Source organism: Acrocarpospora macrocephala (assembly GCF_009687865.1).
GTDB classification, from domain to species: domain Bacteria; phylum Actinomycetota; class Actinomycetes; order Streptosporangiales; family Streptosporangiaceae; genus Acrocarpospora; species Acrocarpospora macrocephala.
In genome coordinates this window covers 56,424-113,309 of record NZ_BLAE01000030.1, presented here as the reverse complement: position 1 = coordinate 113,309, position 56,886 = coordinate 56,424, and the positions used below count along the sequence as shown (strand labels likewise).

Sequence of the window (56,886 nt, the reverse complement as noted above, 5' to 3'; positions counted from 1 at the left end):
GTCACCGACGACGGCCCAGGGGTGCCGGAGGCCGAACGCGACCATATCTTCGAGCGCTTCGCCCGCCTGGACACGGCCCGCAGCCGCAACCAAGGCGGTTCCGGCCTCGGCCTGGCCATCTCCCGGGACATCGCCCACGCCCACCACGGCACCCTCCACGTCGAAGCGGCGCCCGCACACGGCGCCCGCTTCGTGCTCCGCCTCCCGCTGTCCTAGTCAGGATCGGTCGAGCAGCCGGGCGGGCTCCCGTACCGTCATGGCGGCGATCGTCTCCGCCGGGACGCCGCGGCGGGCGAGTTCGGGCACCATCCGGCCGAGCGGATGGGCCAGCCCGCCGCCGCCGTAGCGGGTGAGCTGGATCTTGGTCCAGGTGGATCCGCCGATCACCCACCGGGACGCCGGGTACGCGTCGAGGAAGCGCACGAGGAAGTCCAGCCGTTCCCGGTCCGATGGATTCTCCAGCCGGCCGAGGTGCTGGAATTCGGTGCCGAAGCACATTTCGAGTGTCGCTCCGGCGGCGGACAGCTCGGCGAGGTACGGCGCGTCCAGGAACTCGTCGCAGTTGGTGAAGAGCACCTTGTCCGCCGCCGTCCCCTGCCCGGTGAGGAGTTCGACGACGTCGACTCCGGATCGGCTGACCGGGTCGAGCCGGACGGTGACGGCGGCGCCGGTCCTGGCCGCCGCCCGGGCCGCGGCGCGGAGCCGGGCGCGTTCGACGCCGGTGACGGTGCCGGTGGTGCCCATGATGCCGAGGAGGCCCGCGCGGTAGCCGGTGCCCGGGACGTGGTCCTCCAGGGCGCCGGTCAGGTGTTCCTCGAGCGCGGTCTCGTCGAGCGCCGCGGCCCATCCGGGCAGCACCGAGGACAGGTAGATCCCGTACGCGGCCACGACGTGGACCCCCGAGCGGCGGGCGAGCTCCGGCAGGCGGTCGTGCCCGGGTCCCAGGCCGACGCTGGTGGCCTCGACGACGGTGCCGACACCGGCGGCGCGGGCCAGGACGAGCTCCTCGACCGCGGTGTCCGCGCAGTCCAGCCGCAGGTTGTCGGCCAGGGCGAGCGCGTTCCAGCGCAGGTAGCCGAGCACCTCCGGGCGTACGTCCGCGTGCACCGGCGCCGGCTCGGCCACCCCGTCCCGGCGCAGGCCGCTCGCGTCCAGGAGCAGATGCTCGTGCATGTCGACCGGGCCGAGCGCTTCGGCGGGAACGGGCCCGAGCACTGTCTCGATCACGCGACGACCAGTTCCTGCGCGTCGTCCGCCGTCGCGGCGATGACGTGCACCCGGTCGGGGTGGGCGCAGCCGAGCCGGACCCGGGTGCCGTCCAGGAGGGTGGCGGCGTCCGTCTGCGGGGGCAGCGAGCACACGACGCGCCGGCCGGTGTCGCTTTCGACCTCGAGCCGGAACCGCGAGCCCTGGAAGCTGAGCAGCCGTACCACCCCGGAGACCGACCACGCGCCGGCCGGTTCCGTGCCGGTCAGGACCCGCAGGTCTTCGGGGCGGATGACGGCGGTGCCGGTGCGGCCGTCGGTGACGCCGTCCGGGAGTAGCTCGCCGCCGCGCGCGGGGAACAGGTTGGCCTCGCCGACGAAGCGGGCGACGTACTCGGTGGCCGGTTTGCGGTAGATGTTCTCCGGCGTGTCGATCTGGACGAAACGGCCGTCCCGCATCACGGCCACCCGGTCCGACATGGTCATCGCCTCGGCCTGGTCGTGGGTGACCGAGACCGTGGTGATGCCCACCTGCCGCTGGATGCGGGTCACCTCCACCTGCATCTGCTCGCGGAGCTGCTTGTCGAGCGCGGCCATCGGCTCGTCGAGCAGGAGGATGCCGGGGCTGGCGGCGAGGGCGCGGGCCAGCGCGACGCGCTGCCGCTGGCCGCCCGAGAGCTGGGCGGGCCGCCGGTCGATCAGCTCGCCGAGCTGGACCAGTTCGAGCATCTCGCGGGCGACCCTGGCCCGTTCCGCGGCGGGGCGGCGGGCGGCGCGCAGCGGGAAGGCGACGTTCTCGCCGACCGTCATGTGCGGGAAGAGCGCGTAGGACTGGAAGACGACTCCGACGCCGCGTTTGCGCGGCGGGCGTTTCTCCACGTTGGTCCCGTCGAACGCGACGTGGCCCCGGTCGATGCCCTGCAGGCCGGCGATGACGTTGAGCAGCGTCGACTTGCCGCTGCCGCTCGCGCCGAGCAGGGTGACGAACTCGCCGGGCCGGGCGTCGAGGCTGACGCCTTTGAGCACGTGGTTCTGGCCGAGGGTGACGTGAACGTCCTGGACGGAGAGCGCGACGGTCATGCCGATGCCTTTCGCCGGAGCCGTGCGGCTCGGTTGCGCCGGTTGGAGACGAGCTGGGCGCCGCCGAGGACGACGATGGCCAGCAGCGAGACCATCGTCGAGGCCGCGGTGAGCTCGGGGGAGAACGCCTCCTGGGAGGCCGTGAACATCTTCAGGGGCAGGGTCTGGGTGCCCGGGGGCAGGAGCAGCACGGAGAGGACGACCTCGTCGAACACGACGGTGAAGGCGAACAGGGTGCCGCCGAGGATGCTGGGCAGCAGCGGCGGCAGCTCGATCCGCCAGAGGATCATGGGCCAGGACGCGCCGAGGGTGCTCGCCGCCGGCCGCAGCGACGGATCGCCGCCCGCGAGCGCGCTCGACACCAGCGCGAACACGTACGGCACCGCGAGCAGGGTCTCCCCGAGCACCAGGCTGACCAGGGTGTCGTCGAGGAACGGCAGCTGCCGGTCGACCGACCAGAGCCCGACCGCGTACGCGATGGGGGGCAGCGCGATCGGCGCGATGAACAGGGTGCGCACCCACCGCTGGAGCGCGCGGGAGCGGACCCGGGTGAGGCCGAGCGCGCCGAGGGTGCCGAGCACCACGGCGGCCGCCGTGGCGATCACCGCCACCACGATCGACAGCCAGAACGAGTTCAGCCACTGGCGGTCGGTGAGCACCGTCTCGTACCACTGGAGGGAGAACCCGGTCGGCGGGAAGAGGATGAACGAGCCGGACGTCCACGAGGTGGCGACGACCACCAGGAACGGGACGAAGAACAGCAGGCTCGCCAGCAGCCCGACGGCGATGACAGGCGCCCGGTACCAGCCGATGGCGCGGAGCAGCGAACGGTCGGTCATCGGGTCAGCCCCACTTCTCGCTGACCTTGAACAGGCGGTCGGCGACCAGGTAGATCGCGATGGTGCCGCCGACCAGCAGGATGCTCATCGCGGCGCCGAGGTCGGGGCGGCCGGCGGTGCGCAGCTGGCCGGAGATGATGCCCGAGACGGTCATGTTGGTAGGGCCGCCGAGCAGCAGCGGGGTGACGTAGAAGCCGAGCGCCATGACGAAGACGAGGACGCCGCCGCTGATCATCGCGGGGGTGATGGCGGGGCGGATCACGGCGCGGAAGGTGAGCAGCGGTCCTGAGCCGAAGACCGCGGCGGCGTTGAGCTGCTCGCGGTCGATGGCGGCGAGGGCGGAGGCGATGGGGAGCACGGCGAACGGCAGCATCACCGCGACCATCGCGGGATACATGGCGAGGGCCGTCTGGTAGACCCCGAGCGGCTCGTCCATCAGCCCGAGCAGGTCGCCGAGCCAGAAGATCGCGCCGCGCGGCAGTTCGAGCAGCATCCAGCCGAAGGTCCTGACCATGATCGAGGTCCACAGCGAGAGCAGCAGCGCCGCGACGAGCAGAAACTTCAGCCAGCCCGGTGAGACGGCGACGGCGGTCGCGTAGACGGTGCCGAGCAGGACGGTCAGCGCGGTGACGACGAGCGCCATCACCACGGTCCGGGCCAGCGAGTCCAGGAAGACGGGCATCGTCAGGGCGGCGGCGAAGCTGTTGTCCCCGGTCTCGTTGTCGAGGGCCCGGATGACCAGGGCGGCCAGCGGCACCCCGAGGGCGACCACGAAGAAGGCCAGCGGCGGCCAGAGCAGCCAGCGGGCCTCCGCGCGGTTACGCCCCGGTTCGTGCCGGTCTGCCGGGGCGGCACGCTCCGGGGGAGCGAGTTCGCCGGTCGTGGTGCTCACCGCGACCCGCCGGGCGTCGCGTGTGATCGCTTGCGGGGTGGGGTCACTACGCGTTCTCCTTCGCGAGTCACGATGATTGGGGATCCAAAAACATGGATGTCGGATCCGAAGCTACTGGGCGTGCGTATCGGCCGTGTTACAGCTCGGCCTCGTCACACCGCGTCCCGGCTCTCGAAGGTCGGCCACAGTTCGACGGAGTTGCGCCGGGAGAGGCCGGTCACGCCCATGGTGGCACGGGCGGTCGTGCCGATCTCGGGGCCGAACACCTCCAGGAACAGATCGGACATGCCGGCCGCGACCAGGTGGTGCTCCTCGAACTCCGGCACGGCGGCGACGAACACCTGGACCCGGGGGATGGCGGTCACCTCGTCCAGGGAGCCGATGGCGTACCTGACCATGCCGAGGCAGTTGACGGCCGCCTGCCGGGCGGCGGCGTAGCCCTGCTCGACGGTCAGGTCGGCGCCGAGCACGCCCGGATGGAGGCGTTCGCCGTCCCGTGACTCCGCGGTGATCCCGCCGAGCAGGACCAGGCGCCCGGACCGGTGGAACGCCTTCACGTTGCCGTAGCGCCGGCCGTACGGCGGGTCGGCGTAGTCGGGGATGGCGAGCCCGAGCTCGGCCGCCCGCTGCTCTGGGGTCGAATCGGTCACAGCACTCCTCCGAAAGTGGACGGAACCTCTATTATTGGATCCCAAGTTGGCGATTGGGAATCCATAATTCGGACTCTTTGGCAGCCAAGCCCCCGCGCCACCCCATTCTCAGCCCGACCGGAGGTATCGCATGGCTGCGCTCACCAGCGTCAACAGCGTGACGGGGCCGATCGCCCCCGCCGAACTCGGCGTGACCCTGCCGCACGAGCACGTCTTCATCAACATGCTGCGGACCGCCCCCAGGGACGGCCTGCTCAACGTCTGGGAGGAGCAGGAAGCCGAACTGCGCCGATACGCCGACGCCGGCGGGACCACCATCCTCGACGTCACCAACGGCGAGCTGAGCGAACTCGCCGCGCCGCTCTTCTGGGGCGAGGAGGACGGCCCGGCGATCAGCCCGCACCAGGACCCGGTCACCGGCTCGCGGTCGCCCGCCAACGTGCTGGCCACCAAGGCGATGGCCGAGACCGTCGGGCTCACCGTGGTGCTCGGCACCGGCCACTACCACGACAGCTACCTGCACAGACAGTGGTTCGAGAGCACCCCGACCAACCGGCTCGCGGACTTCCTGATCCGCGACCTCGTCGACGAGATCCCGGGCACCGGGGTGCGCGCGGGCTTCCTGGGCGAGATCGCCGCCGACCACGCCTACGTCACCACGGCCGAGGAGCGCTCCTTCCGCGCCGCGGGCCGGGCCGCGCGGGAGACCGGCGTCATGATCAGCACGCACGCGCCGACCCACCCCGTCGGCCTGGCCCAGCTCGACATCCTGACCGAGGAGGGCGTGCCGCCGGAGCGGATCGTCATCGGGCACGCCGACACGGTCAAGCACATCCGCTATTCGCTCGAACTCGCCCGCCGGGGCGTCTTCGTCCAGTACGACTGCCTGATGACCTGCCGGATCGGCGGGCACCTGGTCATGCCGGAGCTGGAGCGGCGCATCTCCTACCTGCTCCAGCTGGTCGACGCCGGACACGAGGACCGGATCCTCCTCTCCCAGGACGTCTGCGCCCGCTCGCACCTGCACATCAAGGGCGGCCCCGGCTACGCCTTCCTGTTCACCGACTTCTTCCCGCTGGCCGTGGCACGCGGCCTCGACCCCGGCCTGATCCGCAAGTTCACCGTGGACAATCCCCGGCGGGCGCTGTTCGGCGGCTGACTTCGCGGGTTCAGCCGGGAATAGCGGCCGGCGCCCTGCCGACGAGGCCGAGCGCCGTCTCGATAGCCGCGCCCATCGCCAGGAGCCGGGCGTCGCCGCGCGACGGGCCGACCACCTGGAGGCCCACGGGCAGCCCTCCCTCGGTGAAGCCGCCCGGGGTGACGAGGGCGGGATGGCCGGTCGCCGTGATCCGGTTCGCGACCAGCTGCCAGCGGAAGTAGCGGTCGAAGCGCACCCCGTCGATCTCGGGCACCCACTCCAGCTCCGCGGGGGGAGGGGGCACCGGGGTCGCGGGCAGCACCAGCGCGTCCACGTCCGCCAGCAGGCGGGCGGTGTCCCGGAACAGGTCGGTACGGCGGGCGAACGCCTCGGCGAGAGCGCGCGCGCTGGTCGCGCGGCCCTGCTCCACGTTGCGCAGGAAGTCCTCGCGGTAGTTCCCGGCCTCGGACAGCGCGTCGACCCGCTCGTGGCCGTAGGAGAAGAACTCGAACATCTCGATCGTCTCCCAGGCCCGGTCGGCGTGGGAGAAGTCCGGTTCGCGGTCCACGACGGCCGCGCCGGCGGACTCGAGGGCGGCTCGGGCCCGCGCGTGCGCGGCGCGGATCTCCGGGTCGATCGGCAGACCGCCGACGTCGGCGCTCCAGGCCAGCCGGAGCCCGCGCAGGTCGAGCTCGTCCAGCCGGGCCAGGCCGTACGGATCCTGGATCCACGACAGCGGCCACCGGGGGTCGTGCCCCGCGATCCCGCTCAGCAGCAGGGCCGCGTCGGCCGAGTCGCGGGCCATCGGGCCGAGCACCCCGTGCGGGCTCCAGGCGTTGCCGGGACGGCCGCTCGGCACCGCCCCCGGGGTCGGGCGCAGGCCGACCACGTTGCAGAACGCCGCCGGGTAGCGGATGCTGCCGCCGCTGTCGGAGCCGTCCGCGATCGGCAGCATCCCGCTGGCCACGGCCGCCGCGGCCCCGCCGCTGCTGCCCCCGGCGTGCCGGGTGAGGTCCCACGGGTTGCGGGTGATGCCGAACACCGGGTTGAAGGTCAGGGTGCCGAGGCCCATCTCAGGGGTGTTGGTCTTGCCGATGATGAGCGCCCCGGCGCCGCGGAGGCGTTCGGCGAGGACGCTGTCGTGTTCCGCGGGCGGGGCGTCCGCGTGGACGGCGGAGCCATGGACGGTCGGCAGGCCGGCCACGTCGACGAGGTCCTTCACCGCGGTGGGCAGCCCGTGCAGCGGGCCCAGCTCGTCCCCACGGGCGACCGCGCGGTCCGCCTCTTCGGCCATCGCCAGCGCCGTCCCCCGTGGCAGCGGCGAGACGATCGCGTTGAGTGAATCGTTGAGCTGGTCGATGCGGTCGAGGTGGGCGCGCATCACCTCCACGGCGGAGACGCGCCGCTCCCTGATGGCCGCCGCGAGGGCGCGGGCCGGCCAGCGGTGGAGCGCGTCGGAGGAAGTGGTCATGTCATGACTCCCGGTAGACGGTCCAGCCGCCGACGTAGGTGCGGAGCACGCGTACCGAACGCAACTCGTCGGCGGGGAGGGTGGTGGGGCCGCGGCCGACGGCGATCCAGCAGGCCCGCACGCAGGACGCCGCGGGGGACAGGGGATCCGTCGTGACTAGGTGCCCGGCCACGATCACCGGCGGCTGGGCCGTCATCGGCGGTCCTCCCCGAGCAGCTCGCCCGCGCCGTCGGCACGGGGGCCGCTCGCGGCGTCGAGCCGGGTCGTCCCGTCGGGCGCCACCAGGCGGCGGGTGAGCTGGACGTGCCCGGTGATCGCCACGGCCATGGCCTGCGCGACCGGCCGGGCGGGATCCGTCGTGACTAGGTGCCCGGCCACGATCACCGGCGGCTGGGCCGTCATCGGCGGTCCTCCCCGAGCAGCTCGCCCGCGCCGTCGGCACGGGGGTCGCTCGCGGCGTCGAGCCGGGTCGTGCCGTCGGGCGCCACCCGGCGGCGGGTGAGCTGGACGTGCCCGGCGATGTCTTCCGGGCCGGCGCGTTCGTCGACCGGCAGGTCCCTGGATCGCGCCGCGGCGAGTACGGCGGCGAGGCCGGGTTCGGCGACCAGGGTGGTGCGGTCGTGCCCGAGGTCGACGTCGCCGACGACCCAGCGCGGCCGGGCGAGCACATCGGCGGGATCCTGTTCCGGGTCGGCGAGCAGGACGGGGGCGATCTGGGCCAGGATCCACGGCTGGGCGCGCCCGCCCTGGCAGCCGATCGCGAGCACCCCGGCAGGGGAGTCGACGATCAGCGGGCAGAGCGTGTGCGGCGGCCGGGAGCCGGGGGTCAGCCGGGCCGGGCTGGCCGGGTCGAGGCTGAAGGCCGCGCCGCGGTTGTGCAGGACGATGCCGGTCCCGGGTTCGAGCAGGCCCGCGCCGAAGGTCTGGAAGACGCTCTGGATCAGCACCACCGAGAGCCCCGAGTCGTCGCTCGCGGAAACCGCCACGGTGTCCCCTCGGGCGGGTGGCTCGGACCAGGGGGCCGCCGGGCCGGGAGCGTCCGGGGACTGACCGTTCGGGGACTGGAGGTCGAGGGCCAGGATCGCCGGGATGTCCACCGGTGCCGTGCGCGGGTCGCCGAGGTGGCGGACGCGTACCTGGACGGCCCGCAGGCAGGCGTCGAGCAGGGCGGCGTCGGACAGGGCGGCGTCGGACAGGGCGGCGTCGGGTCGGGCGGCGTCGGGTCGGGCGGCGTCGGGTCGGGCGGCGTCGCCGGAGGCCGCGGCCGCCACGCCGAGCAGGAGGGGGCCCGCAGTCGGGGGCGGGGCGGCCCACCAGGTGTCCTGGCCGAGCCGGGTGGCGAGTGCGGGGACGACCTCCGCGTGGTGGGCGGCGAAGTCGGCCGCGGTGTGCAGGCCGCCGGCGGCGCGGAGCCCGGCGACCAGGCGTTCGGCGATCTCGCCGTGGTAGAAGCTCGCCGGGTCGTCGGCGAGGTGCGCGAGCGTGCGGGCGAGGGCGGGCTGGGTGAACCGTGTGCCGGTTGCCGGCAGGTCGCCGTCCGGGGCGAAGAGGGCGCGCAGGCCGGGATCGGCGAGCACGGCCTCGGCCCGGCTGCCGAGCGCGCGCCGCAGCCCGGCCGTGACGGTGGATCCCCGCTCGGCCAGCCCTTGGGCGTACCGGAGCGGATGGCTCAGGGGGAGCCGGGCGCCGAGGCCCGCCAGCGCCTGCCAGCCGGCGACGACACCGGGGACGGTGACGGTGTGCGGGCCCTGGCGCGGCATGGCGGGGCCGGGGAGGACGGCCGGGGTGAGGGCGGCGGGCGCGGCTCCGGCCGACACGACGGCCGAGACGATGGCCGACCCGGGGCCCGAGCCGGCGGCCGACCCGGCCGCCGTCCCCGGGCCGTCCGGTCCTGGCCGGCGGACCAGCGCCACCAGGTCGCCACCGAGCGCGCACTGGTGCGGGTAGACGACGGTCAGGGCGGTGGCGGCGGCGAGGGCGGCGTCGAGCGCGTTGCCGCCTGCGGCCACCGCGTGCCGCCCGGCGGCGACGGCCGCGCGATGTGGGGCTGCGAGGGCGACTTTGGATCCGATCGTCGTACTCATGGATTCAGTATGCGGAGAATCACGCCAGAATTGGATGAACATCTCAAAAATGTGTTGATAATCGACACATGGATACAATCGTCGCGCTTCGCGGCTCCGAGAACGCGTACGAGCCCGATCGGGTCCCGGACCGCCGCGGATGAGGCGGGGTGGCGCACCGCGCTTCGCCACGCCCGCGTTCTGGCTGATCTTCGTTTCGTCCGCGCTCAGCAACGTCGCGTACAGCACCACGGCGCCCGTGCTGCCACGCTACGTGGTGGAGGTGCTCGGCGGCGGACCCGCCCTGGTCGGATCGCTGGTGGGGCTCTCCCCGATCGCGTCGCTCGTGGTCCAGCCGTTCGCCGGCGTGCTGGCCGACCGGTACGGCTACCGCGTGGTCTCGGTGGCCAGCGGCCTGCTCGGCTCCGCCGGCGTGCTGTTCCTGCTCGTGTCGGCCACCGTCCCCGGCGTGGCCGCGGGCCGGGTGCTCTTCGGCGCCGGCGGTTCGGTGATCGCGACGGCGCTGATGGCCTGGGTGCTCGCGATCGTCGCCCCCGAGCGGCGCGGGCAGGCGCTGGGGGTGTTCGGCCTCGGCGTGTGGATCGGGCTCGCCCTCGGCCCCGTGGTCGGCGAGAACACCTTCCATCTCGCCGGGTTCGGCGCGGTGTGGCTGGTCTGCGGGGCGCTGCAGCTGGGTTCCGTGGCCGCCGCCCTGGTCGTCCGCCACCGGGCGGACGGGTTCCCGCCGGAGGAGACCGCGGTGGTGACGGGGGAGAACCTGGCCGGTGGCGCGGCGGGTCCCACCGACGGCGTACCGGGCGCGCCCGGCTGGCGGGTCGCGGTGCGGTCGGTGACGCGGGCCGGGGTGGTCGCGGGCCTGGTCTGGGCGACCGAGGGCGTGCTGCTCACCTACCTGGTGCTGCACCTGGAGTCCCGGGGGATCCGGCCGGACGGCGTGTTCGGCGGGGCGAGCGTGTTCACCGTCTTCGCGGCCTCGGTGGTGCTGGCCCGGCTGGCGGTCGGCGGGCTGCCGGACCGGATCGGCGCCCGGCGGTCGGCGGCGCTGGCGCTGAGCTGCGTGGCCGCGGGTCTGCTGGTGGTCGCGGCGGCGGGGTCGTTCGCGATGGCGGCCGTGGGTGCGGTGGTGCTCGGCGCCGGGTTCGCCCCGCTGTTCCCGTCCCTCACCATGATCGCCACAGAGCGGCTGCCGTCGAGCCTGCGTGCCACCGGGCTCGGCTTCTTCAACGCGTACATCGCCGTCGGCCTGGCCGGGGGATCGTTCCTCGGGGGCGTGCTGTCCGGCTGGTGGGGGGAGTGGTCGGCGTTCGTGGCCGCCGCCGCCCTGGCGGTGGCCGGGCTGGGCGTGCTGGCGGCCGAGCCGGGGCACGGCCTGCGTGCCCGGCCTCCTGCCCCTTAGAGTTCCGCAACCGGTTCACGGGCGTCGAGCCACGCCGTCACCTCCTCGCTGGTCACCAGCGCGTCGCGCTGGAGGTACCGGACGGCCTCCAGGGCGGCGTCGTGGGCGCGCTGCGAGGAGCCGCCCACGCAGTCGGTCAGCACCTTGACGTGGTAGTCGTGCTGGTGCGCGTCCACCGCCGTGTAGTGGATGCAGACGTCGGTCAACCCGCCGATCAGCAGCACGGTCTGGGCGCGGTACGCTTTGAGCACGATCTCCAGCTCGGTGCCGAAGAACGCCGAGTAGCGGCGCTTGCGGATCAGGAACTCCTCGGGCCGCGGCCGGATGTGCGGCGCCAGCTCGGTCTCCGGCCAGCCCTCGACGCAGTGTGGCCCCTCCACGCCGTCCAGCTCGCGCCCGATGTCGACCAGTGACGGCTTGTGGACCTCCTGGATGAAGACGACGGGGACACCCTTGGCGCGGCAGTCGCCGATCAGGTTCTCGACCCGCGCGACACGTTCGGACCGGCCGCCCATGTGCGGGATCTCGGTGCGGGACTCCGCCTCGGGCACCCCGCCGCCCTGGATGTCGACCACGATGAGGACGGCGTTTCCGATGATCTCCATGCTCCGGCTCCTTGGGGGTCAGACGTCAGATCTGGATCCTAAATCATCTTGCTAGGATCCAGAATGTTCATTTCTTGAGGGGAGCCGGCATGGGCCTGAGCATCCAGGACGAGTTCATCCGCGGCAACCGGATCCGCGCCCTCGTCACCCCCGCGCTGCTGGCCGAGGCACGCGCCCATCCACCGCGCGGCGGGCAGTCCGCCGCGCTGGTCGAGGTGCTGGACTTCCTGCGCCGCAACCCCGACCCCGAGCTGCCGCGGTACGCGGTGCTGCGCACGCCGGACGGCTTCGCGGTCGTCCGCCGCGCCACGGTCCGCGGCGCGCCCCCGGCCCCGGACGGCGCGGACCGGCACGCCACCCGCCGGGAGGCCGAGCACGCGGTGCTGCTGCGCAGGCTGCGGGACTACGGGCTGCTGCCGTGAGCGGGCGTCCCGGGGTGATGGGGTACACCGACCGGATCTCCTACCGGCCGGGCGACGACGTGACCTGCTACGTGAGCACGCCCGCGGCCGAGTGGAGCGCCCGGCTGGTCCGCCTGCTCGCGCTGTCGATCCCGAGCGCGGGAGTGCGCCGCCGGGTCGCTCCGGTGCCCGGGGTCGCTCCGATCACCCGTCCGGGGGTCGTCCAGGAGACGATCGCAGGCTCGTCCGTACGGGTCGACGGGTTCCCCTCGGCCGGGCCCGACGGGCTGACCGTGGCCGTCGCGGTGATGCCGACCCGGCCGGGCGCGGACGCCCAGGCGGTGCTCGCGCATTGGGACGGCACGGCGGGGTGGACGCTCGGCCTGGCCGCCGACGGGCGGGCCCGGCTCGTGGTGGGCACGGCGGCGGGCGTGGCCGAGCTGGTCGCCGGGGCGCCGCTGGTGTCCGGGTGCTGGTACGAGCTGCGCGCCTCGATCGGCGGCGCCGCGGGAGCGGCCGTCGAGCTGGAGGTCGCCGCGTGCGGCACGTTCGAGGCCGACCGGGTGGTGCTGCCCCGCAGCGCTCCGGCCCGGGCGGAGACCCGGCTGCCCGGGGATCCGCTTCCCCCGCGGGGCGTCCCGCTGCGCTGGGGGCGGCGGGCGGAGAGCGGCGAGGGGGACGAGCGTTACGACGGGCGGGTCGAGAACCCGGTGGTCGTCGGGCGGGCGGGAGCGCGCGGTGACCGTGCCACGCTCGCCGGGCATCCGGACGTCGTCGCCGCCTGGGATCTGGCGGCGGGCATCGGGCCCGGGGGCGTCAGCCGTACCGGTCAGGTCGTGGACGCCGGGCCGTACGGGCGGCACGGGACGGCCGTGCACCACCCGCAGCGCGCGGTGACCGCGTCCGGGTGGACGGGAGACGTCACCGACTTCCGGTTCGCTCCCGCACAGTACGCCGCGATCCACTTCCACCGGGACGACATGACCGACTGCGGCTGGCGGGATCCGGCCGTGCTCCGCCTGCCGTCCGGCCTGCCCAGCGGCGTGTACGCGCTGGAGCTGACCGACACCGACGGCGCCGCCGACACGGTGCCGGTGTTCGTCCGCCCGGCCGGGGACGCGCGGCCGGCCCGGGTGCTGCTCGTCCTGCCCACCAACAGCTACCTCGCCTACGGCAACGACCACGTCGGGGTGGACAGCCCGCGCACCCAGGTGTGGACCCAGCAGGTCCCGGCCCTCGACGACTTCGAGCTCTTCCGGGACGCCCACCGCGAGCTCGGCTACTCCCTGTACGAGGCGCACGCCGACGGCACCGGCGTCTGCTACTCCAGCTGGCGGCGCCCGCTGCTCACGCTGCGCGAACGCGCCTACGACCACAACGCGCCGGTCTGGCAGTTCACCGGGGACATGCAGCTGGTCGACTGGCTCGACCGCTCGGGCATCCCGTTCGACGTCGCCACCGACCGGGACCTGCACCGCGAGGGCGCCGGCCTGCTCGCCGGGTACCCGGTCGTCCTCACCGGGACGCATCCGGAATACCCGACCCTGGAGATGCTGGCCGCCTACGAGGAGTACGCCGCCACCGGCGGGCGGCTCTGCTACCTCGGCGGCAACGGCATGTACTGGGTGACCGGGGTCGATCCGCAGGACGAGCAGGTGATCGAGGTCCGGCGGTGGGGCGGCACCCAGGCCTGGCTGGCCGAGCCCGGCGAGTACCACCTGGGGTTCACCGGCCAGCAGGGCGGCATCTGGCGGTTCCGCGGCCGGGCGCCGCAGAAGACCTTCGGGGTCGGGTTCGTCGCGGCGGGCAATCCGGGCTCGGGGGCGCCGTACCGCCGGGTCGCCCACGACCCCGCCACCGACTGGGTGTTCGACGGCGTCCGCGCCCGGGATTTCGGCGCCGACGGCGTGTCGGGCGGCGCGGCCGGGCTGGAGATCGACTCGGCCGCCCCGCCGCTGGGCACCGCGGCCGAGGCGATCGTGCTCGCGACCTCGGTCGGGCACGACGACGACATGCTGGAGGCCAGGGAGAACTTCAACATGACCAGCCGGGTGCTGGGCGGTGGACGGAATCCGCGGGTCCACGCGGACCTGGTGCTCGTTCCCCGGGCCGGTGGGGGAGCGGTCTTCTCGGCCGGGTCCATCGCGTTCGCGGGGGCGCTCCGCGAGCTCGACGGCGATGTCAGCCGGCTGCTCGGCAACGTCGTCCGCAGGTTCGCCTCGGGGGCCCCGGTACTCGACGAGCCCGGGTGACCGAAATCCGATACCTGTCCTTAACCTACGGATGCATCCTAGGCACTTACATTGGATCCAAGACACCTCAAAGTGAATCCACGATCCTCGAGGTATCTGCGACACCGCAGCGTCCCGACTTGGAGGCTCGAAGCCTATGTCCGCTCCAGCGCCGCTCCGTCCCCTTCCCCCGCGTCCCCTTCCCTCACGGTCCACCCGCCGCCTGTTCTCCGCGGTGGCGCTGTCCCTCACCGCCGCGCTCGCGCTGAGCGCCTGCGGTGGCGGCACCGAGTCCACCACGAGCGCCCCGTCCGGCACGGCCGCCCCGTCCGGCGGACAGAAGCTGTCCGGCAGGATCGTCTGGGCCGACTTCGGCGGCCCCACCAACAAGGCCCGCCAGACGACCTACTTCGACGGGTTCACCGGCGACACCGGGGTGGAGGTGGTCTCCACCGTCGAGGAGGACGCGCTCGCCGACACCATGCTCAACGGCGGCGCGGGCGACTACGACGCCATGCACGTCGGCCTCGACTACGCCTACCGGTACAAGGACAACATCCTCTCCCGGCCCGCCGGCGCCACCCTGGACCAGCAGCTGCCGGAGGACATCAGGGACAAGGCGTGGGGCACCTTCCTGGTCGGCCACGCTCAGGGCTACCTGACCAGCACCTTCCCCAACGGCGGCCCGCAGACCTGGGCCGACTTCTGGGACGTCAAAAAGTTCCCCGGCAAGCGGGCCTGGCCCGGCACCCCCGGCAGCTACGACAGCACCTGCGAGGTCGCGCTGCTCGCCGACGGCGTCGCCGCCGACCAGCTCTACCCGCTCGACCTCGACCGGTGCACCAAGAAGCTGAACGAGCTGCGCCCGAACATGGTCTTCTACAACGCCTACCCGGAGATCCAGCAGCTGATCGCCTCCGGGACCGCCGCGGTCGCCCTCGGCCCGAGCGGCCAGTACGCCGCGCTCCGCAACGGCGGCCAGGACGTCACCGTCTCCTGGAACCAGGCGGTCGTCGCGCCGAACGTGATGGTCACCCCCGCCAAGGCGCCGAACCCGGACAACATCTTCGCGCTCGCGGAGTGGATGAGCGACCCGAAGCGGCAGGCCGAGTTCGCGAAGCTGACCGGCTACGGCCCCGGCAACCCCGACGCGTTCCAGCACATGACCGAGGAGACCCTTGCCAACATCGTCAGCTCCCCCTCCCACGACAAGATCGTCTGGCAGAACTCCCGGGCGCGGGCGGAGCAGCGTGACGCACTCCTCGCCTGGTACACGGGCTGGCTTGCCCAGTAGCCCGGATCCGGCCGGCCCGGCGACCGTGGTCGCCGGGCGCATCCGGACCATGGATCCCGCGCGGCCGCTGGCCGAGGCCATGCTCGTGGTCGGCGACCGGATCGCCGCCACGGGCGACCTGGCCGACGTGCGCGCCCTGGCGGGCGCGCACGTCCCCGTCCACCGGGCGGCCGGGCCCGTGCTCCCCGGCTTCATCGACTCCCACGTCCATGTGCTCACCGCCGGACTCGAACGCCGGCGGCTGACCATCTCGGAGGCGGGGTCGGTGGCCGAGGTGGTCGACCGGATCCGGGACTGGCTCGCGGCCAACCCCGGCCACGACTGGGTCGTGGTGGGGGCCCACTTCCACGAGGAGGATCTCGCCGAGGGCCGGCTGCCCACCGCGGCCGACCTGGACCCGGTCTCCCCGGGGGTCGCCCTCTACCTGGACCGGCGCACCCACGACGCGATCGTGAACAGCGAGGCGATGCGCCGCGCCGGGATCGGCCGCGCCACCCCCGATCCGCCCGGCGGGCGGATCGAGCGGACGCCGGACGGCGAGCCGACCGGCGTCCTGGTCGAGCGCCCGGCCGCGGACCTGGTCTTCTCGCTGATCCCGCCGCCCTCGGCGGCGGAACTGGCGGCCGCCCTGGACGAGGCGCAGCGGCACCTGCACTCGCTGGGCGTCACCGGGGCGAGCGAGCCCGGCCTGTTCCCCCACGAGATGGCCGTCTACCAGGACGCCTGGCGGACCGGACGGCTCACCCTGCGGACCATGGGCATGCCGCTGGCCGACACCGACGTGCCGCCCGGGCGGTTCCTGCGCGGGCTCGGCGGGCTCGGGGTGCGGACGGGGTTCGGCGACGAGCTGTTCAAGCTGGGGCCGCTCAAGGTCTACCTGGACGGCACCGGCGGCTTCGGCACGGCGCTGCTCTCCCGGCCCTGGCCGGGCACCGACGGATACCACGGCAACCAGACCTGCGGGTCGGAGACCTTCGAGGAACTCGTCCGGTTCTGCGCCCGAGAGGGGTGGTCGATGGCGGTGCACGCCGTCGGGGACGAGGCGGTCCGGGTCGCCCTGGCGGCGTTCGAGCGGGCGGACGCGGAGTGGCCCATCCGCGACCTGCGGTTCTCGATCATGCACTGCTACCTCTGGCCGTCGGCGGAGAGCATGGCGCTGGCCGGGCGGCTCGGCGTGCTGCTCTCCACCCAGCCGTCCATGCAGTGGCGGGTGGCGTCCGGGATCGCCGCCCGGTTCGGGGAACCGGCCGCCGGCACGGCGCCGCTGCGGGACTGGCTCGACGCCGGGGTGACGGTGGCGGGCGGCTCCGACGGCCCGGACTTCCCGATGTCGCCGCTGTTCGGCATGTGGCAGGCCAGGACCAGGCGGGTCCGCGGCCTCGACGCCCCGCTCGGGCCCGAGCAGGCGATCACCGCCGAGGAGGCGCTCCGCATGTACACCGTGGACGCCGCCAGGTACTGCTTCGCCGACGGGGAACGCGGGTGGCTCGCGCCGGGCGCGCTCGCCGACTGGGTGGAGCTCGACGCCGATCCGGTGGAGACCGAGGACGAGCGGGCCGGCGACATCCAGGTGCTCAGGACCGTTGTCGGCGGCCAGACCGTATACGCCGGATGACGGGAGAGACATGCCCATTCACACCGTTCTCGGGCCGATCGAGCCCGCCGAGCTCGGGCCGACCTCGATGCACGAGCACCTGCTCAGCGACCTGCGGGTGTGGAGCAGGCCGAGCGCCGAGGAACCCCCGCCCGGGGTGCCGATCGGCCCGGAACTCCTCGGCTACCTGCGGTGGAACGCCTTGTCCATCCCGGAGAACCTGGTGCTGCACGATCCGGACGTGGCGGTGCGGGAGCTGGCGGACGCGCGGGCGGCGGGCGCGAGCGCCGTCGTCGAGCTGACTTTGGAGGGCATGGGGCGGCGGCTCGCCGAACTGCCGGACATCTCCCGCCGCAGCGGCGTGCACGTCTGCGTGGGCGGCGGGTTCTACGTGGAGCAGACCCACCCCGCCCGGGTGCGCGCCGCCGGTGTGGACGGCGTCACCGAGATGCTCCTGGACGAGCTGCGGCACGGCATCGGCGGCACCGGCATCCGCCCGGCGCTGCTCGGTGAGATCGGCACGAGCTGGCCGGTGACCGACGGCGAGTGGAAGGTGCTCCGCGCGGCCGGCCGGGCCGGCGCGGAGACCGGCGCCGCCGTCTACGTCCACCTCTCGTTCCGCGGCAGACCCGCCATCCCGGTGCTGGAGGCGCTGGTCGAGGAGGGGATGGACCCGTCGCGGGTGGTCATCGGCCACCTCGACGAGTACTTCGACCCCGGCTACCACCGGGAGGTCGCGCAGGCCGGGGCGACGCTCGCCTACGACACCTTCGGCTCGGACTTCCTGTACGGCGACCCCGCCCAGCGCAACCCCACCGACGCGGAACGGTTCGAGATGGTGGCCTGGCTGCTCTCCGAGGGTTTCGCGGACCGGCTGGTCATCGGGGCCGACGTGTGGGCGCAGGCCAACCTCAAGCACAACGGCGGGTTCGGCTACGACCACCTGTTCCGGCGGATCGGCCCGGGGATCACCCGGCTGGCGGGCGGGGACCCGAAGGTCGTCGAACGCATCCTCATCGAGAACCCGCGCCGCCTGTTGAACCGGCCGTAACCGTGGTGGGTCATCAAAGGACCCCCTTGGCACAAAAACACGATCAAATCGTATTATTGGATCCAAGCGATGAAAACTAGGATCCCTTTCGGCATTGGGGGCACGACGTACATGAGCACGACCGCAGCCGACGGCAGGTTGGTCCCGCTCCGCGACGAGGAGCCGTTCCTCGTCGGCGGGGTGTGGATTCCCCCGGGCGACCGGGACCGGATCGACGTCGTCGATCCCGCGTCCGGCGCCCTGCTCAGCCGGGTCGCCCAGGCGACCGCCGCCGACGTCGACGCGGCGGTCGCCGCGGCGGCCCAGGCGCACGCCGACGCGCGCTGGCGCGGTCTGCCGCCGCTGGAGCGCACCCGCGTGCTGCACCGGGTGGCCGAGCTGATCGAGGCCGCCGCCGAGGAACTCGCGGTGCTGGAGACCCGGGACAACGGCAAGCCGATCGAGCGGTCCCGGGCCGACGTCGCGGCGGGCGCGCGGACCTTCCGGCACTTCGCGGGCGCCCCCGGGCGGCTGACCGGGGCGGTGATCCCGATCGACGGCAACGGCGCCCCGCACCACGCGTACACGGTGCTGGAACCGGTCGGGGTGGCCGCGCTGATCCTGCCGTGGAACTTCCCGATCATGACCGCCTGCTTCAAGCTGGCCCCGGCCCTGGCCGCGGGCTGCCCGGTCGTGGTGAAGCCCGCCGAGCAGACGCCGCTCACCATGCTCAGGCTCGCCGCTGTCTGCGCCGAGGCGGGGCTGCCCGACGGGGTGCTCAACGTGCTCACCGGCGACGGCGAGGCGGGTGCCGCGCTCGCCGCCCACCCCGGCGTGGCCAAGGTGTCCTTCACCGGGTCGACCGAGGTCGGGCGGCTGGTGATGGCCGCGGCGGCGCCGTCCATCACCCGGCTGACCCTGGAACTCGGCGGCAAGAGCCCGAACATCGTGTTCGCCGACGCCGACCTGGACGCGGCGGTGGTCACCGCGATGCGGGCGTCCTTCGGGCACTCGGGGCAGATGTGCACGGCCGGGAGCCGGTTGCTGGTGCAGGAGTCGATCCTCGGCGAGATGCACGAGCGGCTGGCCGCCGCCGTCGCCAAGGTGCCGGTGGGCGACGGGCTGGCCGGCGGGATCACGGTCGGCCCGCTGGTGTCGGAGGAGCAGCGCGGCCGGGTGCTGTCCTACATCGAGGCGGGGGTGGCTGAGGGCGCCACTCTGGCCTACGGGGGCGGCGTGCCCGACCGGCCCGGATTCTTCGTGGAACCCACCCTCTTCACCGGGGTGCGCAACGACATGCGGATCGCCCGGGAGGAGATCTTCGGCCCGGTGGTCGGGGTCATCCCGTTCGCCGACGAGGCCGACGCGGTCGCCATCGCCAACGACTCCGACTACGGCCTCGCCGCCGGGGTCTGGACCCGCGACGTCGCGCGGGCGCACCGGATGGCCAGGGAACTGCACGTCGGGACGGTGTGGATCAACACCTACAACATCTTCGACCCCGCCCTGCCGTTCGGCGGGGTGCGGGACTCCGGGCTCGGCCGGGACCTGGGCGACGAGGCGCTGCACGGCTTCTGCGAGCGCAAGAGCGTCGTGGTGGCGCTGTGACGACGCAACTCGACGGGGCGGCTCCGGTCGCGGCGGCCACCGGCTCGCTGGTCGCCGCCGCCCGGGCCGCGACCCCCGGGACCGGGCACGCCCGCCATCTCAACGCCGCCGGGGCGGCGCTGCCCAGCGCGGCCGTCCTGGAGACCGTCGTCGACCATCTCCGGCTGGAGGCGCGGATCGGCGGCTACGAGGCCGCCGAGGCGGTCCGCCCGCGGGCCGAGCAGGCGTACGGGCTGGCCGCGCGGCTCATCGGCGGCCGCGCCGAGGACGTGGCCTTCACCGAGAGCGCCACGGTGGCCTGGCACCGCGCCGTCGACGGGCTGCGCCTCGGTCCTGGCGACCGCGTGGTGGCGACCTCGTCGACCTACGTCAGCTCGGCCCTGCACCTGTTCGAGCTGCGCCGCAGGTACGGGGTCGTGGTCGAGGTGATCGGCGCCGACGAGACCGGCGCGGTGGATCTCGGCGCGCTGCGGGCCGCCCTGCGCACGCCCGCCGCCCTGGTCACCGCCGCCCACGTGCCGACGTCGTCCGGGCTGATCGAGCCCGCGGCGGCGATCGGCGAGCTCGCCCGCGCCGCCGGCGTGCCCTACCTGCTCGACGCCACCCAGTCGCTCGGCCAGCTTCCGGTGGACGTCACCGAGATCGGGTGCGCGCTGCTCGTCGGCACCGGCCGCAAGTTCCTCCGCGGGCCGCGCGGCACCGGGCTGCTCTGGCTCGACCCGGTGCTCGGCGCGGAGCTCCGGCCGCCCGCGCCCGACGTGCGGGGCGCCAGCTGGACGGCCGACGACGAGTACGGGCTGGTCCCCGGCGCGCGCCGGTTCGAGACCTGGGAGTACTCGCACGCCCTCCGCCTCGGCCTCACGGCGGCGCTCGAAGAACTCCACGCGACCGGGGCCGACGCGACCCACCGGCACATCGCCGCCCTCGGCGCGGAGCTGCGCGCCGCGCTCGCCGCCGTCCCCGGCGTCCGGGTCGTCGACCCGCCCGCGGCCGGCGGCGGCATCGTGACCTTCGTACGCGACGGCGAGACGCCGGCCAGGACGGCCCGCGCGCTCCGCGTCGCCGGGCTGCACGTGGTCTCGGTCCCGGCCGCGCACGGCCAGTGGGACCTGGGCCGCCGTGGCCTGCCGGGGGTGGTCCGGGCGTCGGTGCACGTCTACAACGACTCCGACGACATCGCCGCCCTGGTCGACGCGCTGTCTCCCCGGGTGTCCCCCAGGAGAGCCGGAGCGCCGCTGCCGGGTGAGCGGCCGGTATCCGCGCCCGCCCTGCTGTCCGAGCACGTGGACACGATCGTGATCGGCGCGGGGGTGCACGGTTCGTCCGCCGCCTGGCAGCTCGCGGCGCGCGGCGATCGTGTCCTCCACCTGGAGCAGTTCGCGGCCGGGCACGGGCGCGGCTCCTCACACGGGCCGACCAGGATGATCCGCCGGGCCTACCCGTCGCCGGTCTGGGACGACCTGGTCGACCGGGCCTACCTGGGCTGGGCGGCGCTGGAGGCGGAGGCCGGGCGCGCCCTGGTCACGCGTACCGGCGGGCTCTACGCCCGGCCGGCGGGCGGGGGAGCGGGCGGGCTGCGCGGGCCGGGCTGCACCCTGGTCGACGGCGCGCGAGCGGCCGAGATCTTCCCCGGTCTCGCGCTGGGGGAGGAGTACGTCGCGGTGCACGACCCCGACGCGGGGGTGATCGACGCCTCGGGCGCGCTGGCGGCCCTGGCCGAACTCGGCCGCGGGCACGGCGTGCGGCGGCACGACGGGACCCCCGTGCTGGACTGGGCCCCGGACGGCGACGGCGTGGTGGTGCGCACCCCGCACGGCCCCGTGCGGGCCGCCCGCCTGGTGGTCTGCGCCGGACCGTGGACCGGGTCGCTGATCCCGGCGTTCGCGGACGTGCTGCGCGTGATCCGGATCGTCAACATCCACGTGGGGTCGTCGGTCACCTCCACGCTCGCGCCGCCCGCCCTGGGCAGCTTCTCCGTGGACGTCCCGGACGTCGGCCTGCTGTACGGCATCCCGGCCATCGGCGGCCGCGCGGTCAAGATCGGCCTGGACCTGGGCCCCGACGACGACCCGGCTACCGTTCCCGGCCCGGTGACCGAGACGGAGCGGGCCACGCTGCGGGCGCTGGCCGCCCGTTTCCTGCCCACCGCCGACGGCGCCGTCGAGGCGGACCTGGCCTGCCGGTACACGATGGCGCCGGGCAACCGGTTCGCGGTCGGCCCGCTGCCGGAGACCCCGCAGGTGCTGGTCGCGGCGGCCTGCTCCGGGCACGGGTTCAAGTTCGGCCCGGCCATCGGGGCGGCGCTGGCCGACCTCGCGTACCGGGTGCCCCGGCCTGACCTGGACTTCCTCGATCCCGCGCGGATGCTGCGCCGGGAGCGGTGACCGATGCCGGTGCGCCGCGGCCGCACGGCCTGGTCAGCCGCGGAACACCGTCGCCGTCCTGCGCTCGTACCAGCGGGCGAGCTGCTCCCCGGCGGCCAGCACGTGGTCGCGCATCTCGCGGCGGGCCAGCTTGGCGTCCTCGGCTTCGAGCGCGGCGACGATCCGCTCGTGTTCGGCCAGGTTGTCCGCCCGGTGGCGCGGGTCGTCCTGGAGCACGAGGGCCGAGACGTTCCGCGGGAAGGCTTCGTTGATGTCCCGGATGGTCCTGGCCAGCCGCTCGTTCCCGGCCATCTCGTGGATCAGGGTGTGGAAGCGGTCGTTGGCGATCGTGGTGGGCGACACCGGCGCCCCCGGCCCGGGCGGGGCCGGCGGGCGCTCGTTGGCGCGGAGCACGTCGTTGGTCCCGCGGAGCTCGGCGAGCAGCGTCCTGGTCACCCGGCGGACCGCCCGCTCGCAGGCCAGGCCCTCCAGCTCCGCGCGCACCTCGTACGCCTCCCGCACCTCCCAGGGGGAGGGCACGCGGACCACGGCCCCCCGGCGGGGCAGCACCTCGATGAGCCCGCCGGCCTGGAGCTGGCGGAGCGCCTCCCGGATCGGGGTGCGGCTGATGCCCAGCTGCGCGGCCAGCTCCGCCTGCCTGAGCTGGGCGCCGATCGGGATCTCTCCCGACATGATGCGGGCCCGGATCGCGCTGGCCGTCTCGTCGACCAGGGCGCTTCGGTCCAGGGAAGTCGCGTCGGAGTCCACGGAAGGAGACCTTTCACCTGCGGGTGGGACGGGGCACGACAGCGATCGATTCGCGTCCCAACGATGGATCCAATTTCGCGAGGTTGGGTCGACGCTGGCAAGCGAATCATTCCGCGATCGCGAACGCGGTGGCAACTTGAGCGACCTTGTTCGGTCCCACGATGACTATCTGGATCCATAATAAGGGCGATAGGATCCCAACATGACTGAAATGCTGCATTTGTCCGTTGCTGAGCCGTCGCACGGCGAGCGGCACCCCTTCGACCCGCTCACCCCAGCGGAGATCGAGCGGGCGGTGGCGCTGATCCGGGCGGACGGCCGGCTCGGCGCGCGGGCCGGATTCTGGGGCGCCTACCTGGACGAGGCCGCGGCCCGCGCCGCCGTGGCCGGTGCGGTGCCCGCGACCGTGCGGCGGCTGACCGTCGTCGTCATCGATCACGACGCCCCCGCCGCCTGGGAGGTCGACGTCGTCCTGGACGACGCCCCCCGGTGCGCCGAGTGGCGCCCGGTCGACCACCGCCGCCCCGGCATCACCTCCGACGAGGCCCGCTCGGCCGCGCGGGCCTGCCGGGAGAGCCCGCTGTTCCAGGCGGCGCTGGCCAGGCGCGGCATCCACGACGTGTCCCTCGTCATGATCGACGCCGAGTCGATGGGCGGCTTCGAGCCCGAGCGGTACGCCGGCCGCCGGCTGACCTGGGGCACCGTCTGGCACCGCGTCGACGAGGGCGACAACGGCTACGTCCGCCCGGTCCAGGGCGTGGTGCCGATCATCGACATGCACACCATGGAGGTCATCGAGGTCGAGGACCACGGGGTCGTCCCGATGTCCCCCGAGGCGGGCCCGCTGGAGCCCGGCGGTTTCGGGCCGGACCGCCCCGGCCTGCGCCCCCTCGACGTGGTCCAGCCGGAGGGGCCCAGCTTCACCGTCACCGGCCACCTCGTCGAGTGGCAGGGCTGGCGGTTCCGGATCGGCTTCACCCACCGCGAGGGCCTGGTCCTGCACGACCTGGAGTTCCTCGGCCGCTCGGTGCTCCGCCGGGCCTCCTGCAACGAGATGTACGTGCCGTACCTCGACCCCAACTCCACCCAGTACCGGAAGAACTTCTTCGACTGGGGCGAGTACGGCGCCGGGCCGCTCACCAACTCGCTCGAACTCGGCTGCGACTGCCTCGGCCTGATCCGCTACTTCGACGCGGCCTACCTGGGCGGCGCCGGCGAGGCGGTGACGATCCGCAACGCCATCTGCATGCACGAGGAGGACGACAGCATCCTCTGGAAGCACAACGACCTGCGGCGCGGGGTGGGCCAGGTCCGCCGCAGCCGCCGGCTGATCGTGTCCAACTTCCAGACGGTCGCCAACTACGACTACGGCTTCTACTGGTCGCTCTACCAGGACGGCAGGATCGAGCTGGAGGTCAAGCTGACCGGCATGCTGTCCGCCTCAGGCGTCGAGGCCGACGAGGAGGTCAGGTACGGCAGGCGCGTCGCCGACCACGTCCAGGTGCCCACCCACCAGCACTACTTCGGCCTCCGCCTGGACACCGCGATCGACGGCCCGCTCAACCGCCTGGTGGAGGCGCACGCGGAGGGCGAGCCCGACCCCGCGCTGGACCCGTACGGCAACGCCGTCCGCCACGTCCGGACCCCCATCCGCCGCGAGTCCGAGGCGGCCCGCAGCACCGACCCGGCCACCGCCCGGCACTGGCGCGTCGAGAGCGCCACCGCCACCAACCGGTACGGCGAGCCGACCGCCTACCGGCTGACCCTGCAGGGCACGGCCCGCCCGTTCGGCCGCCCGGACTCGGTGATGGCCCGCCGGGCCCCGTTCGTGCACCGGCACCTGTGGGCGACGCCGTACGACCCGGCGGAGCGTTTCGTCGGCGGCCAGTACCCGAACCACGCCGAGCCAGGCGAGGACGGCGTGCACGTGTGGCAGCGGCAGGACCGCTCGCTGGACGGGGTCGAGCTGGTGCTCTGGCCGGTCCTCGGCAGCCACCACTACCCCCGCCCCGAGCAGTGGCCGGTCATGCCGGTCGACACGCTGCGGATGATCCTGGAGCCCGACGGGTTCTTCGACCGCAACCCGGCGATGGACATCCCGGCCCCGGCCAGGAAGACCGGCCACGCGACGCCGGGCGACCAGGCCCCGAGCTGCTGCTCCCCGAGCTGAAAGGATCGGCCGTGCTGAAGCGCGAGGACAACGAGAAGCTCACCCGCACCGGGCCGGGCACGCCGCTGGGACAGCTGATGCGCTCCTACTGGCAACCCGCCGCGCTCGTGTCGGAACTGACGGCGGAGCGGCCGGTCAAGGCCGTCAAGCTGATGGGGGAGGACCTCGTCCTCTTCCGCCGCGACGACCACGGCTGGGCCCTGGTCAGCAGATACTGCGCGCACCGCGGCGTGGACCTGTCGTACGGGCGGCTGGAGAACGGCGGCCTGCGCTGCCTCTACCACGGCTGGCTCTACGGCCCCGACGGCCGCTGCCTGGAACAGCCCGCCGAGCCGCCGCACAGCACGTTCGCCGACAAGATCCGGATCCGGAGCTACCCGTGCGAGGAGCGGAACGGCATCGTCTTCGCCTACCTCGGCGCCGGCGACCCGCCCCCGTTGCCCGCCTACGACTGCTTCACCGCGCCGGAGGAGTACACCTTCGCGTTCAAGGGCCTCTGGGAGTGCAACTGGCTGCAGGGCGTCGAAGGCGGCATCGACCCGAGCCACGTCTCGTTCCTGCACCGCTTCGTGGGGGAGGACCCCCGCGACGTGTACGGGCAGCAGTTCAGCGAGGTGGTGGCCGGCACCGGGCAGAAGCTCTCCAAGCTGGTCGGCGACCACTACCGGCCCGACATCGAGGTCGAGCAGGCGGAACACGGGCTGCGGGTCTTCGCCCTCCGGCAGCTCACCGAGGAGATCAAGCACGTCCGGATCACCAACCTGCTCTTCCCGAACGCCTTCGTGGTCCCGTTCGGCAACAGCAAGGTCTTCACCCAGTGGCACGTCCCGATCGACGACGAGAACCACTACTGGTACATGATCTTCTACGACTTCGCCGAGCGGACCGACAAGGAGACCCTGCTCGCCCAGCGGCTCGCCGAGGTCACCCTGCCCGACTACCGGCCGATCAGGAACCGCGCCAACGACTGGGGCTTCGACCCCGCCGAGCAGCGCGACCTCACCTACACCGGGATGGGCCTGGACATCAACGTGCACGACCAGTGGGCGGTGGAGAGCATGGGCCGCATCCAGGACCGCACGGTGGAGCGGCTCGGCGTGTCGGACCGCGCGGTGACCGCCAACCGCCGCCTGCTGCTCCGGGCGCTGGAGGCGTTCGAGGCGGGGAACCCGCTCCCCGCCCAGCCGCTCGACGCGCCGAGCGCCCGGCGGCTGACCGGACCGATCGCGGTGGACATGATCAGCCCCACCGGCGGCTGGGCGGAACGCTGGCCGGAGCACGACGCCAAGCGGCGCGCGGCCTCCCCGTGGGCGCACGAGGGCGTGGCCGATGCGTAACGCCGACGAGCGGCCGGTCGCCGAAGGCGGCGGCGGGTACGGCGCCCGGCCCATGCCGGCCGCAGAACGGGGCGGTTTCGTGGAACGGCACGGGCTGTGGACGGAGGAGCAGTACGCGAGCGCCGCCCAGCTGCGCCGGGTCGTCGACGAGCTCGGGATCGAACTCGTCCGGGTCTGCTTCGTGGACCAGCACGGCGTGCTCCGCGGCAAGTCGATCACCAGGGCGGCGCTGCCCGGCGTGCTCGGATCCGGGCTGACCGTGCCCTCCTCGCTGCTGCTGAAGGACACCTCGGGCAAGTCCTCGTACGCCGTCTTCGACGCACTCAGCCTCGGCGGGTACCGGGGGTTCTCGGGGGCCGGGGACGTCGTCTTGGTGCCCGACCCGACCACCTTCCGGGTGCTCCCGTGGTCGGCGCGGAGCGGGATGATCCTGGCCGACCTGCGGTTTCCGGACGGCGGAGCCGTACCGTACTGCACTCGCGGCCTGCTCCGGCGGCAGCTGGCCGGGCTGGCCGAGCGGGGCTTGTCGATGACCGTCGGACCCGAGCTGGAGTTCCACGTGTTCGCCCGGGTCGACGACGCGATGCACCCGGCCCGGGTCGGCCGTCCCGGCAGTCCGGGGGCCGCGCCCGCCGTCCGGCCGATCACCCCCGGTTCCCAGCTGCTCCGCGTCGACACCCTGGACGAGGCCGACGACCTGGTCGCCGAGATCCACCGCGGGCTCACCCGGCTGGACCTGCCGCTCCGGTCGATCGAGCTGGAATTCGGCCCCAGCCAGTTCGAGGTGACCCTGGACGCCGGGGACGCGTCCGCCGTCGCCGACCAGGTGATCCTCTGCCGGATGGCGCTCAAGCAGATCTGCCACCGCCTCGGCCTGCACGCGACCTTCATGTCCCGCCCGCGCGGCGCCGACACCGCCTCCACCGGCTGGCACCTGCACCAGTCCCTCCGCGACGCCGTCACCGGCGCGCCCCTGTTCGCGTCCGCCGATCCCGGCAGCGTGCTCTCTCCCCAGGGTCTCTCCTATCTGGGCGGGCTCCTCGCCCACGCCGAGGCCGCCGCCGCGTTCACGACACCGACTGTGAACGGCTACAAGCGGTACCAGCCGTACTCGCTGGCCCCCGACCGCGTGCTGTGGGGCCTGGACAACAAAGGCGCCATGGTCAGAGCCGTCGGCGCACCCGGCGACCCGAACGCGCACCTGGAGAACCGCTCCGGCGAACCCGGCGCGAACCCGTACTTGTACATCCTGTCCCAGCTCATCACCGGCCTGGACGGGATGGACCACGGCCTGTCTCCCGGCGCCCCCACCGAGTCCCCGTACCGCGACGATGCCACCAGGCTCCCCCGCACCCTCGGTGACGCGCTCCACGCTCTGGACACCAGCCCGCTCTTCCGCCGCGTTCTCGGCGACGAAGTCGTCGACTGGTACGTGCACTTAAAACGCGCTGAATACAATCGCTACCTTGATGAGGTCTCGGATTGGGAGCAACGCGAATATTTTGACCTCCTCTAACTCCTTTGCATGACCCTTAAAAAGGATTCAAGGCGATAAATGTGATAAATTCATAAAAAGGATATCTTTCTACCGCTTGGCGTGCCGGGGCGTTGCGCTTCTTGCCGTGCCCGACGGCACCAAAGGGGTGATGATGATGCGTATCGTGACCATCAGGGACGTTGTCGCGATTGGCGCTGCGGTGCTGGGTCCCCTTACCGTGGCGGCGGTGATAATTCCGTCGCGGGCAACGGTCTCGACCGCGAATGTAGCCCTCCTCCTGGTCGTGGTCGTGGTCGCCGTCGCCGCCCTGGGGAACCGTTTCGCCGGAGCGATCGCGGCGCTCTCATCCGCTGTCTGGTTCGCGTTTCTCTTCACTCAGCCGTACGAGCAGTTCGCCATTCTCCGATCAGTCGACCTGCAGACCGCCGCCCTGCTGGTCATCGTCGGGCTGATGACCTCCCAGCTGGCGGTCAAAGCCCGCCGCGTCAAGGTGCTCGCCATCACCGACGCCGACTACCTCGCCCGCGTCCACGAGGTCGCCATGCTGGCCCAGACCGCCGCCGCGCCGAGCGAGGTGATCGACCGGGTCGCGCGTCATCTCACGCAGATCCTGTATCTCCGCCGCTGCCACTTCGAGTACGGGCCCCCGCAGGGGGGCCTCCCGCGCATGGAAGAGGACGGCACCATCGTGCTGGGTCACCGGCGCCTGGACGTGGAGCGGCACGGCCTGCCCGACCGCGAGATCGAACTGCCCGTCGTCGGCGACGACTACTGCTACGGCCGTTACCTGCTCCGTCCCGCCCCCGGCACCAGGCCGTCCCGCCAGGCCCGCCTCGCCGCGGTGAGCCTGGCCGACCAGGTCGGCAATGTCCTCGCCGCCGCGACCTCCCACCACGCCAGTTGATCAGCGCGCCGTCATGGAGTCCTTGATCCGTGCGAGCCCGGCGAGGAAGGCGGGGCGCCCGGTCGACCACTCCTGATGCCCGGCCTCCAGCTCCAGCGCCTCCGCGTGGCCGGTGATCCCCGGGGCCGTCCGGAGCGTTTCGATGAGCCGGCGGACGTACTCCGGCTCAAGCCCCTTCAGCGTGTCACCCATCGCGACGGCCGCGCCGACGACCTCCCCGTCGGGGAGGACATCGGTGACCAGCCCGATGCGGTGGGCTCCGGCCCCGTCCCAGGTCTCGCCGAAAAGGAGGGATTTGACCGCGTGCTGGTGGCCGATGGCCCGGGTCAGCAGCCAGGTGTGGCCGCCGCCGGGGAAGATGCCGAGCTCGGCGAAACGGCAGACGAACCGCGCAGAGTGGGCGGCCAGGCGGATGTCGCAGGCGAGCGCGAGATTGAAGCCCGCGCCGACGGCGGGTCCGTTCACGGCCGCGATGGTCGGCAGCGGCGAGTGCAGGACACGCAGGAATCCGCCGTAGACCTCGCGGATGAGACCGAAGTCGCCCTCGGCCGCGCGTTCGAGCGTCGCCAGCTCCGCACCGGCGCAGAACGCGGGGCCCGCCCCGGTGACGACCAGGGCGCGCACGGCCGGGTCGGCCTCGATCTCGTCCAGCGCCTCGCCCAGCTCGCGCACCATCGCCGAGGAGAGGATGTTGCGGCGGCCCGGGTCGTTGAGGGTCAGGACCGCGACGGGGTGATGGCGGTCGATTGTCACAAAATCCCACATGGGTGCATCCTTGTTCATCCGGTCAGCCAGGCCCACAGGTCCGGGCCGGCGCTCGCTGCCAGCCTGCCTCCCCAGAATCGTTCGTTGCCGAACTCCTCGCGCCAGGTCAGCAGGGCCAGCGTGTGCCGGTGCAGCTCGTGTTCCCGGGCGATGCCGATGGCTCCGTGCAACTGGTGGGCCAGGCGGGCCGCCTCGGTGGCCGCCGCCGAGGTGCGGATCTTCGCGGTGGACAGGCGTGGATCGCCGACCAGCTCCCTGATGTCGCGGACGTCCCCCAGCGCCTGCGCGACCGCCGCCTCGGCGGCGGCGACCTCCCCGATCAGGGCGGCCAGATGCTGCTGCACGGCCTGGAAGGCGGCGAGCGGGCGGCCGAACTGCACGCGCGTCCGCACGTGCTCCACCGACAGGGCGCGCACGCGCTCCAGCGCCGCCAGCGACTGCGCGCTGCGCGCGAGGGCCCCCGCGGTGGTGACGAACTCGGCCAGGTCGTCGGTGGCGGTCCCGAGGTATTCGGCGGCGGCGTTCTCGAGCCGGACGTGCGCCCACGGCGAGCCGTGGAGGGTATGCCCGGGCCGGAGTTCCGCCTGTCCGGGGTCGACGGCGACCAATGTCGGGCGGCCTCTGGGATCCTGCGCGACCACCAGGAGCTGGTCGGCCCACGGCGCCCAGGCGACGTGCTCGGCCGCCGCCGTCACGCGGCCTGTCCCGTCGAGCCTGCCGGGACCCGGTACGACTATCGGGCACCGATGCGAGCGCGGGACGCCCACGGCCGCGAGCGCGCTGTTGGTGATCAGGAGCAGGTCCGGGACCGGCGACGGCCAGCCGTGGGCCGTGACGGCGGCGGCCACCGCGACCGCGTCGGCCAGATCGCCCAGGTCCGGGAGGCTCACGTCCAGCCAGTCGCCGTCCCGGAGCGCGTCGGTGGCGGCCCGCCCGAGCGTCTCGTCCCAGGATCCGTCCGCGCTCCCCTGCGGGAAATTCCGCAGGATCGCCGCGATGGCGTCCGCGATCTCGCCGCTCACGCGCCCGCCGCCGTCCTGGCCACGATCCCGCGCAGGATCTCGTTCGTGCCGCCGCGGAGGGTACGGTCAGGGGAGTGCACGACGGCCTCGGCGAGCAGCCGGGCGTACTCGTCGCCGGAGGCCAGGTCCGGCACGACCGGCAGCAGGTCACGCGCCAGCTCCACCACCTTGCCCTCGAACCGGGTGCCGAGGTCCTTGACCACGGCCGCCGCGACCGTGGGCGTCTCCCCGCGGCCGAGCGCTTCGGCGACGCTCTGGGACATCGCGCGGATGCTGCGCAGTTCGGCCAGCAGCACGCCGAGCTCCTTCGGTCTCGCCTCGGTCCGGCGCAGCAGGCAGCGCAGGAGCGGCATGGTGGACAGGAACCGTTCCGGCCCGCTTCGCTCAAGGGCGAGTTCCGCCATGACCTGGCTCCAGCCCTGGCCGCGCGTGCCGAGCAGGCAGCCGTCGTCGAGCCGGACGCCGTCGAAGACGACCTCGTTGAAGTGGCGCCGCCCGTCCTGCGTGGTGATCGGCCGGATCTGGACGCCGTCCAGCCGCAGGTCGACCAGGAACTGGGACAGGCCCGCGCGCCGGTCCTCGGCGGGGTCGGTACGCGCGAGCACGAGCATGTGGTGCGCCAGGTGGGCGTGGCTGCTCCAGGTCTTGGCGCCCTCGAGCCGCCAGCCCCCGCCGTCCCGGCGCGCCCGGGTCCGTACGGCGGCCAGGTCAGAGCCGCTGTCCGGCTCCGACATGCCGATGGCGAAGTAACACTCCCCGCGCGCGATGCCGGGCAGGTAGCGCCGCCGTTGCGCGGGCGATCCGTGCCGGAGCAGCGCGGGCCCGACCTGCCGGTCGGCGAACCAGTGCAGGGCGACCGGCGCTCCCGCCGCGAGCAACTCCTCGATCACGACATACCGCTCCATGCTGGTACGGCCCGGGCCGCCGTACTCGGCGGGGATGGTCATGCCGGCCCAGCCGCGCGCTCCCAGCGCCCGGCTGAACTCGGCCGAGTACGAGGTCATCCACGCGTCACAGTGCGCGTCCGCACCCGAGCTCGCCATCTCCCGCTCGGCGAACGCCCGGACCCGGGCGCGCAGCTCCTCGGCCGCCGCGCGGCGCACGGCGGTCCTGACGTCGATCATCGTGATCTCTCCTTGCGTGGCTTTCTCATAGGACGGCGACCGGGCTCACCGGGCTGCCGACCGCGCCCACCAGCGGCAGCGGCGCGAGGACGAACAGGAAGGTGGGCCGCCGGGCGGCGCAGAGCTCGTCCAGCGCCATCAGCTCGCTGAAGTAGATCCCGTGGTCACGCAGGAGCTGGACGTGCAGCGGCACCTGGCAGGCCGGGTCGGGGGAGGGGAACGCCTCGACTCCCGGATTGTCGGCGCCGATCAGCGTGATTCCGGCGCCGGCCAGCAGGTCGCCGCAGTCGGGGTGCAGGCCGGGCCAGCGGGTGCCGTCGGCGTCGCCGCGCAGGGCGGCGGCGAGCCAGCCGGTCCGGACGAGCAGGGCGTCGCCCGGTCGCAGCCGCACGTCCTGGGCGTGGAGGAGCTGCTGGAGTCGCTCGGCGCGCACGGGTTCGCGGTGCGCGCTCGCGTCGACGACGACGCCGCGCGTCACGAGCGGGGGCATCTTGTCGATGCCCAGGCGGCGCGCGCCGCGGCCGGTGACCTCGCGTGCGGAGAAGCCGTTGTACATCGTGTGGTCCCGCCACACGTGGGCGAGCGCGTCGACATGGGTGGCGCCCTGGGTGGGCATGGCGATGACGTCGTCGGCGTAGCCGAACCCCGCCCGCTCGGGCAGCCCGGCGGCGTAGTCGGCGCCGCTGCGCACCATGTAGTGGGCGGCGGGCCGGCGCCCGACGAGCCCGAAGCCCTGGTTGTTCCTGATCGGCGTGGCCAAGGAGACGACCCGGCCGGTCACCGCCTCGGCCAGGCCGGCCAGCACCTGCTCGGCCGCCACCTGGTTCATGGCGCCCAGCTCGTCGTCGGCGCCCCACCGGCCCCAGGACGTCACGGGCTCACGAGTACTCACGAGCCCATAGAACCGGGTTGCCACGGCTTTCGTCAACATTGTCGTTGACACGATAAGACAGTGGTCTAGGGTGTCGTAAACATGAGTGTTGACGATGCGGGCGAGGTCGAGTTGAATGGCGCCCTGACCTGCTGGATGCGAGAAGGGGCCTGTAGATGAGCCGGACCGAGGGTGCCGAGGACGTCGAAGGGATCTTCCTGGCCTGGTTGGCGCGGTTCGGTGACGCACTTGAGTGCCACGCGGTAAACGAGGTCGTTGACCTCTTTGACGCCGAGGGGTACTGGAAGGACATCCTCGCCTTCACCTGGAGCTACCGGACATTCGGCGGCAAGGAGGCCATCGCGGAGGCGGTCAAGGCCACCGTCGCGGAGGCCAGGCCGAGCCGGGTGCGGGCCGCCGAAGGCCGTACGCCGCCGCGGCTGGTACGGCGTTCCACCAGGTCGGTCATCGAGGCGTACTTCGACTTCGACACGGCGATCGGCGGCGGCACCGGCTTCGTCCGGCTGCTGTACGACCCGGGCGACCCCCGCGAGCCGCGCGCCTGGATCCTGCTGACCACGCTCCAGGAGCTGACCGGCTTCGAGGAGCGGATCGGCGCACGGCGGCCCACGGGCCTGCGGTACTCGCGCAACTTCTCCGGCGAGAACTGGCTCGACGAACGCCGCAAGTCGCGGGAGCTGGCAGACGGGTCGGCGGACGTGCTCGTGGTCGGTGCCGGTCAGGCCGGGCTGACCCTGGGCGCGCGCCTGGTCCAGCTGGGCGTGCGCACCCTGCTCGTGGAGAAGAACGAGCGGGTCGGGGACAACTGGCGCAACCGGTATCACTCGCTCACGCTGCACAACGAGGTGTGGGCCAACAGCCTGCCGTACCTGCCGTTTCCCGAGACCTGGCCGGCTTTCGTGCCCAAGGACAAGCTGGCCGGCTGGCTGGAGGGCTACGCCGAGTTCATGGAGCTGGACGTCTGGACCTCCACCGAGTTCCTGGACGCTCGCTACGATCCGGCCGCCCGCACCTGGACGGCCCGGCTCAGGCGCGGGGACGGCGCCGTCCGCGAGGTGCGCGCCATCCACCTGGTGCTCGCCACCGGCGGGACCAGCAGCGTGCCGAGGCGGCCCGCGCTGCCGGGCCTGGCGGACTTCGCCGGGACGGTGCTGCACTCCAGCGAGTTCCGCAGCGGCGTCGCGTACGCGGGCCGGAAGGCGCTGGTGATCGGGACCGGCAACAGCGGCCACGACGTGGCCCAGGACCTGCACGCCAACGGCGCCCAAGTGACGATCATGCAGCGCAGCCCCACCTGCGTGGTGAGCCTGGTGCCGAGCGGGACCCTGGTCTACGCGGTCTACTCCGAGGGCCCGCCCGCCGACGACGTCGACCTGGTGACCGCGGCGATCCCCTTCCCGGTGCTGCGGAACACCTACCAGTGGCTGACCAAGAAGACCTGCGAGCTGGACCGGGAGCTGCTCGACGGCCTGCGCCGGGTCGGCTTCCGGCTCGACTTCGGGCCCGACGACACCGGCTTCCACATGCTCTTCCTGCGCCGGGGCGGCGGCTACTACATCAACGTGGGCTGCTCGGAGCTGATCGCCGCCGGCGAGATCGGGTTCGTGCACGCCGACGACTACGACCGGTTCGCGGAGTCCGGGCTGCTCATGAAGGACGGCGAGCCGCGCCCCTTCGACCTGGTCGTCCTGGCGACGGGCTACGAGAACCAGCAGGACGGCATCCGCCGCATGCTGGGCGACGAGGTCGCGGACAAGGTGGGACCCGTCTGGGGGTTCGACCAGAACTACATCATGCGCAACATGTGGCAGCGCACCGCGCAGGAGAACTTTTGGATCACGGGAGGTTCGCTGCTCGACTGCCGGATGTACTCGCGGTTCCTGGCCTTGCAGATCAAGGCGGATCTGGCGGGCATCTCCCGCGCCGAGGCCGATCTGCCGTCGACCTCCTACGACGCCGGCGGGGTTCGGTCGTGACCCGGGCCGGTGTCGGGGAGTGGACCCGGGAGGGCGCGTACGAGATAGCCCCGGGCATCCACCGGCTGCCGTTGCCGATGCCCGGCGACAGCCTGCGCGCGGTGAACGTCTACGCCATCCAGGACGGCGCCGGGGTCGCGCTGGTGGACGGCGGATGGGCCATCCCGGAAGCCCATCAGGTGCTGGAGAAGTCGCTGAACTCCATCGGCCACACCTGCGCGGACGTCACCCGGGTGATCGTCACCCACGCGCACATCGACCACTACACGCTGGCGGTCTGGCTGCGCGCCGAGCACGGCACACCCGTGCTGGTGGGGCGCGGCGAGCGGGACTCCCTGGAGTGGCTGGCCGGCGCGGGTCCCCGGCATCGCCACCAGTGCGAGCTGCTGCGCCGCGCGGGGGCCCCGCACCTGGCCGCGTACATGGCCAGGGGAGACGCGGACGTGGATCCGGTCGCGGAGGGCTGGGAGGCGCCCGACGAATGGCTCGCCGAGGGCGGCATCGAGATCGGCGGGCGGGAGTTCCGCGTGCTGGAGACCCCCGGGCACACCGAGGGGCACATCATGGTGCTGTCGGAGAGCGACGGGCTGCTGTTCAGCGGGGACCAGATACTTCCGCACATCACCCCCTCGATCGGGTTCGAGGCGGTGCCCCGGCCGCAGCCGCTGGTGGCGTTCCTGCGCTCCCTCGCCCGGCTCAGGAAACTGCCCGACCTGCGCCTGCTGCCCGCGCACGGGCCCGCCGGCATGGGCGCGCACGCCCGCATCGACGAGCTGGCCGAGCACCACCGGCGGCGGCTCGAGCAGAGCGCGGACGCCGTGGCGCGGCTGGGCGCGGCGACGGTCGCGGAGGTGGCGGCCGAGCTGCCCTGGACCCGGCACCGGCGCGAGTTCGCCGAACTCGACGACTTCAATTCGACGCTCGCCGTGTTCGAGACCAGCGCCCATCTGGCCTACCTCGTGGCCGAGGGAACGTTGCTCGCCGACGAGGAACAAGTCCCGAAATATCGGCTGGGTTGAGAATCAACTATGGTGTTGAAACAGTGGGTGAGCGTCGACGGAGTGGCTGCCCGCATGACCCGCTCCGACGCGCGGCTGTCCCTGCCGGAGGTCATCTTCGCGGTGGTGTCGGAGGCGCTGGCGGACGCCCGATGCACGATGGACGACATCGACGGGATCGTGATCGCCGCGCACGACCTGATCGATGGGCGCTCGCTGTCGAGCATGATCACCGGGCCGGCGGCCGGGGCGTACCTGCGGGACGAGATCCGCGTGTCCGAGGACGGCCTGGTGGCGATCTCGCTGGCGGCGGCGCGGATCCAGGCGGGAGAGGCCGCCAGGGTCGTGGTCGCCGCGTGGGGCCGGCCCGGGGAAGGCGACGTCGAGCGGTCGTCCCGGGCCGCCTTCGACCCCTTCACCGAACAGCCGCTGGCGCTCTCGGAAACGGTGGTCTCGGCCCTTCGCGCCGCCGCCTACCTGCGCGAACACTCCGCCCGCGGCCGGGAGGCCGCGGCCGCGGCGCGCCAGGAGCGGGCCGCCGCGAACCCGCGCCGGGCTCCGGCGGCCGGAGCCCGGCCGCCCGTCTACCCGCTCCGGCCCGAGGAGATGGGCGTGCCGGCCGACGTGGCCGCCGCCGTCGTGCTCGGCACCGGCGCGGGCCCGCGCATCACCGGTGTCGGGCACGGCACCGAACCCGCGCGGCTGGGGGAGCGCACGCTGGCGGCCCTGCCGGGGGCGCGGGCCGCCGTCGCCGCCGCGCTCGCCCGGTCGGGACTGCGCGCGCACCAGCTGGACCTCGTCGAACTCGGCGGGCCCACCCTCTTCGACGAGGTGCTGCAACTGGAGGCGGCCGGGCTCGCCGAGCCGGGCACCGGCCTGGCCGGGTACGCCGCCGGGACCTGGGTGAACCCCTCCGGCGGCGCGGCGGCGGGCGACTGCCATCCGTGCGGCGGCCTCCTGCGGTTCGTCGAGGCGGTCCGGCGGCGGCCAGGGAAAGCCCTGGTCGTGGCGGGCTCGGCCGTCGCGTCGCAGACCACCACGGCAGTGATCATCGAGGAGCCATGAGCGATCCGCTGGGCATCATCGGCGTCGGCCAGACGCCGTACCGGAAACGAAATCCCGGGCTGTCGGCCGGGGAGCTGGTCAGGATCGCGGTCACCGAGGCGCTGGCGGACGCCGGCGTCGGGCCGGACGCGATCGACTGCGTGATCGGCGGGGTCGCCCCCGACGCGCTGAGCGGGATCGCCGACATCGACAAGGCGGCCATCGCTTTGCCGGGGAAACCGTACTTCCGGATCAACACGGGTGGCGCCACGGGCTCTTCGGCGCTGCTGGCGGCCAAGACGTGGATCGAGGCCGGGCGCGGTGACGTGGTCCTGGTGGTGGCGCTGGAGCGGATGGGACAGGCCACCACCGCGCAGAGCATCTTCAACACCATCTTCGACCCCGTCTACGAGAAGGACTTCGTGCTCACCACCATCACCATGGCGGCCCTGCGCGCCACCATGCTGATGCGGCGGGACGGCTTCGCCGGGGAGCACTGGGCGGGTATCGCCGCGCGGAACTTCACCCAGGCCACGCTGAACCCGCTGGTGGTCGGCGCGAAGGCGCGCAGCGTCCAGGACGTGCTGGACTCGCCGGTGCTGGCCTGGCCGATCCGCCGCTACGAGGCGTGCCCGATCTCGGAAGGCGCGTGCGCCGTGATCGTGGCGCGCGGCGAGCTGGCGCGCTCGCGGTCGACGGCGTGGATCAGGGGGACCGGCGCGTACAGCGACACCTACGCGATGGGGGACCGCATGCGGCGGCCGGAGGGCAGCCTCATCGAGATGGTGCCGTTGCGCCGCGCCGCCGATCGCGCCTACCGGGAGGCCGGGATCACCGATCCGCTCGCCCAGGTCGACGTGCTCGAACTCCAGGCGCCTTTCGCGATCATCGAGGCCATGGCCTATCCCGCCCTCGGCCTGAGCGACATCGACGGTAACCGCCGGTTCGTCGAGGACGTCATCGCCGGGCGCGTGCCCATCGCCATCAATCCCTCCGGCGGCGCCCAGGCCGCCAACCCCGTCTCGGCCACCGCCCTGATCCGCGTCGCCGAGGCGGCGCTGCAGGTCCGGGGGCGGGCGGGCGCGCGCCAGGTGCCGGACGCGCGGCTCGCGCTCGCCACCGGGCAGGGGGGCGCCACCCAGTTCTCCACGGTCGTCCTGCTCGGGAGTGAGCTGCCATGAACCCAGATGATCTGCTCGTGCTGCCGGGCAACTGGAACTTCGACTACCGGTATTTCGCCGGTGCGACGGCCAGCCGGTTCTTCGCGGAACTGCGGGACAACCGCCGGATCATGGGGCGGCGCTGCCCGTCCTGCCGGCGGCTGCTCATTCCCGCGCGGTCCTACTGCGACGCCTGTTACGTCGAGACGGGGGACTGGGAGGAGGCCGGCCTGGAGGGGACCGTGGAGGCGTTCGCCATCATCGCCACCCAGTTCCCCGGGCTGCCGGAACCGCCGCTCGTCATCGGGTTCGTCACCCTGGACGGCGCCGACTCCGCGATCTTGAACTTCGTCCGGGGCGTCGACCTGTCCGACGTCGAGGCGGCGGGCCGCCGCCTGTTCGAACAGACCCGCGTCCGGGTCGTCTTCGCCGGTGACCCGCAGGGCCGCATCACCGATTTCCACTTCGTACCCGTCAATCAACGCACTAGTTGACACCCTTGGTTGTCAGGCCATAGCGTGCGCCCCGCCCGGGGTCCGCCGGGCGGGCACGCCTGGAGCGGCTACTTCGCGAGCCCTGAGATGATCATGCTGGACAGGTGCGCGCCGAGCTGCTCGCCGCTGAGCTGCCCGCTGGGCTTGAACCAGCGATGCGTCCAGTTGATCGAGCCGATGATGGAGTTCATCGCGATGTGCTTGTGGGTGATGTCGAAGACCCCGTCCGCCACGCCCTGATTCAGGATCGTGAGCAGGGCGTTCTCGAACCGGCGGCCCAGCTGCAGCATGGTGCGCGCCCAGACCTCGTCCAGGGACTCGGAGTGGATGCGGTTCATGTCCTCCTGGATGTAGACGAACATGTACGGATAATGCTCGTCGTACTTCTGCACCGTGGTCACGATCAGCTTCCGCAGCCGGGTCACCGCGTCCGCGGGCTCGGCCGCCACCGACTCGGCGGCCGACACAACCTGCTCGACGGCCTGCTGCGTGACCAGCTGGAACAGCTCGTTCTTGCTGGCCACGTAGTAGTAGAGGGAGGCCCGGTCGGTGCCGAGCCGCGCGGCGACGTCACGCAGGCTGGACGCCTCGTACCCACGCTCCCTGAACACCTCCGCGCCGGCAGCGATGATCTCGTTACGACGCTGCGCGTAGCCCTCGCCGCCGTCCCGCAGCGCCGCCATCCGGCGCTTGCCGATCCCACTCTTCGCCATGTCCGAGATCGTAACCCTTCACCGTAGCCGATTGAGACGTGCTGGTCAGCGGGCGTACCGGGCCAGGGCGCGGGCCCGCTCGTACGAATCTACATCCATGTTGACAGTCTGGGGGCGGGACTTACCGTAGCGGCGGTTGGATGGGAGCAGCTCCCAGGGTGGGGTGCCCGGGTCCGCGGGATCCCCACCCTGAGAGACCTGCGAGGACTCAGTCGTCGTCGGTGACGACCAGGCGGGCGAAGCCGTCGCCGATGGTCGCGTTCGCCGAGACGCCCGCGATCACCTGGTAGGACTGGGCGGCGGTCGCCTTGACCGTGTTGCCGGCCAGCGGCACGGTGAAGACGCCGCCGGTCTGCCCGGCCGGGATCGTCACGGTGGCCGCGACCTGCGTGATGACCGGGCCGGTCCCGGTGGCGAGCGCCTGGACGGTCACCGTCACCGGCGCGTCCGACGGCCGGGACAGGGTCACCGGGATCCGTGCCTCGCCGGGACCGTTCCCTTCGAGGACGGTCAGGTCGCCGACCGACACCTGCGGCAGGTCCGCGATGCTCTCCTCGCCGACCCGGAACCGGGTGAAGGACAGATCCGCCAGGTAGACGCCGCCGGTGTCGGACGCCCCGGTGAGCGTCACCTCCTTGATGTCCTTCTTGTCGATGCCGCTGAGACCGGACAGCGGCATCCGTACGGTCCGCAGCCAGGTCTTCGGCAGCGGGGAGGCGGCGCCGGGCAGCGCGGTCAGCGCGGGGCTGAGCGAGGACACCGGCACGGTGACGCTCCGGTCGCGCCCGTCGACGAGGGTGATGTTCATGTCGAGCGGGGCGGACGCCGCGACGTTCTCGTCCCGGGCCACCCGGAAGGTGAGCAGTTCCGCCTTGGAGATGTTCCGCGCGGAAAGGGGCACGGTCAGCTTCCCTGAGGTGTCCTGCCAGGCGAACCGCAGCACCGAGGTGGCGACGGCGTTGGGCAGGTAGGTCGCGGGCGTCCAGGACGGCGCCTGCGAGGTGGTCAGCCTGGTCGCGCAGGACGGCAGCCCGCTCTGCGGCGACCGGTCGAGCATGCTCGCGCACAGCGTGCCCGTGGCCGCGCCCGACACGACGGCGGGGGAGGACCCGGCGAAGGTGGCCACGTCGATCCGGCTGGCGGCCGGAGTCTGGGCGACGGTGTGCACGACGGCGCGGCCGGTCGAGGCGACGGTCTTGCCGCTGCCGTCGAACAGCGGCAGCAGCGCGGTCTCCTGGCCCTGGACGAGCCGGAAGAACCCGGCGATGAGGGCGGTGCCGACCGCGTACTGCTCGGTCGCGCTCAGCCGGGACTCCGCCCGGTTGCCGCAGACCGGGTCGTTGTTGTTGGACCAGTCGTCGGAGGCCGGGGCGGTCGCCACGCCGGGCGTCCACTCGGTGTTGAAGAAGTTGTGGTCGGTGCCCATCACCATCAGCGCCGACCGGAACGCGGTGTCGTGGGGGACGGCGTACAGCGAGTCGTCGTAGAAGTGCTGGCCCTGCTGGTTGGAGACGTCGCCGTCGCAGTACGGCAGGATCGTCGCGGTCGGGATGCCCGGCAGGGAGGCGCGGGCGAAGTCGGTCGGCGCGAGCGGCAGCACCGCGCGGATGCCGTACGGCTTGGCCCGGCCGGCGTTCACGAGCACGGCCTTGGCGACGCCCTCGCCGCCGCGCGAGTGCCCCATCAGGCCGACGTTGTCCAGGTCGATCCGGCCCTTGAACAACGACACCAGCTGGGGGTCGCCCGTGCCGCTCTCGGCGGCGTCGAGCAGGTCGAGGTGGCGCATGACGACCTCGCTGCGGGCCAGCGCGCCCCGGTCCTCGGAGAAGTTGGCGTCGAAGGCGTTGACCGCGTTGGCGCTCACCGACACGACCGCGTAGCCGTGGCTGGCCAGCGCGTCGGCCGGGCCCTTATAGCCCTTGAAGCTCTCGATCGGCTGCTGCCCGGCCGGGCACGGCCAGGCGTTGTTGCTGGTCCGCCGGGTGATCGGGTCGTAGCAGGCCGAGTGCCTGCCGTGCAGGAAGAGCACCAGCGGGCGGCGTCCGATCGCGCCCTTCGGCAGGTAGACCTCGGCGCGCAGCTCGCCCAGCCGGCCGCCGAGCCCTTCCAAGCTGATCGCGGTCTCACCCAGGTCGTAGCTGCTCTCCTCGACCTGGTACGGCCCGGGCACGCCCGGGTCGGTGGCGATCGTCGACGGTTGCGGGTCCGCCGGCGGGATGTAGATCGCCTTGGCGGTGACCCTGGATTCGACGACGCCGTTCCATGCGACCTGGACGCTCCTGGCCTCGCCCGCCCGCGGGTCGGAGGTCAGCAGGGTGAGCGTCCGGCCCTCGTCGCTCTCGGTGGCGTAACCGAGCGACTGCCCGTTGACCGCCAGTTCCGGCGCGGCGTCCCGCACCGGTAATGGTTCATCCAGGCGTAACGTCACCTGATATCCGCCGTCGACCGGTACGACCGACCAGGTGTCGGCGGCCGCGGGGAGCGGGAGCGACACGGCCCCCGCCACCACCGCGACGAGCACGGCGGCCAGACCACGCCACAGCGCAGCCCTAGAAAGCCTCATAACGTTCCTTTCGCGCAAAAGTAACGCAAGCCACATAAAGCTCACGAAACTGCACCAAGTAGAACGTTCCTGTTTTGTCACTGCATTAACTCGCGTTGCAGGCGCGTTAAAACCCACCGGGTCGCGGCCGGAGTGGGCTAGGGGCCGCGAAGAGTTCGGAGGCGGGCCCTGATGACGTCAATGACGTAAGGCGTGACGGCGGCACGCGGGTGGCGGCGAGGAGCGCCGGGGGAGAGGGGGAGCTGGGCGGGGGTCGGGGTGGGGAGGCGGAGCCGTAAAACGGTCAGTGCTCGGTGTTCGGGGACTGGGCTTCCTCGCCGAGGAGGCGGAGGAGTTCCGGCGCGGGGCGGGGTTTCCTGGAGCGGCCGCCGCGGGTCGCCTCCACGATCAGATCGTGCAGGCGGTTGAGGACGCGGATGCGGTGCTCCAGCAGCGCCACCTTGCCCTGCAGGAGGGCCTGGGTGCGCCTGGACGCCACGCTGGTGCGATCCAGCGCCCAGCGGCCGAGGTCGCCGATCTCCTCCAGGGTGAAGCCCATGTCCTTGAGCAGCAGCGCGCCCTCGACGTAGAAGATGTACGCCCGGGGGTAGCGGCGCGTTCCGCCCGCCGTGCGCACGGGCACGGGCAGGATGCCGAGTTCCTCGTAGTAGCGGATGGTGCGAGGGGAGACCCGCGCGCGTTTGGCCAGTTCGCCGATGCTGAGCAGCTCTTCCTCGCCGTGTTCGTCCGCAGGCGCTCCGGCCTCCGGCTTCGGGCTGGAGGGCGAGGACGCCTTCCCGCGGGAGGAGGTGCTGCTGGCCATCGGGCCCCTTTCTGGTGCGATCTCATACTTAACGGGTATCGTTAAGTTTAGCATCGGGAACATGCTCGTCGGCCCGGGAACGCCAAGCTGGGCCGGTGGCTGGATCCCACGATGTCAGAAGCGATGTCAGAAGCCGAGATCCCGGCCGATGATCTCTTTCATGATCTCCGTGGTCCCGCCGAAAATGGTGTGAACCCGGGCGTCGCGCCAGACGCGGGAGATCGGATACTCGTCCATGTAGCCGTAGCCGCCGTGCAGTTGCAGGCACATGTCGGCGGTGCGGGTCATCAGTTCGGTGGTCCACCACTTGGCCTTGGCTGCGTCCACCGCGCTGAGGGTTCCCGCGTTGAGGTCGAGGATCGCGCGGTCCACGTACACCTGGGCCAGCTCGATCTCGGTCGCCATCTCCGCGAGCTTGAACCGGCTGTGCTGGAAGCTGCCGATCTTCTGGCCGAACGCCTCGCGCTCATGGCAGTAGCGCACCGTCGAGTCGAAGGCGCCCCGCGCGGCGGCGACGGCGACGACCGCGATCGACAGCCGCTCCTGCGGCAGGTTGCGCATCAGATAGCCGAAGCCCGCGTTCTCCGCGCCGAGCAGGTTCGCCGCGGGTACCCGGACGTTCTCGAAGATCAGCTCGGCGGTGTCCTGGGCGTGCATGCCCGCCTTGGCGAGCTTCCGGCCGCGGCGGAAGCCGGGCGTGCCCCGCTCGACGACCAGGAGGCTGAGGCCGCGCGCCCCGGCCGACGGGTCGGTTCTGGCCACGACGATCACGAGGTCGGCGTGGATGCCGTTGGTGATGAACGTCTTGGTGCCGTTGACGACGTAGCAGTCGCCGTCGCGGACCGCGGTGGTGCGCACGGCCTTCAGGTCGCTGCCCGCGCCGGGCTCGGTCATCGCGATCGCGGTGACGATCTCTCCGGAGCAGAAGCCGGGCAGCCAGCGCCGCCGCTGCTCCTCGGCGCTGAGCTCGGTCAGGTACGGCGTGACGACGTCGTTGTGCAGGCCGAAACCCGAGCTGAGCGAGGCGAACCCGGCGCGCGCGAACTCCTCCACCAGCACGGCGTTGTACCGGAAGTCCGGCTCTCCGCCGCCGCCGTACCCGGCGTCCACGGACATGCCGAGATAGCCGGACTCTCCGGCGAGCCGCCACAGCTCCCGGTCGACCAGGCCCTCGGCTTCCCAGCGGTCGTACTCGGATACGACGTGGCGGCTGATGAACTGGCCCACCGACTCCCGGAAGGCGTGGTGATCGGCGTCGAAGAGGAGGCGTTCCATCGTCAGCTCCGGCCTGGCTGAGGGGCGGCCCCGGCCCAGATGTTGATCCGGGCGGAGATGACCGTCTCGTCGCGCTGGTTGAGGATGTCTTCCTTGATCGTCACCACCCCGCCCGGCGCCTTGTCCTTCTTGCCGAGCACTTCCATCACGGGGTGGACGGTGTCCCCGAAGAAGCAGGGGGCCAGGAACCTGACCTCCTCCATGCCGAGGAAGGCGATGACCCTGCCCGGCAGGAGCGGGATCAGCCCGGCGCCGCAGGACAGCACCAGCAGGCCGTGGGCGATGCGCTGCTTGAACGGCGTGGTTCTGGCGTACTCGGCGTCCATGTGCAGGCCGAAGTGGTCGCCGGTCACCCCGGCGAAGTTCACCACGTGTGTCTCGGTGATGGTGATTCCGGTGTACACGTGCCTGTCCCCGACCGCGAGTTCGTCGTAGTACAGGTCGAACATGCTGTCCCCTGAGATGGTCGAGTTAATTAACACTTGACGTTGAACGTTATATAAATCAGTGGCCTGGGGCGGGGACCTGGTCCGGGTCGATCTTGATGTCGATCAGGATGGGGCGGTCCCTGGTCTCGATCGCGGCCAGGGCCTCGTCGAGCTGGGGCAGGTTCCGCACGGTGAAGCCGCGGCCGCCCAGTGCCGTGGCGACCGCGCCGAACTCGGGCCATTGGAAGGTGGAGATGGCCGGGTCCAGGTTCCTGCCGCGGAACTGGACGTGCTCCGCGCCGTACGCGGAGTCGTTGAACAGCGCGACCACCAGGTCGGCGCCGTGCCGTACGGCGGTGGCGAACTCGGCCAGGCCGCCGAGCATGAAGCCGCCGTCGCCGGTGACCAGCAGGGTGGGCCGGCCGGGCGCGCCGAAGCAGGCGCCGATGGCGTTGCCCATGCCCAGGCCGATCGAGCCGAAGTTCACCGTGTGCACGTACGCGGCGGGTTCGGGGCAGTGCAGCAGGGTGAAGGCGCTGAAGATGAACCGGCCGCCGTCGAAGACCAGGTTGCGGTCGGCGGGGAAGGCCCGCTCGATCCTGAGCATGGCGGTCCTGATGTCGACGGTCTCCCCGGTGGAGCGGTCGGCGAAGGCGTCGTCGCGGCGGTCCGCCAGGCGCTTGGCCAGCTCCGCCGAGGCGAAGCCGGTGGCCTTGACCCCTGCCTCGTCCAGCCAGCCGACGATGGTGTCCGCCACCGTGGCGGCGTCCCCGACGACCCCCTCGGCGACGGGCGAGAACCGGTTGATGGCGTCCCGGTCCAGGTCCACGTGGACGACCTGCTTGCCCGCCAGCAGCGAACCCTCCGCGGTGGTCCACTTGTTGAGCGAGGCCCCGAAGGCGATCAGGCAGTCGCTCCGGGCGATGGCGTCCAGGGCGACCTCGTGCGCGAGCGTGCCGCAGATGCCGAGGTCGAAGCGCTCGCCGCGGAACAGGTCCTTGCCGCGCAGCGTGGTGGCGACCGGGGCGCCGACGCGCTGGGCCAGCCGGAGCAGGGCCGCCCTGGCCTGCGGGGTGGCCGCGCCCTGGCCGGCCAGCACCACGGGCCGGTCGGCGTTGGCGATGATGCCGACCGCGGCGTCCAGGGCGGCCTCGGCGGGGGCGACGGCCTGCGGCTCGACGTACTTGGGCGCGACCGTGCGGTAGGCGGCCTCCCGCCACTGGAACTCCACCGGGACGTTGAGCACGATCGGCCGCCGTTCCAGGAGGGCGCGACGGATCGCCACGGCCAGATCCTCCACCACGGTCTCGGGGGAGCGGACCTGCTCGAACCCCGCGCCGGTCGGCAGCACCACGTCCCGCTGGGAGATGTTCTGGAAGTTCTCCCTGTCCACCACGGCGGTGTCCCCGGCGATGAGCAGGATGGGCGTGTGGTCCTTCACGCTCTCCACCAGCGCGGTGACGGTGTTGGTCAGCGCGGGGCCGTGGGTCACCGTGGCGACGCCGAGCCCGCCCGAGGTGCGGGCGTACCCGTTGGCGGCGAGCACGGCCCCGGCCTCGTTGGAGCAGGAAAGGTAGCGGCCCCCGGCCGCCCGCTCGAAGCTGTCCATCATGTACAGGTTGGCGTCGCCCAGGACGCCGAAGACCGTGGTCACGCCCTGGTCAGCGAGGGCGCGAGCGATCGCCTCATGGAACAACATCGGAGCTCCCTACCTAGTGAGATCTCCTCGCACCCTGCCAAATCTTCCCTTGTACGTCAACAGATAGGTTTAGTACTTTCAGGAGCGAGATCCTGAGGAGAGGAGCCGAGATGACCGATCGGTTCGATGTGGTCGTGCTTGGCACGGGAGCAGCGGGCCTGACCGCTGCCGTCACCGCGGCCAGGCGCGGCGCCCGGGTCGGCCTGTTCGAGAAGGCCCACGAGATCGGAGGGACCGCCGCCTGGTCCGGCGGGCATGTGTGGATTCCCGGCAACCCCCACCAGGCGGCGATATCCGTCCAGGACAGCGAGGAAGAGGCGTTCGAGTACATCATGTCCCTGTCCAGGGACCTGCTGGAGGAGCGCTTGATCCGCGCCTACCTCAAGGCGGGCCCCGAGATGGTGCGCTTCCTCGACTCGGAGGCGGGCACCGCGTTCTACGCCGTCCCGGACTTCCCCGACTACCATCCCGAGCATCCGGGGGGCAAGCCGGAGGGCGGGCGCACCATCGAGTGCCCCCTGTTCCCGTTCGATGAGCTGGGGGAGTGGCAGGGCCGGGTCACCCGCACCCCGTACTATCCGAACGAGCACCTGACCATGAGCGAGACCCCGCTGGGAGCGGCCGTGCCCCGGCCGCCGTCGGCGGCGGAGCTCGCCCGGCGCGCGATCCGGGACGAGCGCGGCCGAGGGCAGGCCCTGATCGGCCGCCTGCTGAAGGCGCTCCTGGACGCCGGGGTGGAGCCGCGCCTGGAGCACCGCGCCCGCGAGCTGGTCGTCGAGGACGGCAGGGTCGCGGGGGTGCGCTTCGACACCCCCGCGGGCGCCCGTGTCGTCCGCGCCGAGCGCGGCGTCGTCCTGGCCACCGGCGGGTTCGAGTGGAACGAGGAGTACAAGCGGGCGTTCCTGCGCGGCCCGCTCACCCATCCGGTCTCCATGAAGACCAACACCGGCGACGGCCTCTACATGGCCATGAAGGCCGGGGCGATGCTCGGCAACATGCGGGAGGCCTGGTGGATCCCGGCCGCCGACCTGCCCGAGGGCATCAACCCGATGAACCGCGCGATGATCACGGCCGACCGCACCCGCCCCCGCTCGATCATGATCAACAGGCGGGGCCGCCGCTTCACCAACGAGGCCGCCAACTACAACGCCTTCGGCGGCGCCTTCCACGTGGAGGACGTGACCTCTTTCGACTACGCCAACCTGCCCTCCTGGCTGATCTTCGACCAGGGCTACCTGCGGGCCTACGGCACGGTGGGCAACCACCCGCCGGGCGAGGAGCCGCCGGCCTGGCTCAAGGGTTTCGCCACCCTGAAGGAGCTCGCCGAGGAGGTCGGGGTGCCCGCCGGGGAGTTCGAGGCGACCGTGCGGCGCTGGAACGAGAACGTGGCGAAGGGCGCCGACCCCGACTACCGCCGGGGGGAGAGCGCCCACGACCGCTGGTGGGGCGACCCGGCGTACAAGCGGGAGGTGCGCGGCACGCTCGGGCCCATCGACGAGCCTCCCTATTACGCCATCCCGGTGGCCAGCGGGGCGCTGGGCACCAAGGGCGGCCCCCGGGTGGACCCGGACGCCCGGGTGCTCGACCTGGACGGCCAGGTCATCGAAGGGCTGTACGCGGCGGGCAACGTGATGGCCTCCCCGTTCGGCATGACGTACGGCGGCGCGGGCGGCACCCTCGGCCCGGCCATGGTCTTCGCCTACCTGGCGGGCCGCCACCTCACCTGAGAACGGAAGGGGAGACGCCGGACGGCGTCTCCCCTCACCGGCCGAGATAGGAGGACTCGATCTCCGGCCAGCGTTCCGCCAGTTCCCCTGCCGTGCCCTCCGTACGCACGCGGCCGCCCCCCAGCACGTAGCCACGCTGGGCGTACTTCAACGCCAGGTGCACATGCTGCTCCACCATCAGCACCGCGAGCCCGCTGGAGGCCGCGATCTCGCGCAGGGTGGAGAACAGCCGCTCCACGATCACCGGGGCGAGGCCCATGGACATCTCGTCCACCAGCAGCACCCGCGGGCCGGCGCACAGCGCCCGCCCCAGGGCCAGCATCTGCTGCTCGCCCCCGGAGAGCACCCCGGCCTTCCGGTTACGCCGCTTCTTCAGCTCGGGGAACAGCTCCAGCACGTCGAGGCCGCCCGGCTTGGCGCACAGCCGCAGATGCTCGTCGATCGTCAGCGAGGGGAACAGCGAGCGGTCCTCGGGGATGTGCGCCAGGCGTTTCCTGGCGATGGCGTGCGGGCTGAGCCGCAGCAGCGACCGCCCATCCAGCCGGATGTCGCCGCCGGACACCCGCGCCATGCCTGAGCAGGCCAGCAGGGTGGTGGTCTTGCCCGCTCCGTTGGGGCCGAGCAGGCTGACGATCTCCCCGGCCGCGACGGTGACGCCGACATCCTGCAGCACCCCGATCCTGCCGTAGCCCGCGTGCAGCCCGGAGATCTCCAGAACGGCGGTCATGCCGTGCCTCCCAGGTAGGCGCGGGCGACCTCGGGGTCCGCCCGGACGGCCGAGGGCGGCCCCGAGGCGATCTTCTTGCCGAAGTCGAGCACCTGGATGTCGTCGCAGACGTTCATGATGAGATCGACGTCGTGGTCCACCAGCAGGATGGTCGTCACCCCGCTGTCGACCAGCCGCCTCAGCTTGGCGCCGAACCGCCGCGACTCCCCGGCGTCGAGCCCGGCGGCCGGTTCGTCCAGCAGGAGCAGCCGGGGGGCGGCCGCCAGGGCGCGCGCGACCGAGACCAGCCGGGCCGTGCCGGTGGACAGCTCCGCCGGGTACCGGTCCGCCGTCCAGGCGACGTCCATCCGCTCCAGCGCGGACGCGACCGGGTCGGCCTGCCGGCCCCGGGCGTAGGTCTGCAGGTTCTCCCGGACGGTGAGCTCCATGAACAGCTCCAGCGACTGGAAGGTGCGGACGATGCCCGCCCGGCTCCGCCGGTACGCCGGCCAGGAGGCGATGCTCTCGCCCGCCAGCCGGATGTCCCCGGAGCAGCGCGCCATCCCGGTGATGGCGTCGATCATGGTGGTCTTCCCGGCGCCGTTGGGGCCGATGAGGCCCATCAGGGTGCCGGACTCGACCGCGAAACCGACCGAGTCCACCGCGGTGACCCCGCCGTAGCGGACGGTCACCCGGTCGAGTTCGAGCAGGCTCATCCCCGGTCCCTCAGCTCTTCGGCGGGTTGCCGGCGATCCAGGCGAGATCGCCCTGGATGTCGATGTACTGCGACAGGTTCCCCGGATCCTGGATGGTGGCCGGGACGAACGACCCGTTCCGGTACTCCAGGATGAGCATGTACGGGTTGGTGACCTGGGGCATCTCGGCCGGGGCGTTCTTCGGGTCGGTGCCGTGCGTGAGCAGGCCCTTCCACGGCTTGCCCTCCTGGAGCGTGGCCAGCACCGACTCCTTGGTGAGCTCTCCCTTGACGGCGGAGAGGGTGTCGTAGGCGTACTGCATGGAGGAGGCCGCGACCGCGGTCTGGCCGGTCAGGTCGAGGCCGGGCGCGTACTTCTTGAGCACGTCGCGGTAGGTCCTGGCGTCCTCGCTGTCGTAGTCGGCCGGGACCGAGGCGAAGGCGTACAGGATGCCCTCCGCGGCGTCGCCCGCGGCCTGGAAGACCTTCTGGGTGCCCGCGGTGGAGGAGACGCCCACCTTGGCGGCGAGGCCGGTGTTCTTGACCGCCTGGAACATGCGGGGCGCGGCCCCCTCGCCGACGGCCAGGATGACCGCGTCCGGCCGCTCGCTCGCGATCTTGGAGATGGTCGGGGTGAAGTCGGCCGCCGCGGCGTCGAACTCGGTCATGAAGTAGCCGGTGCCGCCCAGGGTCTCCCACTGCTTCTTCAGGGCCTGGCCGACCAGCTGCCCGGAGGGGGTGTTGCTGTAGGCGACCGCGAGCTTCTTGGCGCCGGTGGCGGCGAAGTACACCGCCAGGCCCGGGTAGGAGCCCGCCGCTCCCGGGGTGGCCGGGAAGTTGTACGGGCTGCGGTACTCGTCGGCGGTCACCGGCCACCCGCCGATGTTGACGATCCCGGCCTTCTCCATGGCGGGCAGCGCGTTGGCGCCGAAGGCCAGCGAGGAGTTGTTGACCAGGGCGACCACGCCCGAGTCGATCAGGTTGTTCAGGCACTGGGAGGTCTTGGCCGGGTCGCCGTGGTCGTCGCAGCTCTCCACCACGACCGGGCGGCCCCCGATGCCGCCGAGATCGCCGTTGATGTGGGCCGCCCAGGCCTCGTTGACGGTCTTCACCGAACCGTTGCTCCAGGCGGGGTTGGTGATGGTCAGGATGGACCCGAGCTTGATCGGGTCGCCTTTGAGACCGCCGGTGCCGGCGCTGGTGCCGGCGGAGTCCCCACCGCCACACCCGGCCAGGACGAGTGCCAGCACGGCGGTGCCGGCCATGAGGACCTTGGGGCGGATTCTCGTGCTCATGGGGCTTCGCTCCTTGTCATTTCACTGGTACCGACGGCTCGGCCGGTGCGGACCGGTCCTTGCCGTCGTCGGGGGGTGCGGCGGCGGGGGCGGGCGAGGAGCGCCGGCCCCGGCGTTCCCGGATGGTGTGCAGGGTGGCGGCCATGCCGTCGGGGTGCAGCTGGACGGCCAGCAGCAGGGCGCCACCGGCGATGACCAGCTGGTAGGAGTCGGCCCCCCAGGTCGCGAGCAGCTGGGAGAACAGGCCTCCGCTGGCGCCGAGACCGGCGAACAGGGCGCCGCTGACCATGCCGATGCCGCCGATGTAGGCCATGGCGATCACGTGCAGCGACTCGAAGATCGTGAACCGTTCGAAGGCGAAGACGTTCGCCTGGTAGCCCAGCAGGGAGCCGCCGACGCCGGCCACGAACGCCGACAGGGTGAAGGCGGCCAGCTTGAACCGCTTGATGTCGATGCCCGCCGCGGCGGCCGCGGCCTCGTTCTCCCGTACGGCCAGGGCGCGCCTGCCGAACGTGGAGACCCGCAGCGCCGCGACCAGGCTGCCCGTCACGATGACGATCACCAGGGTGACCACGGCGAACCCGGTGCCGCCGAGTTCCAGGCCGAAGAGGGCGGGAGAGGCCACCCGGTTGTAGCCCTGGCCGCCGAGCAGGCGGCCGTCGGAGAAGACCGCGACCTGGCAGATGTACGCGGCGCTCAGTGTCACCAGCGCCAGGCTCGGCCCGCGAACCCGGAGCGAGGGCAGGCCTGCCAGCAGCCCCAGCAGGGCGGCGACCAAGCCGCTGAGCGGGAGCACCAGCAAGAACGGCAGGCCGGCGCTGGAGAGCAGGGCCGTCAGCATGCCGCCGGTCCCGGCGAAGGCGACCTGGGCCAGGGAGATCTGGCCGATGAACCCGGTCACCAGCACCGCCGACAGGGCGATCATGACTCCGGCGAGGGTCACCACCCCGGCCGACAGCCAGGAGGGGCGGACGGAGAAGATGAACGCCAGGCCCGCCGCCAGGGCGATGATCGGCCCGGCCACCCGGTAACGCGGGGGAGGGCTGATCGGGAGGCGGCCCCGGACCACCTCGCCCCTGGCGGGCAGCAGGCGGCCAGAGAAGATCATCGCGATGATGACCACCAGCGCGGGGAGCGCCTGGGAGCGCCCGGGACCGGTCCAGAGCCAGGTGTACCAGGCGCCCTCGGCATCGGTGACCAGCTGCAGCGCCGACTCCACCATGCCGAGACCGAGACCGGCCGCGACCGCCACCCCGAAGGAGGTGAACCTGGCGATCAGGGCGGCGGCGAAGACGGGCACCACCAGCAACGTCAGCGCCTTGGCGTCCAGACCGGCGATGGGGCTCAGCATCACCCCGGCCACCGCCGCGAGCACGAAGCCCACCGCCCAGGTGAGCGCGCCGATGAGCACCGGCGAAAGGCCGCTGAGCGAGGCGCCCTTCTCGCTGTCGGAGATCGCCCGGACCGCCAGGCCGATCCTGGTCCGGCGGGAGACCAGCGAGAGGGCCACCGCCAGGACCACGGCCACCCCGGCGAGGATGAGGCGATCCATTGGTATCGCGATGCCGAGGAGGTCGACCGGCGTGGCGGGAACCACCGAGACCGGGGTCCTGGTCTGCACGTCGAACAGCAGCATCGCCAGGCCCTGGAGCAGCAGGAGCAGCGCCAGCGTGGCGATGATCCTGGCGAGCACCGGCGAGTTGCGCAACTGCCGCATGACCAGCAGGTAGAACGCCAGCCCCAGCACCACCGCGAACGCCGCCGCGAGCAGCGCCGCGCCGGCGGTGGACAGGCGCAGGCCGTCGCGGAGCGCGAAGAACACGTACGCGCAGATCATGGCGACCGCGCCCTGGGAGAAGTTGAGGACCCCCGTCCCCCGGTAGATCGTCACCAGGCCCAGGGCCAGCAGCGCGTAGGCGCCGCCAAGACCCAGTCCCAGCAGGGCGAATTGCAGCACGGCCATCGGGAGTCCCGCCTCCGGCGTTGTCGGTCGAGTGGGTGCGAAATTATTCTCTTTAACGTTGAACGTCAATATCCGACAAGAAATGAGGAGGGCATGCCCATGTCAGAGGACGCGGTCGCGCTGGTCAGTCGCCCATGGTGATGACGACCTTGAGCTGGCCGCTCATGGGCGTGAAGGCGGTGCGGTAGGCCTCGGCGGTCGCGTCGACCTTGAACTCGTGGGTGACGAGGGTCCTGATCAAGTCGGGGTGGGCCTTGACGTACTCGCCGGCCGCGGCCAGCACCCGGCGGCGCTCCAGCGTCGAGCCGGAGATGAGGGTCAGGTGCTTGCGCACCATCTTCTCCATGTCGATCGGGTAGACGCTGTCGTCGGGGACGCCGAAGTACAGGATGCGGCCCAGCGGCCGCGCGGCGGCGACGGCGTGCGTGAGGGTGGACACCTGATGCCCCACGGCCTCGACGATGACGTCGGGACGGTCCTCGTCATCCGTCAGGGCGGCGGCCCAGCGGCCGCTGGAGAGGAAGACCGGGTCGTCGACGCCGAAGTCGCCGAGGATGTCACGCCGGTCGATCCGGTCGACGCCGGTCACCTTGCGCGCCCTCGCGTTCTTGAGGACGTGGCTGAACAGCACGCCGATCGGGCCCTGGCCGATGACCGCGCAGTGCTGCCCGGACACGTCGCCGAGTCGTTCCACGGCGTAGATCACGCACGCGAGGGGTTGCAGCGCGATGGCTTCGGCGGGGCGCAGCGACGAGTCGTAGGCGTGCACGGAGGAACCCTCGGTGATGATCAGCTCCTGCAGGCCGTTCAAGCGCGTCGCCCAGCCGACAACCCGGTCGCCGACCTGGTGGTCCGTCGTCCTGGCGGCGACGACCTCGCCGACGATCTCATGCATGGGGAACCCTGGGATCAGGTCGTCCGACTCGGCCCAGGTGCTGACGGAGCCTTGGTAGTAGGGCCTGTCGGTCCCGCACAGCCCGCCTGCCAGCACCTGGAGGAGCACCTCGCCGTCGGCGAGGTCATCCGGCACCGGCGCCGGGATCTCCACGGTCTCGAAGGAACAGGGGCCGGTCATCCTCTTAGCCCACATAGGCTTCGCGCCTTTCCCATGTCGCGGCAGCCGAAGGCTGGCTGTCACTGCGCCGTCCAGCCGCCGTCCACGATCAGGGCGGAGCCGGTCATGTAGCTGCCCGCGTCGGAGGCCAGCAGGAGCAGGGCCCCCACGAGCTCGTCGGCGTCGCCGAGCCGCCGCATCGGGATGCTCGCCAGCGCGCTCGCCGAGGCCTGCTCATTGGCCCGGATCGCGGCGGTCATGCCGGTGACGATCAGGCCGGGCACCAGGGCGTTGACGCGGATGCCGCGCCGCAGCGTCCACTGCAGGGCCAGGTCCCTGGTCATCCCGAGCAGGCCCGCCTTGGAGGCGCTGTAGGCGGCCTGCGGGGCGTCGGCCGACACCAGGCCGAGCACCGAGGAGACGTTGACGATCGACCCGCCGTGACCGGCGGCGATGCAGGCCCGGCCGAAGGCCTGCGCCATCTGGTAGGCGCCGGTGAGGTTGACCTGGAGCACGCGGGCGAACTCGGCGGGGTCGTCCTTGTGGGCGGGCGCGACCCGGGCCACGCCCGCGTTGTTCACCAGCACGTGCGCGTCGCCGAGCTCGTCCCGCGCGGCGGCGACCAGGCGCTCGCAGTCGTCGGGGTCGGCCACGTCGGTGGGCACGGCGACGCAGCGGCGGCCCAGCGCCGCCACCTTGCCTTGAGTGTCCCGCAGCAGCTCGACCCTGCGCGCGCCCAGGGCCAGGTCGGCTCCGGCCTCGGCCAGGGCGAGGGCGAAGGTGACGCCGAGACCGGACGAGGCCCCGGTGATGATCGCCACCTTCCCGTCCAGTCTGAACCGGTCGAGGACGCTCATGACGCCGTGGCCCGGTTCCACTCGGCGTCCAGGACGTCCCTGAGGTAGGACAGCCGGTCCTTGCCCGAGACGAAGTCGAACTTCACGGTGCCGAACGGGTCGATCTTCGTGCGGAGCAGTTCCAGCTGCTCGGCGGTCGGCTCGGCCGTGGCCGGCAGGTGCTCCGGCACGTCCAGCTCGAAACCGGTGTTCGCCACCACCGTGGCGACATCCACGCCGGGGTGCAGGCTCTCGACGCGGAACGGCCGGTCGTCCTCGTCCTTGATCAGGACGGCCAGGTTGGTGACGACGATGATCGGCCCGGGCTGGAGCCCGGCCTCCTGGCGGGCCCGGTCGCCGACCTTCCACCGGGTGCCGGTGACGAATCCGACCTTCTCCACCAGCGTGCGGGGGTTGTGGTTGCCGAAGTAGGCGATCATCTTCCGGTACATCTTGATCACCTCGGCCGCTCCCGCGCCGCCGGGCAGGCGGACCTTGGGGGTCTCGAACGGCCCGATGGCCGACAGGTTGATCGCCCCGTTCCCGTCGAACTGGGCGGAGGAGACCGCCTCCACCCCGCCGTGCCCGGCCAGGTGGATGGAGTTGATCTCCGTCAGCATGCCCCAACGGCAGGCCGCCCCCTTGTACGCCGAAGCCTCGGCGCCGGTGAAGGAGAGCTGGATCGGGGCCATCCCCACCGCGTCGAAGCCGACCAGGTAGGCGTCCCTGGCGTGGGTCAGCTTGGCCAGCATGTAGGAGGCGTACGCGAGGGGAGTGAAGGATCCCATCACGGTGACGCCCCGCTCGTCCACCTCGGCGGCGACCCGGCAGGTCATCAGCTCGTGGATCTCATAGTCGGTCATGCGTGCGCCTCCTCGATAATCTCCGCGGCGTCCACCAGCCGCCGCAGCACGCCGTCGCGCCCCTTGAGCACGCGCTCCCGGTACTCCGCCTCGCTCTCGCCGCGGATCTGGCCGAGGTAGTCGGAGAACGCCGGGCCGCTCACGGCGGCGGCGTAGTCCATGAGCTCCCAGGCGTCCATGGCGTAACGCGGAATGTGCGAGGTGGGGTGCGCGCCGAACGGCGCCTCGATGACCGCCTCCACGTAGTAACCGGGCAGCTTGGTCATGTGCGCGTTCGCCACGATCACGTCACGGTCGACGATCTCCTCACAGGTCACGATCACCCGCCCGGCCGCCTTGGCCATCTCCACGTCGGGCCCCGAGGTGCCGTCCCACTGCGCGTTGCCCTCCGCGTCGGCGCGCAGTGCGTGCACGATCGCGACGTCGGGCCTGATCGCGCGGACGGCCGTGAGCTCCTCGCCCGTGAACGGGCAGGCGGTGGTGGCGTAGATCTCCGGGTAACGGGCCGGGATGTCCGAGCCGAACGGCCCCCGGTAGGGCAGGTACGGCACGCCGCGTCCCTGCGCCTCCAGGCCGATCAGCAGCCCAAGACCGGTGTACTCGGTGAACGGCAGCGCGCCGGACTCGATCGCGCCGCGCACGCTGGGGGCCAGGCCGAACGCCTCCAGCGTGACCATGGAGAACGACAGGTGGCCCAGCGTGCCCGCCGCGGCCATCAGGTCCATGTCCACCGAGCCGACGACGGTGAGGGCGCGGATGTCCCTGCGCCCGGCGCGGATCAGCTCGCGGACCGCCGCCATGGGGTGGTTGGCGAACCAGCCGCCTCCGAAGGCCACCGAGTCGCCGTCGCGGACCAGCTCTCCCAGGGCTTCCAGCGGTCTGACCTTGTCCGGGCTCATGGTGCTCCCACAGCTCTCACGGTTCCTCCTCGTCGCAGCAGCAACTTACCGTTGAACGTTAAATACGTAAAGGTCAGATTCCGCGCAGGCCCTTGCCCTCCATGAACCGGGAGATCCGCGTCCAGACCTCCTCCTGGCGGAGCATCACCTGGTCGGCCATGGCCTCGATGTCGGCGGCCCGGCGGGAGTCGAGGCGCGGGCCGACGTCGATGGCGAGGCCCGCGAAGTACGCCGAAGGCCAGGGCAGGTCCTCGATCGCGGCGGCGACGCCCTCCAACTCCGCCGCGAGCCGCTCGTGCGGCACCACCCGGCTGACGATCCCGGCGCGCAGCGCCTCCTCGGCGTCGACGATCCTGGAGGTGAGGATCACGTCCTTGGCGAACGCCTCCCCGGTCGCCCGCGCCAGGCGGCTGGTGCCCCCGACGTCGGGGACGATGCCCATCCTGAGCTGGGGCATGGCGAAGATCGCCCGGTCGCTGGCGATCCTGATGTCGCAGGCCAGGGCCAGCTCGAGGCCCGCGCCGATGGCGGGGCCGTTGATCGCGGCGACGCTGGGCTGCGGCACCCGCTCGAAGCGGTCGACGATGTTCGCCCAGCGCCGGATGAAGGAGGGGAAGCTGCCCCGCTCCACCTCCAGGGCGGCCCCGATCGCCCCGAAGTCCACCCCGGCGCAGAAGGCGGGGCCGCTGCCGGTGAGGGTGACGACGCGCAGGTCGTCGCGCAGCTCCACCTCGGACATCACCCGGTCGAGGTCGTCCCAGGCCCCGAAGGTGAGGGCGTTGCGCTCCGCCGGGCGGTTGAGCGTGATGGCGAGGCGGGTCCCGGAGTCCGCCACCGCCAGGGTCTCCAGGTCTTCGCTGGTCAATCTACTCGGCTCCTCAGGTCTTATGTAACGTACAACGTTAATCTCGGTGTGGTGCTACCGTTCAAGCGTATGAAAGACTAACGTTGAACGTAAACTTATCGCGAGGGTGATCGTGGAAGCTGTGACAGTGCCGGCCGGCGAGGTCGTCGCCGGAAGCGTGCTCCACGCCGGGCGGTTGATCACCCAGATCGAGAACGGCCGCCCCCAGGCCAGGCCGGTCCTGCGCGCGCTCGCGCCGTACTGCGGGAGGGCGCAGCTGGTGGGCGTCACCGGCCCGCCGGGCGCGGGCAAGAGCACCCTGGCCGCCGCGCTCATCAGGCACCTGCGGGGCCAGGGGCGGACGGTGGGGGTGATCGCCGTCGACCCCTCCAGCCCGTTCACCGGGGGAGCCCTGCTCGGCGACCGGGACAGGATGGCGGAGGCCGCCGGCGGGGACCCGGGCGTGTTCATCCGCTCGGTCGCCTCCCGGGG

51 protein-coding genes (2 of these 51 running past the window's edge) are annotated in these 56,886 nt (G+C 72.3%); 21 read left to right on the top strand and 30 right to left on the bottom strand.

Features of this window, described 5'->3' with window-relative positions:
- Window positions 1-216, top strand: the final stretch of a protein-coding gene (locus Amac_RS25530) for an ATP-binding protein (RefSeq protein ID WP_155356925.1). 2,082 nt of this gene lie to the left of the window's left edge; 216 of the gene's 2,298 nt are visible here — the last part of the coding sequence; its start codon lies beyond the left edge, outside the window; it ends in the stop codon at window positions 214-216.
- Here the strand turns inward: Amac_RS25530 and Amac_RS25525 are convergent, their stop codons facing one another.
- The 5 genes from Amac_RS25525 to Amac_RS25505 all read right to left on the bottom strand — a co-directional run bounded on the left by Amac_RS25525 (window position 217) and on the right by Amac_RS25505 (window position 4,666).
- Window positions 217-1,227, bottom strand: a complete 1,011-nt coding sequence (locus Amac_RS25525) for a phosphotriesterase family protein (RefSeq protein ID WP_155356924.1) — start codon at window positions 1,225-1,227, stop codon at window positions 217-219.
- Window positions 1,224-2,285 carry an ABC transporter ATP-binding protein gene (locus Amac_RS25520; RefSeq protein WP_155356923.1) on the bottom strand — a complete coding sequence of 354 codons (1,062 nt, stop codon included), beginning with the start codon at window positions 2,283-2,285 and terminating at the stop codon, window positions 1,224-1,226. The genes Amac_RS25525 and Amac_RS25520 overlap by 4 nt, the downstream gene beginning before the upstream one ends.
- Window positions 2,282-3,124 (bottom strand): ABC transporter permease, encoded by an 843-nt coding sequence (locus Amac_RS25515; RefSeq protein ID WP_155356922.1) that lies wholly within the window; start codon window positions 3,122-3,124, stop codon window positions 2,282-2,284. The genes Amac_RS25520 and Amac_RS25515 overlap by 4 nt, the downstream gene beginning before the upstream one ends.
- A gap of 4 nt (window positions 3,125-3,128) precedes the next feature.
- A complete protein-coding gene (locus Amac_RS25510; RefSeq protein ID WP_155356921.1) occupies window positions 3,129-4,016 on the bottom strand; it encodes an ABC transporter permease in 888 nt (295 codons plus the stop codon).
- Window positions 4,017-4,168: 152 nt separating this feature from the next.
- Window positions 4,169-4,666: a RidA family protein gene (locus Amac_RS25505; protein WP_170322638.1), complete on the bottom strand. Its 498-nt coding sequence runs from the start codon at window positions 4,664-4,666 to the stop codon at window positions 4,169-4,171.
- A 130-nt stretch (window positions 4,667-4,796) separates the two neighbouring features.
- On the opposite strand from Amac_RS25505, the gene Amac_RS25500 reads away from it, so the two are divergent.
- Window positions 4,797-5,825 (top strand): phosphotriesterase family protein, encoded by a 1,029-nt coding sequence (locus Amac_RS25500; RefSeq protein WP_155356919.1) that lies wholly within the window; start codon window positions 4,797-4,799, stop codon window positions 5,823-5,825.
- A gap of 10 nt (window positions 5,826-5,835) precedes the next feature.
- On the opposite strand, the gene Amac_RS25495 is transcribed toward Amac_RS25500, so the two are convergent.
- Genes Amac_RS25495 through Amac_RS25480 form a run of 4 tightly spaced genes read right to left on the bottom strand, consistent with a single transcriptional unit; the run spans window position 5,836 to window position 9,359 of the window.
- Entirely contained in the window at window positions 5,836-7,275 is a 1,440-nt protein-coding gene (locus Amac_RS25495) for an amidase (RefSeq protein ID WP_155356918.1), read from the bottom strand.
- Window position 7,276: 1 nt separating this feature from the next.
- Window positions 7,277-7,471, bottom strand: coding sequence for a hypothetical protein (locus tag Amac_RS25490; protein ID WP_155356917.1), 195 nt, complete (start codon window positions 7,469-7,471; stop codon window positions 7,277-7,279).
- Window positions 7,468-7,677, bottom strand: coding sequence for a hypothetical protein (locus Amac_RS25485; RefSeq protein ID WP_155356916.1), 210 nt, complete (start codon window positions 7,675-7,677; stop codon window positions 7,468-7,470). Before Amac_RS25485 ends, Amac_RS25490 begins: the two co-directional genes overlap by 4 nt.
- On the bottom strand, window positions 7,674-9,359 hold the full coding sequence (locus Amac_RS25480) for a gamma-glutamyltransferase (protein WP_155356915.1): 1,686 nt from the start codon (window positions 9,357-9,359) through the stop codon (window positions 7,674-7,676). Before Amac_RS25480 ends, Amac_RS25485 begins: the two co-directional genes overlap by 4 nt.
- Window positions 9,360-9,498: 139 nt before the next feature.
- Here Amac_RS25480 and Amac_RS25475 point away from each other — a divergent pair, with 139 nt between their 5' ends.
- A complete protein-coding gene (locus Amac_RS25475) occupies window positions 9,499-10,755 on the top strand; it encodes an MFS transporter (RefSeq protein WP_155356914.1) in 1,257 nt (418 codons plus the stop codon).
- Here Amac_RS25475 and Amac_RS25470 read toward each other — a convergent pair.
- Window positions 10,752-11,360: a cysteine hydrolase family protein gene (locus tag Amac_RS25470; RefSeq protein ID WP_155356913.1), complete on the bottom strand. Its 609-nt coding sequence runs from the start codon at window positions 11,358-11,360 to the stop codon at window positions 10,752-10,754. The two genes, Amac_RS25475 and Amac_RS25470, sit on opposite strands and share 4 nt — an antisense overlap.
- Before the next feature lie 89 nt (window positions 11,361-11,449).
- Between Amac_RS25470 and Amac_RS25465 the strand changes: the two genes are divergently transcribed.
- The 7 genes from Amac_RS25465 (at window position 11,450) to Amac_RS25435 (ending at window position 21,902) form a co-directional block, all read left to right on the top strand.
- Window positions 11,450-11,782, top strand: a complete 333-nt coding sequence (locus Amac_RS25465) for a N,N-dimethylformamidase alpha subunit family protein (RefSeq protein WP_155356912.1) — start codon at window positions 11,450-11,452, stop codon at window positions 11,780-11,782.
- Window positions 11,779-14,013: a N,N-dimethylformamidase beta subunit family domain-containing protein gene (locus Amac_RS25460; RefSeq protein WP_155356911.1), complete on the top strand. Its 2,235-nt coding sequence runs from the start codon at window positions 11,779-11,781 to the stop codon at window positions 14,011-14,013. Before Amac_RS25465 ends, Amac_RS25460 begins: the two co-directional genes overlap by 4 nt.
- Window positions 14,014-14,149: 136 nt before the next feature.
- Entirely contained in the window at window positions 14,150-15,286 is a 1,137-nt protein-coding gene (locus Amac_RS25455; RefSeq protein WP_155356910.1) for an extracellular solute-binding protein, read from the top strand.
- On the top strand, window positions 15,276-16,901 hold the full coding sequence (locus Amac_RS25450) for an amidohydrolase (protein WP_155356909.1): 1,626 nt from the start codon (window positions 15,276-15,278) through the stop codon (window positions 16,899-16,901). The genes Amac_RS25455 and Amac_RS25450 overlap by 11 nt, the downstream gene beginning before the upstream one ends.
- A gap of 10 nt (window positions 16,902-16,911) precedes the next feature.
- On the top strand, window positions 16,912-17,931 hold the full coding sequence (locus Amac_RS25445; protein ID WP_155356908.1) for a phosphotriesterase family protein: 1,020 nt from the start codon (window positions 16,912-16,914) through the stop codon (window positions 17,929-17,931).
- A gap of 111 nt (window positions 17,932-18,042) precedes the next feature.
- Window positions 18,043-19,518: an aldehyde dehydrogenase family protein gene (locus tag Amac_RS25440; RefSeq protein ID WP_174900224.1), complete on the top strand. Its 1,476-nt coding sequence runs from the start codon at window positions 18,043-18,045 to the stop codon at window positions 19,516-19,518.
- A complete protein-coding gene (locus tag Amac_RS25435; protein ID WP_155356907.1) occupies window positions 19,515-21,902 on the top strand; it encodes an FAD-dependent oxidoreductase in 2,388 nt (795 codons plus the stop codon). The genes Amac_RS25440 and Amac_RS25435 overlap by 4 nt, the downstream gene beginning before the upstream one ends.
- 33 nt (window positions 21,903-21,935) lie before the next feature.
- Here Amac_RS25435 and Amac_RS25430 read toward each other — a convergent pair whose 3' ends face one another.
- Window positions 21,936-22,649, bottom strand: a complete 714-nt coding sequence (locus tag Amac_RS25430) for a GntR family transcriptional regulator (protein WP_218041275.1) — start codon at window positions 22,647-22,649, stop codon at window positions 21,936-21,938.
- Window positions 22,650-22,851: 202 nt separating this feature from the next.
- On the opposite strand from Amac_RS25430, the gene Amac_RS25425 reads away from it, so the two are divergent.
- The 4 genes from Amac_RS25425 to Amac_RS25410 all read left to right on the top strand — a co-directional run bounded on the left by Amac_RS25425 (window position 22,852) and on the right by Amac_RS25410 (window position 28,558).
- The gene (locus tag Amac_RS25425) at window positions 22,852-24,819 is read left to right on the top strand and encodes a primary-amine oxidase (RefSeq protein ID WP_218041274.1); all 1,968 of its coding nucleotides are present in this window, start codon (window positions 22,852-22,854) and stop codon (window positions 24,817-24,819) included.
- A gap of 11 nt (window positions 24,820-24,830) precedes the next feature.
- Window positions 24,831-26,156 (top strand): Rieske 2Fe-2S domain-containing protein, encoded by a 1,326-nt coding sequence (locus Amac_RS25420; RefSeq protein WP_155356906.1) that lies wholly within the window; start codon window positions 24,831-24,833, stop codon window positions 26,154-26,156.
- Complete coding sequence (locus Amac_RS25415) at window positions 26,149-27,672, top strand: glutamine synthetase family protein (RefSeq protein ID WP_155356905.1); 1,524 nt, start codon at window positions 26,149-26,151, stop codon at window positions 27,670-27,672. The genes Amac_RS25420 and Amac_RS25415 overlap by 8 nt, the downstream gene beginning before the upstream one ends.
- 145 nt (window positions 27,673-27,817) lie before the next feature.
- Window positions 27,818-28,558, top strand: a complete 741-nt coding sequence (locus Amac_RS25410) for a DUF4118 domain-containing protein (protein ID WP_373869839.1) — start codon at window positions 27,818-27,820, stop codon at window positions 28,556-28,558.
- On the opposite strand, the gene Amac_RS25405 is transcribed toward Amac_RS25410, so the two are convergent.
- Genes Amac_RS25405 through Amac_RS25390 form a run of 4 tightly spaced genes read right to left on the bottom strand, consistent with a single transcriptional unit; the run spans window position 28,559 to window position 32,361 of the window.
- Complete coding sequence (locus tag Amac_RS25405) at window positions 28,559-29,323, bottom strand: enoyl-CoA hydratase-related protein (protein ID WP_155356904.1); 765 nt, start codon at window positions 29,321-29,323, stop codon at window positions 28,559-28,561.
- A gap of 14 nt (window positions 29,324-29,337) precedes the next feature.
- Complete coding sequence (locus Amac_RS25400; protein ID WP_155356903.1) at window positions 29,338-30,345, bottom strand: acyl-CoA dehydrogenase family protein; 1,008 nt, start codon at window positions 30,343-30,345, stop codon at window positions 29,338-29,340.
- The gene (locus Amac_RS25395) at window positions 30,342-31,469 is read right to left on the bottom strand and encodes an acyl-CoA dehydrogenase family protein (RefSeq protein WP_155356902.1); all 1,128 of its coding nucleotides are present in this window, start codon (window positions 31,467-31,469) and stop codon (window positions 30,342-30,344) included. Before Amac_RS25395 ends, Amac_RS25400 begins: the two co-directional genes overlap by 4 nt.
- A gap of 25 nt (window positions 31,470-31,494) precedes the next feature.
- Window positions 31,495-32,361, bottom strand: a complete 867-nt coding sequence (locus tag Amac_RS25390) for a cyclase family protein (protein ID WP_218041273.1) — start codon at window positions 32,359-32,361, stop codon at window positions 31,495-31,497.
- Window positions 32,362-32,516: 155 nt separating this feature from the next.
- Between Amac_RS25390 and Amac_RS25385 the strand changes: the two genes are divergently transcribed.
- From Amac_RS25385 to Amac_RS25365, 5 genes are read left to right on the top strand one after another with little or no spacing between them, the layout of a single operon-like run.
- The gene (locus Amac_RS25385; protein ID WP_155356901.1) at window positions 32,517-34,337 is read left to right on the top strand and encodes a flavin-containing monooxygenase; all 1,821 of its coding nucleotides are present in this window, start codon (window positions 32,517-32,519) and stop codon (window positions 34,335-34,337) included.
- Entirely contained in the window at window positions 34,334-35,356 is a 1,023-nt protein-coding gene (locus Amac_RS25380; protein ID WP_246268682.1) for an MBL fold metallo-hydrolase, read from the top strand. The genes Amac_RS25385 and Amac_RS25380 overlap by 4 nt, the downstream gene beginning before the upstream one ends.
- 54 nt (window positions 35,357-35,410) lie before the next feature.
- Complete coding sequence (locus tag Amac_RS25375) at window positions 35,411-36,400, top strand: thiolase family protein (RefSeq protein WP_155356900.1); 990 nt, start codon at window positions 35,411-35,413, stop codon at window positions 36,398-36,400.
- Complete coding sequence (locus Amac_RS25370; protein ID WP_155356899.1) at window positions 36,397-37,560, top strand: thiolase family protein; 1,164 nt, start codon at window positions 36,397-36,399, stop codon at window positions 37,558-37,560. The genes Amac_RS25375 and Amac_RS25370 overlap by 4 nt, the downstream gene beginning before the upstream one ends.
- Window positions 37,557-38,033, top strand: coding sequence for a Zn-ribbon domain-containing OB-fold protein (locus Amac_RS25365; RefSeq protein WP_155356898.1), 477 nt, complete (start codon window positions 37,557-37,559; stop codon window positions 38,031-38,033). Before Amac_RS25370 ends, Amac_RS25365 begins: the two co-directional genes overlap by 4 nt.
- 68 nt (window positions 38,034-38,101) lie before the next feature.
- On the opposite strand, the gene Amac_RS25360 is transcribed toward Amac_RS25365, so the two are convergent.
- From Amac_RS25360 to Amac_RS25335, 6 genes are all read right to left on the bottom strand, one after another.
- The gene (locus Amac_RS25360) at window positions 38,102-38,746 is read right to left on the bottom strand and encodes a TetR/AcrR family transcriptional regulator (protein ID WP_155356897.1); all 645 of its coding nucleotides are present in this window, start codon (window positions 38,744-38,746) and stop codon (window positions 38,102-38,104) included.
- 208 nt (window positions 38,747-38,954) lie between these two features.
- The gene (locus Amac_RS25355; RefSeq protein WP_155356896.1) at window positions 38,955-41,309 is read right to left on the bottom strand and encodes an alpha/beta hydrolase; all 2,355 of its coding nucleotides are present in this window, start codon (window positions 41,307-41,309) and stop codon (window positions 38,955-38,957) included.
- A gap of 283 nt (window positions 41,310-41,592) precedes the next feature.
- Window positions 41,593-42,111: a MerR family DNA-binding transcriptional regulator gene (locus Amac_RS25350; protein WP_155356895.1), complete on the bottom strand. Its 519-nt coding sequence runs from the start codon at window positions 42,109-42,111 to the stop codon at window positions 41,593-41,595.
- 126 nt (window positions 42,112-42,237) lie between these two features.
- A complete protein-coding gene (locus Amac_RS25345; protein WP_155356894.1) occupies window positions 42,238-43,386 on the bottom strand; it encodes an acyl-CoA dehydrogenase family protein in 1,149 nt (382 codons plus the stop codon).
- Window positions 43,387-43,388: 2 nt separating this feature from the next.
- Window positions 43,389-43,835 (bottom strand): MaoC/PaaZ C-terminal domain-containing protein, encoded by a 447-nt coding sequence (locus tag Amac_RS25340; protein ID WP_155356893.1) that lies wholly within the window; start codon window positions 43,833-43,835, stop codon window positions 43,389-43,391.
- Window positions 43,836-43,890: 55 nt separating this feature from the next.
- Window positions 43,891-45,513, bottom strand: coding sequence for a thiamine pyrophosphate-binding protein (locus tag Amac_RS25335; protein ID WP_155356892.1), 1,623 nt, complete (start codon window positions 45,511-45,513; stop codon window positions 43,891-43,893).
- A 110-nt stretch (window positions 45,514-45,623) separates the two neighbouring features.
- Here Amac_RS25335 and Amac_RS25330 point away from each other — a divergent pair, with 110 nt between their 5' ends.
- On the top strand, window positions 45,624-47,240 hold the full coding sequence (locus Amac_RS25330) for an FAD-dependent oxidoreductase (RefSeq protein ID WP_155356891.1): 1,617 nt from the start codon (window positions 45,624-45,626) through the stop codon (window positions 47,238-47,240).
- Between the two features lie 34 nt (window positions 47,241-47,274).
- Here the strand turns inward: Amac_RS25330 and Amac_RS25325 are convergent, their stop codons facing one another.
- From Amac_RS25325 to Amac_RS25285, 9 genes are all read right to left on the bottom strand, one after another.
- Complete coding sequence (locus tag Amac_RS25325) at window positions 47,275-47,967, bottom strand: ABC transporter ATP-binding protein (protein ID WP_155356890.1); 693 nt, start codon at window positions 47,965-47,967, stop codon at window positions 47,275-47,277.
- Complete coding sequence (locus Amac_RS25320; protein ID WP_155356889.1) at window positions 47,964-48,662, bottom strand: ABC transporter ATP-binding protein; 699 nt, start codon at window positions 48,660-48,662, stop codon at window positions 47,964-47,966. Before Amac_RS25320 ends, Amac_RS25325 begins: the two co-directional genes overlap by 4 nt.
- 10 nt (window positions 48,663-48,672) lie before the next feature.
- On the bottom strand, window positions 48,673-49,935 hold the full coding sequence (locus tag Amac_RS25315; protein WP_155356888.1) for an ABC transporter substrate-binding protein: 1,263 nt from the start codon (window positions 49,933-49,935) through the stop codon (window positions 48,673-48,675).
- 16 nt (window positions 49,936-49,951) lie between these two features.
- Window positions 49,952-51,898 carry an ABC transporter permease gene (locus Amac_RS25310; protein ID WP_155356887.1) on the bottom strand — a complete coding sequence of 649 codons (1,947 nt, stop codon included), beginning with the start codon at window positions 51,896-51,898 and terminating at the stop codon, window positions 49,952-49,954.
- Between the two features lie 124 nt (window positions 51,899-52,022).
- Window positions 52,023-52,973: a zinc-binding dehydrogenase gene (locus Amac_RS25305; RefSeq protein ID WP_218041272.1), complete on the bottom strand. Its 951-nt coding sequence runs from the start codon at window positions 52,971-52,973 to the stop codon at window positions 52,023-52,025.
- A gap of 59 nt (window positions 52,974-53,032) precedes the next feature.
- Window positions 53,033-53,809 (bottom strand): SDR family NAD(P)-dependent oxidoreductase, encoded by a 777-nt coding sequence (locus Amac_RS25300; protein WP_155356885.1) that lies wholly within the window; start codon window positions 53,807-53,809, stop codon window positions 53,033-53,035.
- Window positions 53,806-54,651 (bottom strand): CoA-transferase, encoded by an 846-nt coding sequence (locus Amac_RS25295; RefSeq protein ID WP_155356884.1) that lies wholly within the window; start codon window positions 54,649-54,651, stop codon window positions 53,806-53,808. Before Amac_RS25295 ends, Amac_RS25300 begins: the two co-directional genes overlap by 4 nt.
- Window positions 54,648-55,550: a CoA transferase subunit A gene (locus Amac_RS25290; RefSeq protein WP_155356883.1), complete on the bottom strand. Its 903-nt coding sequence runs from the start codon at window positions 55,548-55,550 to the stop codon at window positions 54,648-54,650. The genes Amac_RS25295 and Amac_RS25290 overlap by 4 nt, the downstream gene beginning before the upstream one ends.
- 73 nt (window positions 55,551-55,623) lie before the next feature.
- Window positions 55,624-56,415: an enoyl-CoA hydratase/isomerase family protein gene (locus tag Amac_RS25285; RefSeq protein ID WP_155356882.1), complete on the bottom strand. Its 792-nt coding sequence runs from the start codon at window positions 56,413-56,415 to the stop codon at window positions 55,624-55,626.
- Between the two features lie 121 nt (window positions 56,416-56,536).
- Between Amac_RS25285 and meaB the strand changes: the two genes are divergently transcribed.
- A protein-coding gene (gene meaB / locus Amac_RS25280) for a methylmalonyl Co-A mutase-associated GTPase MeaB (RefSeq protein ID WP_155356881.1) crosses the window boundary here: on the top strand, window positions 56,537-56,886 show its 5' portion. 625 nt of this gene lie beyond the right edge of the window; the window shows 350 of its 975 coding nt (coding positions 1-350); its start codon is at window positions 56,537-56,539; its stop codon lies beyond the right edge, outside the window.

Bases quoted from the DNA above. Each gene is read 5' to 3' on its own strand.
- Amac_RS25515 (WP_155356922.1), bottom strand. From the start codon at position 3,124: ATGACCGACCGTTCGCTGCTCCGCGCCATCGGCTGGTACCGGGCGCCT.
- Amac_RS25475 (WP_155356914.1), top strand. From the start codon at position 9,499: ATGAGGCGGGGTGGCGCACCGCGCTTCGCCACGCCCGCGTTCTGGCTG.
- Amac_RS25345 (WP_155356894.1), bottom strand. From the start codon at position 43,386: ATGGAACGCCTCCTCTTCGACGCCGATCACCACGCCTTCCGGGAGTCG.
- Amac_RS25335 (WP_155356892.1), bottom strand. From the start codon at position 45,513: ATGTTGTTCCATGAGGCGATCGCTCGCGCCCTCGCTGACCAGGGCGTG.
- Amac_RS25330 (WP_155356891.1), top strand. From the start codon at position 45,624: ATGACCGATCGGTTCGATGTGGTCGTGCTTGGCACGGGAGCAGCGGGC.
- Amac_RS25480 (WP_155356915.1), bottom strand. From the start codon at position 9,359: ATGAGTACGACGATCGGATCCAAAGTCGCCCTCGCAGCCCCACATCGC.
- Amac_RS25425 (WP_218041274.1), top strand. From the start codon at position 22,852: ATGACTGAAATGCTGCATTTGTCCGTTGCTGAGCCGTCGCACGGCGAG.
- Amac_RS25340 (WP_155356893.1), bottom strand. From the start codon at position 43,835: ATGTTCGACCTGTACTACGACGAACTCGCGGTCGGGGACAGGCACGTG.
- Amac_RS25370 (WP_155356899.1), top strand. From the start codon at position 36,397: ATGAGCGATCCGCTGGGCATCATCGGCGTCGGCCAGACGCCGTACCGG.
- Amac_RS25350 (WP_155356895.1), bottom strand. From the start codon at position 42,111: ATGGCCAGCAGCACCTCCTCCCGCGGGAAGGCGTCCTCGCCCTCCAGC.
- Amac_RS25520 (WP_155356923.1), bottom strand. From the start codon at position 2,285: ATGACCGTCGCGCTCTCCGTCCAGGACGTTCACGTCACCCTCGGCCAG.
- Amac_RS25325 (WP_155356890.1), bottom strand. From the start codon at position 47,967: ATGACCGCCGTTCTGGAGATCTCCGGGCTGCACGCGGGCTACGGCAGG.
- Amac_RS25310 (WP_155356887.1), bottom strand. From the start codon at position 51,898: ATGGCCGTGCTGCAATTCGCCCTGCTGGGACTGGGTCTTGGCGGCGCC.
- Amac_RS25405 (WP_155356904.1), bottom strand. From the start codon at position 29,323: ATGTGGGATTTTGTGACAATCGACCGCCATCACCCCGTCGCGGTCCTG.
- Amac_RS25495 (WP_155356918.1), bottom strand. From the start codon at position 7,275: ATGACCACTTCCTCCGACGCGCTCCACCGCTGGCCGGCCCGCGCCCTC.
- Amac_RS25445 (WP_155356908.1), top strand. From the start codon at position 16,912: ATGCCCATTCACACCGTTCTCGGGCCGATCGAGCCCGCCGAGCTCGGG.
- Amac_RS25385 (WP_155356901.1), top strand. From the start codon at position 32,517: ATGAGCCGGACCGAGGGTGCCGAGGACGTCGAAGGGATCTTCCTGGCC.
- Amac_RS25440 (WP_174900224.1), top strand. From the start codon at position 18,043: ATGAGCACGACCGCAGCCGACGGCAGGTTGGTCCCGCTCCGCGACGAG.
- Amac_RS25365 (WP_155356898.1), top strand. From the start codon at position 37,557: ATGAACCCAGATGATCTGCTCGTGCTGCCGGGCAACTGGAACTTCGAC.
- Amac_RS25355 (WP_155356896.1), bottom strand. From the start codon at position 41,309: ATGAGGCTTTCTAGGGCTGCGCTGTGGCGTGGTCTGGCCGCCGTGCTC.
- Amac_RS25485 (WP_155356916.1), bottom strand. From the start codon at position 7,677: ATGACGGCCCAGCCGCCGGTGATCGTGGCCGGGCACCTAGTCACGACG.
- Amac_RS25395 (WP_155356902.1), bottom strand. From the start codon at position 31,469: ATGATCGACGTCAGGACCGCCGTGCGCCGCGCGGCGGCCGAGGAGCTG.
- Amac_RS25470 (WP_155356913.1), bottom strand. From the start codon at position 11,360: ATGGAGATCATCGGAAACGCCGTCCTCATCGTGGTCGACATCCAGGGC.
- Amac_RS25415 (WP_155356905.1), top strand. From the start codon at position 26,149: ATGCGTAACGCCGACGAGCGGCCGGTCGCCGAAGGCGGCGGCGGGTAC.
- Amac_RS25290 (WP_155356883.1), bottom strand. From the start codon at position 55,550: ATGAGCCCGGACAAGGTCAGACCGCTGGAAGCCCTGGGAGAGCTGGTC.
- Amac_RS25465 (WP_155356912.1), top strand. From the start codon at position 11,450: ATGGGCCTGAGCATCCAGGACGAGTTCATCCGCGGCAACCGGATCCGC.
- Amac_RS25300 (WP_155356885.1), bottom strand. From the start codon at position 53,809: ATGAGCGTCCTCGACCGGTTCAGACTGGACGGGAAGGTGGCGATCATC.
- Amac_RS25490 (WP_155356917.1), bottom strand. From the start codon at position 7,471: ATGACGGCCCAGCCGCCGGTGATCGTGGCCGGGCACCTAGTCACGACG.
- Amac_RS25320 (WP_155356889.1), bottom strand. From the start codon at position 48,662: ATGAGCCTGCTCGAACTCGACCGGGTGACCGTCCGCTACGGCGGGGTC.
- Amac_RS25315 (WP_155356888.1), bottom strand. From the start codon at position 49,935: ATGAGCACGAGAATCCGCCCCAAGGTCCTCATGGCCGGCACCGCCGTG.
- Amac_RS25295 (WP_155356884.1), bottom strand. From the start codon at position 54,651: ATGACCGACTATGAGATCCACGAGCTGATGACCTGCCGGGTCGCCGCC.
- Amac_RS25360 (WP_155356897.1), bottom strand. From the start codon at position 38,746: ATGGCGAAGAGTGGGATCGGCAAGCGCCGGATGGCGGCGCTGCGGGAC.
- Amac_RS25455 (WP_155356910.1), top strand. From the start codon at position 14,150: ATGTCCGCTCCAGCGCCGCTCCGTCCCCTTCCCCCGCGTCCCCTTCCC.
- Amac_RS25375 (WP_155356900.1), top strand. From the start codon at position 35,411: ATGACCCGCTCCGACGCGCGGCTGTCCCTGCCGGAGGTCATCTTCGCG.
- Amac_RS25500 (WP_155356919.1), top strand. From the start codon at position 4,797: ATGGCTGCGCTCACCAGCGTCAACAGCGTGACGGGGCCGATCGCCCCC.
- Amac_RS25305 (WP_218041272.1), bottom strand. From the start codon at position 52,973: ATGACCGGCCCCTGTTCCTTCGAGACCGTGGAGATCCCGGCGCCGGTG.